This window comes from Pseudomonas sp. LAIL14HWK12:I10 (assembly GCF_900184205.1).
Classification (GTDB): Bacteria; Pseudomonadota; Gammaproteobacteria; order Pseudomonadales; family Pseudomonadaceae; genus Aquipseudomonas; species Aquipseudomonas kermanshahensis.
Genome location: NZ_FXWU01000016.1, coordinates 1 through 57671, shown reverse-complemented (window position 1 = coordinate 57671; position 57671 = coordinate 1). Strand labels below are relative to the sequence as shown.

General features: G+C 61.6%; 52 protein-coding genes and 2 tRNA genes (1 of these 54 running past the window's edge). 36 read left to right on the top strand and 18 right to left on the bottom strand.

Annotation, left to right across the window (positions count from 1 at the left end; all coding sequences use genetic code 11):
* The 3 genes in view from carB to QOS90_RS25185 are tightly spaced (each overlapping or abutting the next) and all read left to right on the top strand, a layout consistent with a single transcriptional unit that may run on beyond the window.
* Positions 1–1981, top strand: the 3' portion of a protein-coding gene (gene carB, locus QOS90_RS25195; RefSeq protein WP_027595035.1) for a carbamoyl-phosphate synthase large subunit. 1241 nt of this gene lie to the left of the window's left edge; the window shows 1981 of its 3222 coding nt (coding positions 1242–3222); the start codon falls outside the window, past its left edge; it ends in the stop codon at positions 1979–1981.
* Positions 1978–2460 (top strand): transcription elongation factor GreA, encoded by a 483-nt coding sequence (greA, locus tag QOS90_RS25190; RefSeq protein ID WP_008098898.1) that lies wholly within the window; start codon positions 1978–1980, stop codon positions 2458–2460. The genes carB and greA overlap by 4 nt, the downstream gene beginning before the upstream one ends.
* Positions 2438–2887 carry an MFS transporter gene (locus tag QOS90_RS25185; RefSeq protein WP_081717511.1) on the top strand — a complete coding sequence of 150 codons (450 nt, stop codon included), beginning with the start codon at positions 2438–2440 and terminating at the stop codon, positions 2885–2887. The genes greA and QOS90_RS25185 overlap by 23 nt, the downstream gene beginning before the upstream one ends.
* Before the next feature lie 12 nt (positions 2888–2899).
* Here the strand turns inward: QOS90_RS25185 and QOS90_RS25180 are convergent, their stop codons facing one another.
* Positions 2900–3208, bottom strand: coding sequence for a YhbY family RNA-binding protein (locus QOS90_RS25180; RefSeq protein ID WP_027595032.1), 309 nt, complete (start codon positions 3206–3208; stop codon positions 2900–2902).
* Between the two features lie 102 nt (positions 3209–3310).
* Here QOS90_RS25180 and rlmE point away from each other — a divergent pair, with 102 nt between their 5' ends.
* The 16 genes from rlmE to QOS90_RS25100 all read left to right on the top strand — a co-directional run bounded on the left by rlmE (position 3311) and on the right by QOS90_RS25100 (position 19272).
* Positions 3311–3937: a 23S rRNA (uridine(2552)-2'-O)-methyltransferase RlmE gene (gene rlmE, locus QOS90_RS25175; protein ID WP_027595031.1), complete on the top strand. Its 627-nt coding sequence runs from the start codon at positions 3311–3313 to the stop codon at positions 3935–3937.
* Positions 3938–4140: 203 nt separating this feature from the next.
* A complete protein-coding gene (gene ftsH, locus QOS90_RS25170) occupies positions 4141–6045 on the top strand; it encodes an ATP-dependent zinc metalloprotease FtsH (RefSeq protein WP_027595030.1) in 1905 nt (634 codons plus the stop codon).
* 8 nt (positions 6046–6053) lie between these two features.
* The gene (folP, locus tag QOS90_RS25165; protein ID WP_027595029.1) at positions 6054–6905 is read left to right on the top strand and encodes a dihydropteroate synthase; all 852 of its coding nucleotides are present in this window, start codon (positions 6054–6056) and stop codon (positions 6903–6905) included.
* Positions 6906–6921: 16 nt separating this feature from the next.
* On the top strand, positions 6922–8262 hold the full coding sequence (glmM, locus tag QOS90_RS25160) for a phosphoglucosamine mutase (RefSeq protein WP_027595028.1): 1341 nt from the start codon (positions 6922–6924) through the stop codon (positions 8260–8262).
* 65 nt (positions 8263–8327) lie between these two features.
* Complete coding sequence (gene tpiA / locus QOS90_RS25155; RefSeq protein WP_027595027.1) at positions 8328–9083, top strand: triose-phosphate isomerase; 756 nt, start codon at positions 8328–8330, stop codon at positions 9081–9083.
* A gap of 4 nt (positions 9084–9087) precedes the next feature.
* Positions 9088–9483, top strand: a complete 396-nt coding sequence (gene secG / locus QOS90_RS25150) for a preprotein translocase subunit SecG (RefSeq protein WP_027595026.1) — start codon at positions 9088–9090, stop codon at positions 9481–9483.
* A 20-nt stretch (positions 9484–9503) separates the two neighbouring features.
* Positions 9504–9589: transfer RNA gene (locus tag QOS90_RS25145), tRNA-Leu, on the top strand.
* A 99-nt stretch (positions 9590–9688) separates the two neighbouring features.
* Positions 9689–9765: transfer RNA gene (locus tag QOS90_RS25140), tRNA-Met, on the top strand.
* Between the two features lie 130 nt (positions 9766–9895).
* Positions 9896–10354, top strand: coding sequence for a ribosome maturation factor RimP (rimP, locus tag QOS90_RS25135; protein ID WP_033694237.1), 459 nt, complete (start codon positions 9896–9898; stop codon positions 10352–10354).
* A gap of 59 nt (positions 10355–10413) precedes the next feature.
* Positions 10414–11895 carry a transcription termination factor NusA gene (nusA, locus tag QOS90_RS25130; protein WP_027595024.1) on the top strand — a complete coding sequence of 494 codons (1482 nt, stop codon included), beginning with the start codon at positions 10414–10416 and terminating at the stop codon, positions 11893–11895.
* Between the two features lie 27 nt (positions 11896–11922).
* Complete coding sequence (gene infB / locus QOS90_RS25125; RefSeq protein WP_085274238.1) at positions 11923–14451, top strand: translation initiation factor IF-2; 2529 nt, start codon at positions 11923–11925, stop codon at positions 14449–14451.
* A gap of 116 nt (positions 14452–14567) precedes the next feature.
* Positions 14568–14966: a 30S ribosome-binding factor RbfA gene (gene rbfA, locus QOS90_RS25120; protein WP_027595022.1), complete on the top strand. Its 399-nt coding sequence runs from the start codon at positions 14568–14570 to the stop codon at positions 14964–14966.
* Between the two features lie 3 nt (positions 14967–14969).
* A complete protein-coding gene (gene truB, locus QOS90_RS25115) occupies positions 14970–15887 on the top strand; it encodes a tRNA pseudouridine(55) synthase TruB (protein WP_027595021.1) in 918 nt (305 codons plus the stop codon).
* Between the two features lie 147 nt (positions 15888–16034).
* Entirely contained in the window at positions 16035–16304 is a 270-nt protein-coding gene (gene rpsO, locus QOS90_RS25110) for a 30S ribosomal protein S15 (RefSeq protein WP_012274241.1), read from the top strand.
* 247 nt (positions 16305–16551) lie between these two features.
* Positions 16552–18657 (top strand): polyribonucleotide nucleotidyltransferase, encoded by a 2106-nt coding sequence (pnp, locus tag QOS90_RS25105; protein WP_085274237.1) that lies wholly within the window; start codon positions 16552–16554, stop codon positions 18655–18657.
* A gap of 264 nt (positions 18658–18921) precedes the next feature.
* Positions 18922–19272 (top strand): BON domain-containing protein, encoded by a 351-nt coding sequence (locus QOS90_RS25100; protein ID WP_012274238.1) that lies wholly within the window; start codon positions 18922–18924, stop codon positions 19270–19272.
* A gap of 80 nt (positions 19273–19352) precedes the next feature.
* On the opposite strand, the gene QOS90_RS25095 is transcribed toward QOS90_RS25100, so the two are convergent.
* Positions 19353–19655 carry a heme-binding protein gene (locus QOS90_RS25095; protein ID WP_027595019.1) on the bottom strand — a complete coding sequence of 101 codons (303 nt, stop codon included), beginning with the start codon at positions 19653–19655 and terminating at the stop codon, positions 19353–19355.
* A 60-nt stretch (positions 19656–19715) separates the two neighbouring features.
* Between QOS90_RS25095 and QOS90_RS25090 the strand changes: the two genes are divergently transcribed.
* Positions 19716–20129, top strand: a complete 414-nt coding sequence (locus QOS90_RS25090; RefSeq protein WP_027595018.1) for a VOC family protein — start codon at positions 19716–19718, stop codon at positions 20127–20129.
* A gap of 129 nt (positions 20130–20258) precedes the next feature.
* Here the strand turns inward: QOS90_RS25090 and QOS90_RS25085 are convergent, their stop codons facing one another.
* The 13 genes from QOS90_RS25085 to dksA all read right to left on the bottom strand — a co-directional run bounded on the left by QOS90_RS25085 (position 20259) and on the right by dksA (position 38885).
* The gene (locus QOS90_RS25085) at positions 20259–23189 is read right to left on the bottom strand and encodes a DUF748 domain-containing protein (RefSeq protein ID WP_085274236.1); all 2931 of its coding nucleotides are present in this window, start codon (positions 23187–23189) and stop codon (positions 20259–20261) included.
* A gap of 78 nt (positions 23190–23267) precedes the next feature.
* Entirely contained in the window at positions 23268–24137 is an 870-nt protein-coding gene (locus QOS90_RS25080; protein WP_027595016.1) for an oxygenase MpaB family protein, read from the bottom strand.
* A gap of 41 nt (positions 24138–24178) precedes the next feature.
* A complete protein-coding gene (acs, locus tag QOS90_RS25075; protein WP_085274235.1) occupies positions 24179–26113 on the bottom strand; it encodes an acetate--CoA ligase in 1935 nt (644 codons plus the stop codon).
* A gap of 137 nt (positions 26114–26250) precedes the next feature.
* The gene (pgi, locus tag QOS90_RS25070) at positions 26251–27915 is read right to left on the bottom strand and encodes a glucose-6-phosphate isomerase (RefSeq protein WP_027595014.1); all 1665 of its coding nucleotides are present in this window, start codon (positions 27913–27915) and stop codon (positions 26251–26253) included.
* Positions 27916–28059: 144 nt separating this feature from the next.
* Positions 28060–28923, bottom strand: a complete 864-nt coding sequence (gene panC, locus QOS90_RS25065) for a pantoate--beta-alanine ligase (protein WP_085274234.1) — start codon at positions 28921–28923, stop codon at positions 28060–28062.
* Positions 28920–29720, bottom strand: coding sequence for a 3-methyl-2-oxobutanoate hydroxymethyltransferase (gene panB, locus QOS90_RS25060; protein ID WP_085274233.1), 801 nt, complete (start codon positions 29718–29720; stop codon positions 28920–28922). The genes panC and panB overlap by 4 nt, the downstream gene beginning before the upstream one ends.
* Positions 29721–29970: 250 nt before the next feature.
* Positions 29971–30450 carry a 2-amino-4-hydroxy-6-hydroxymethyldihydropteridine diphosphokinase gene (folK, locus tag QOS90_RS25055; protein ID WP_085274232.1) on the bottom strand — a complete coding sequence of 160 codons (480 nt, stop codon included), beginning with the start codon at positions 30448–30450 and terminating at the stop codon, positions 29971–29973.
* Positions 30447–31835, bottom strand: a complete 1389-nt coding sequence (locus QOS90_RS25050; RefSeq protein WP_027595010.1) for a polynucleotide adenylyltransferase PcnB — start codon at positions 31833–31835, stop codon at positions 30447–30449. The genes folK and QOS90_RS25050 overlap by 4 nt, the downstream gene beginning before the upstream one ends.
* Positions 31836–32681: 846 nt before the next feature.
* Positions 32682–34121 carry a sigma-54-dependent transcriptional regulator gene (locus QOS90_RS25045; protein ID WP_027595009.1) on the bottom strand — a complete coding sequence of 480 codons (1440 nt, stop codon included), beginning with the start codon at positions 34119–34121 and terminating at the stop codon, positions 32682–32684.
* A gap of 4 nt (positions 34122–34125) precedes the next feature.
* Positions 34126–37101 carry a sensor histidine kinase gene (locus QOS90_RS25040; RefSeq protein WP_027595008.1) on the bottom strand — a complete coding sequence of 992 codons (2976 nt, stop codon included), beginning with the start codon at positions 37099–37101 and terminating at the stop codon, positions 34126–34128.
* Positions 37085–37261, bottom strand: coding sequence for a hypothetical protein (locus QOS90_RS25035; protein ID WP_003250005.1), 177 nt, complete (start codon positions 37259–37261; stop codon positions 37085–37087). Before QOS90_RS25035 ends, QOS90_RS25040 begins: the two co-directional genes overlap by 17 nt.
* 226 nt (positions 37262–37487) lie before the next feature.
* Positions 37488–38375: a tRNA glutamyl-Q(34) synthetase GluQRS gene (gene gluQRS, locus QOS90_RS25030; RefSeq protein WP_085274231.1), complete on the bottom strand. Its 888-nt coding sequence runs from the start codon at positions 38373–38375 to the stop codon at positions 37488–37490.
* A 63-nt stretch (positions 38376–38438) separates the two neighbouring features.
* Positions 38439–38885: an RNA polymerase-binding protein DksA gene (gene dksA, locus QOS90_RS25025; RefSeq protein WP_027595006.1), complete on the bottom strand. Its 447-nt coding sequence runs from the start codon at positions 38883–38885 to the stop codon at positions 38439–38441.
* A gap of 210 nt (positions 38886–39095) precedes the next feature.
* Between dksA and QOS90_RS25020 the strand changes: the two genes are divergently transcribed.
* Together QOS90_RS25020 and sfsA are read left to right on the top strand one after the other, a co-directional pair.
* Entirely contained in the window at positions 39096–40268 is a 1173-nt protein-coding gene (locus tag QOS90_RS25020; protein WP_027595005.1) for a pyridoxal phosphate-dependent aminotransferase, read from the top strand.
* Positions 40268–40981 carry a DNA/RNA nuclease SfsA gene (gene sfsA / locus QOS90_RS25015; RefSeq protein WP_027595004.1) on the top strand — a complete coding sequence of 238 codons (714 nt, stop codon included), beginning with the start codon at positions 40268–40270 and terminating at the stop codon, positions 40979–40981. The genes QOS90_RS25020 and sfsA overlap by 1 nt, the downstream gene beginning before the upstream one ends.
* Here sfsA and QOS90_RS25010 read toward each other — a convergent pair.
* Positions 40971–41288, bottom strand: a complete 318-nt coding sequence (locus QOS90_RS25010) for a Rieske (2Fe-2S) protein (RefSeq protein ID WP_027595003.1) — start codon at positions 41286–41288, stop codon at positions 40971–40973. The genes sfsA and QOS90_RS25010 overlap by 11 nt on opposite strands.
* Positions 41289–41437: 149 nt before the next feature.
* Here QOS90_RS25010 and QOS90_RS25005 point away from each other — a divergent pair, with 149 nt between their 5' ends.
* Genes QOS90_RS25005 through QOS90_RS24990 form a run of 4 tightly spaced genes read left to right on the top strand, consistent with a single transcriptional unit; the run spans position 41438 to position 45023 of the window.
* Complete coding sequence (locus tag QOS90_RS25005; protein WP_085274230.1) at positions 41438–42322, top strand: heme/hemin ABC transporter substrate-binding protein; 885 nt, start codon at positions 41438–41440, stop codon at positions 42320–42322.
* Positions 42323–42372: 50 nt separating this feature from the next.
* A complete protein-coding gene (locus QOS90_RS25000) occupies positions 42373–43356 on the top strand; it encodes a FecCD family ABC transporter permease (RefSeq protein ID WP_177323901.1) in 984 nt (327 codons plus the stop codon).
* On the top strand, positions 43356–44123 hold the full coding sequence (locus QOS90_RS24995) for a heme ABC transporter ATP-binding protein (RefSeq protein WP_027595000.1): 768 nt from the start codon (positions 43356–43358) through the stop codon (positions 44121–44123). Before QOS90_RS25000 ends, QOS90_RS24995 begins: the two co-directional genes overlap by 1 nt.
* A 12-nt stretch (positions 44124–44135) precedes the next feature.
* Positions 44136–45023, top strand: a complete 888-nt coding sequence (locus QOS90_RS24990; RefSeq protein ID WP_027594999.1) for a ChaN family lipoprotein — start codon at positions 44136–44138, stop codon at positions 45021–45023.
* 210 nt (positions 45024–45233) lie between these two features.
* On the opposite strand, the gene QOS90_RS24985 is transcribed toward QOS90_RS24990, so the two are convergent.
* Together QOS90_RS24985 and QOS90_RS24980 are read right to left on the bottom strand one after the other, a co-directional pair.
* A complete protein-coding gene (locus QOS90_RS24985) occupies positions 45234–45512 on the bottom strand; it encodes a TfoX/Sxy family protein (RefSeq protein ID WP_027594998.1) in 279 nt (92 codons plus the stop codon).
* A gap of 241 nt (positions 45513–45753) precedes the next feature.
* Complete coding sequence (locus tag QOS90_RS24980; RefSeq protein ID WP_085274229.1) at positions 45754–47316, bottom strand: bifunctional aminoglycoside phosphotransferase/ATP-binding protein; 1563 nt, start codon at positions 47314–47316, stop codon at positions 45754–45756.
* 116 nt (positions 47317–47432) lie between these two features.
* Between QOS90_RS24980 and mrcB the strand changes: the two genes are divergently transcribed.
* The 10 genes from mrcB to QOS90_RS24930 all read left to right on the top strand — a co-directional run.
* On the top strand, positions 47433–49754 hold the full coding sequence (gene mrcB / locus QOS90_RS24975; RefSeq protein WP_027594996.1) for a penicillin-binding protein 1B: 2322 nt from the start codon (positions 47433–47435) through the stop codon (positions 49752–49754).
* A 15-nt stretch (positions 49755–49769) separates the two neighbouring features.
* Positions 49770–50558: a tetratricopeptide repeat protein gene (locus QOS90_RS24970; RefSeq protein WP_085274228.1), complete on the top strand. Its 789-nt coding sequence runs from the start codon at positions 49770–49772 to the stop codon at positions 50556–50558.
* Positions 50558–50890 (top strand): YqcC family protein, encoded by a 333-nt coding sequence (locus tag QOS90_RS24965; protein ID WP_027594994.1) that lies wholly within the window; start codon positions 50558–50560, stop codon positions 50888–50890. The genes QOS90_RS24970 and QOS90_RS24965 overlap by 1 nt, the downstream gene beginning before the upstream one ends.
* 408 nt (positions 50891–51298) lie before the next feature.
* Positions 51299–53023: an acetolactate synthase 3 large subunit gene (locus QOS90_RS24960; RefSeq protein WP_027594993.1), complete on the top strand. Its 1725-nt coding sequence runs from the start codon at positions 51299–51301 to the stop codon at positions 53021–53023.
* Between the two features lies 1 nt (position 53024).
* On the top strand, positions 53025–53516 hold the full coding sequence (gene ilvN / locus QOS90_RS24955; RefSeq protein ID WP_003250040.1) for an acetolactate synthase small subunit: 492 nt from the start codon (positions 53025–53027) through the stop codon (positions 53514–53516).
* Positions 53517–53571: 55 nt separating this feature from the next.
* Positions 53572–54588: a ketol-acid reductoisomerase gene (gene ilvC, locus QOS90_RS24950; RefSeq protein WP_027594992.1), complete on the top strand. Its 1017-nt coding sequence runs from the start codon at positions 53572–53574 to the stop codon at positions 54586–54588.
* A gap of 149 nt (positions 54589–54737) precedes the next feature.
* Positions 54738–55589 carry a CDP-diacylglycerol--serine O-phosphatidyltransferase gene (pssA, locus tag QOS90_RS24945; RefSeq protein WP_027594991.1) on the top strand — a complete coding sequence of 284 codons (852 nt, stop codon included), beginning with the start codon at positions 54738–54740 and terminating at the stop codon, positions 55587–55589.
* Between the two features lie 79 nt (positions 55590–55668).
* Complete coding sequence (gene msrP / locus QOS90_RS24940) at positions 55669–56682, top strand: protein-methionine-sulfoxide reductase catalytic subunit MsrP (RefSeq protein ID WP_085274227.1); 1014 nt, start codon at positions 55669–55671, stop codon at positions 56680–56682.
* Positions 56682–57293, top strand: coding sequence for a protein-methionine-sulfoxide reductase heme-binding subunit MsrQ (msrQ, locus tag QOS90_RS24935; RefSeq protein WP_085274226.1), 612 nt, complete (start codon positions 56682–56684; stop codon positions 57291–57293). Before msrP ends, msrQ begins: the two co-directional genes overlap by 1 nt.
* A gap of 85 nt (positions 57294–57378) precedes the next feature.
* The coding region (locus QOS90_RS24930) for a hypothetical protein (protein WP_283600570.1) at positions 57379–57671 on the top strand (293 nt) is incomplete at its 3' end.

Here is a 57671-nt window from a genome sequence, read left to right as displayed (position 1 = left end):
CCTGGCCAGCCCAGAAGCTGCCAGCATCCTCAAGCGCGAACTGACCGTGCCGGGTGCCGAGCGTATCTGGTATGTCGCTGACGCCATGCGTTCGGGCATGACCTGCGAAGAAATCTTTGCCCTGACCGGCATCGACATGTGGTTCCTGGTTCAGATGGAAGACCTGATCAAGGAAGAAGAGAAGGTCAAGACCCTGGCCCTGTCGGCCATCGACAAGAACCTGATGCTGCGCCTCAAGCGCAAAGGCTTCTCGGACCAGCGCCTGGCCGTACTGCTCGGTATCACCGACAAGAACCTGCGTCGCCACCGTCACAAGCTGGAAGTGTTCCCGGTCTACAAGCGCGTCGACACCTGCGCTGCCGAGTTCGCCACCGACACCGCCTACCTGTATTCGACCTACGAGGAAGAGTGCGAGGCCAACCCGTCGACCCGCGACAAGATCATGATCCTGGGTGGCGGCCCTAACCGTATCGGCCAAGGCATCGAGTTCGACTACTGCTGCGTACACGCGGCACTGGCCCTGCGTGAAGACGGTTACGAGACCATCATGGTCAACTGCAACCCAGAAACCGTCTCCACCGACTACGACACCTCCGACCGCCTGTACTTCGAGCCGCTGACCCTGGAAGACGTGCTGGAAGTCTGCCGCGTCGAGAAGCCGAAAGGCGTCATCGTGCACTACGGCGGCCAAACCCCGCTGAAACTGGCCCGCGCCCTGGAAGAAGCCGGCGTACCGATCATCGGTACCAGCCCGGACGCCATCGACCGTGCCGAAGACCGTGAGCGTTTCCAGCAGATGGTTCAGCGCCTGAACCTGCTGCAGCCGCCAAACGCTACCGTGCGCAGCGAAGAAGAAGCGATCCGCGCTGCGGGCGGTATCGGTTACCCACTGGTCGTGCGCCCGTCGTACGTACTGGGTGGGCGCGCCATGGAAATCGTCTACGAACTGGACGAGCTCAAGCGCTACCTGCGTGAAGCGGTACAAGTGTCCAATGACAGCCCGGTGCTGCTCGACCACTTCCTCAACTGCGCCATCGAGATGGATGTGGATGCGGTCTGCGACGGCACCGACGTGGTGATCGGCGCGATCATGCAGCACATCGAGCAGGCGGGTGTTCACTCCGGTGACTCGGCGTGCTCGCTGCCACCGTACTCGCTGCCGGCTCACGTGCAGGACGAAGTCCGCGAACAGGTCAAGAAAATGGCCCTGGAGCTGGGCGTGGTCGGCCTGATGAACGTGCAGCTGGCCCTGCAGGGCGACAAGATCTACGTGATCGAAGTCAACCCGCGCGCCTCGCGTACCGTACCGTTCGTCTCCAAGTGCATCGGCACTTCGCTGGCGATGATCGCGGCCCGCGTCATGGCTGGCAAAACCCTGAAAGAGATCGGTTTCACCAAAGAAATCATCCCGAACTTCTACAGCGTCAAGGAAGCCGTCTTCCCGTTCGCCAAGTTCCCAGGGGTTGACCCGATCCTCGGCCCTGAGATGAAATCGACCGGTGAAGTCATGGGCGTCGGTGACAGCTTCGGTGAAGCCTTCGCCAAGGCCCAGATGGGTGCCAGCGAAGTGCTGCCGACCGGCGGTACTGCGTTTATCAGCGTGCGTGACGACGACAAGCCACAAGTGGCTGGCGTTGCCCGCGACCTGATCGCCCTGGGCTTCGAAGTGGTTGCCACTGCCGGCACCGCCAAGGTTATCGAGGCGGCTGGCCTGAAAGTGCGCCGTGTGAACAAAGTGACCGAAGGTCGCCCGCACGTGGTCGACATGATCAAGAACGACGAAGTGTCGCTGATCATCAACACCACCGAAGGCCGTCAGTCGATCGCTGATTCCTACTCGATTCGTCGCAATGCGCTGCAGCACAAGATTTACTGCACCACCACCATTGCGGCCGGTGAAGCCATCTGCGAAGCGTTGAAGTTTGGTCCTGAGAAGACCGTTCGTCGCTTGCAAGATCTGCATGCAGGACTTAAAGCATGAGCATTACCAAGTACCCGATGACCGTCCAGGGCGCTCGCGCCCTGGAAGAAGAGCACCTGTTCCTGAGCAAGACCGAGCGCCCGCGCCTGAGCCAGGCGATTGGTGAGGCGCGCGAGCTGGGCGATCTCAAGGAAAACGCCGAATACCATGCCGCCCGTGAGGAGCAGGGCATGGTCGAGGCGCGTATCCGCGACATCGAAGGCCGCCTGCAGAACTCGGTCGTGATCGACGTGACCACGATCCCTCACACCGGCAAGGTGATTTTCGGCACCACCGTGGTGCTGGCCAACACCGAAACCGATGATGAAGTGACCTACCAGATCGTCGGCGAGGATGAAGCCGACGTGAAACAGGGCAAGCTTTCGAGCGGCGCACCCATTGCCCGTGCCATCATCGGCAAGGAAGAAGGTGATACCGTCGTCGTCAAGACGCCAAGTGGCACGGTCGAGTACGAGATTGTCGAAGTCAAACACATCTGATCGGCGCCTGCGGGCGCCATCCCTTGAAGGGATCCTCTGGCAGCTGGCCCAGGTATTCTGGGTTGGCGGCTTGTGGGTGTTTCATGTGGGGCTGGTGCCCGCGCTCAAGGTCACTGGCCTAGCGCCCCTGCTGGTGCAGGATGTCGCTGGGCAGATCGACCGCTGGTTGATTGGCGTGGCCTTGCTAGGCTTGTTGACCCAGCTGGCGGTATTGGCGAGGGTAGAGGGGCTGTCTGCCTGGTGGCGGCAGTTCCGTGGCCAGATGCTGTTGCTCGGCTTCGGTGCTTGCGTGGGGTATTACACCTTGCGCTACGGCATTTCAGTGGGCGAGCGCTGGCAGATGTTTTGTTTCCTGGTACTGGGCTTTTCCGGCATCGTGCTGGTGGCCCAACCCGTACCGGTCAGGGCGCGCCAGGCGCGCCACTGATCGGAGCCGCTATTATTTGAAGCGGTGGATGTTGGACAGCTGTTTGTTCGGCTGTGGGTTCTTCCGGTAGATCAGCGCTTTCTTGCCGATGGTCTGCACCAGTTCGGCGCGGCCAACCTTGCACAATTCGGCAATGGCGGCGGCTCGTTCTTCACGATCTTCGGAGCGAATCTCGACTTTGATCAGTTCATGATCGGCGAGTGCGCGTTCCAGTTCGGCGGCAACGCCTTCGTTAACACCGTTGCCAGCAACGATCAGGACCGGCTTCAGGTCATGACCAATGGACTTGTATTGCTTCTTCTGCTCGTTATTGAGCGGCATAATCTGACCCTTTCCGTCTGATTCTGTAAAATTGACAGGCATTTTACCCGAGGGCCCCTGGCTCCGCCCAGTCAATCACGACGCATATCATCGAGGTGCCCCGTGGTACAACGTTCCAAAAGCAGCGCTAACTGGCTGCGAGAGCATTTTAACGACCCTTTTGTGAAGCAAGCGCAGAAGGATGGCTACCGCTCGCGTGCGAGCTACAAACTGCTTGAGATCCAGGAAAAGGACCGTTTGATCCGTCCTGGCATGAGTGTGATCGACCTCGGCGCAGCCCCGGGTGGCTGGTCGCAGGTGACCAGTCGTCTGATTGGTGGCCAAGGGCGCCTGATCGCCTCCGACATCCTGGAAATGGACTCGATCCCTGACGTTACCTTCATTCAAGGCGACTTCACCCAGGATGCAGTCCTGCAGCAGATTCTCGACGCAGTCGGTGATTCTCACGTAGACCTTGTGATTTCCGACATGGCCCCCAATATGAGTGGTACGCCTGAAGTGGATATGCCGCGCGCCATGTTCCTGTGCGAATTGGCACTGGACCTGGCAACCCGCGTGCTCAAGCCTGGTGGTGACTTCCTCATCAAGATTTTCCAGGGCGAAGGCTTCGACATGTACCTGAAGGACGTGCGCACCAAGTTCGACAAGGTACAGATGCGTAAGCCATCGTCTTCGCGGGATCGTTCGCGTGAGCAGTACCTGCTGGGTAAAGGTTTCAAAGGCGTGTGAAAGGCGTGCCACGGGGTGGTCGATAGTTAATTCCAATCGGCCGCCCCGTCTGTATCGTCCGAACTTCGTGTAGTCTAGGTTTCACAAAGGGTTACAGACGGTGCCTGCGGATGCGTAGGTAATGTAGTAAGTTAGGGCGATGAATATCATGCGAGGCACGGCTGCGTCGTGCGCCGGCCTCAGAGGGTAGCGAATTGAACGACATGGCAAAGAATCTGATCCTGTGGTTGATCATCGCAGCTGTCCTGGTGACAGTGATGAACAACTTCTCCAGCCCTAACGAGCCGCAGACCCTCAACTACTCCGACTTCATCCAGCAGGTTAAAGACGGGAAAGTCGAGCGCGTGACCGTCGACGGCTACATCATTACCGGCAAGCGTGCCGACGGCGACAACTTCAAGACCGTGCGCCCGGCCATTACCGACAACGGCCTGATCGGCGACCTGGTCGACAACCACGTGGTCGTCGAAGGCAAGCAGCCTGAACAGCAGAGCATCTGGACGCAGTTGCTGGTCGCCAGCTTCCCGATCCTGGTGATCATTGCCGTGTTCATGTTCTTCATGCGCCAGATGCAAGGTGGCGCGGGCGGCAAGGGCGGGCCGATGAGTTTCGGCAAGAGCAAGGCGCGCCTGCTGTCCGAAGACCAGGTCAAGACCACCCTGGCTGACGTCGCCGGTTGCGACGAAGCCAAGGAAGAAGTCGGCGAGCTGGTCGAGTTCCTGCGCGACCCGGGCAAGTTCCAGCGCCTCGGCGGTCGTATTCCGCGCGGCGTGCTGATGGTTGGCCCACCCGGTACCGGTAAGACCCTGTTGGCCAAGGCCATCGCAGGTGAGGCGAAAGTGCCGTTCTTCACCATTTCCGGTTCGGACTTCGTCGAAATGTTCGTCGGTGTCGGTGCGAGCCGTGTGCGTGACATGTTCGAACAGGCCAAGAAGCACGCCCCGTGCATCATCTTCATCGACGAAATCGACGCCGTTGGTCGCCACCGTGGCGCCGGCATGGGCGGTGGTCACGATGAGCGTGAGCAAACCCTCAACCAGTTGCTGGTAGAGATGGACGGCTTCGAAATGAACGATGGCATCATCGTCATTGCCGCCACCAACCGTCCGGACGTGCTGGACCCTGCGCTGCTGCGTCCTGGTCGCTTCGACCGTCAGGTCGTTGTGGGCCTGCCGGACATCCGTGGCCGTGAGCAGATTCTTAAAGTACACATGCGCAAGGTGCCGATTGGCGAGAACGTCAACCCGGCGGTCATTGCCCGTGGTACCCCAGGCTTCTCCGGTGCAGACCTGGCCAACCTGGTCAACGAAGCTTCGCTGTTTGCCGCGCGCTCCAACAAGCGCCTGGTCGAAATGAAAGAGTTCGAGCTGGCCAAAGACAAGATCATGATGGGCGCCGAGCGCAAGACCATGGTCATGTCCGAGAAAGAAAAACAGAACACCGCCTACCACGAAGCCGGTCATGCCATCGTCGGTCGTCTGGTGCCTGAGCATGACCCGGTCTACAAGGTGTCGATCATCCCCCGTGGTCGTGCCCTGGGTGTCACCATGTTCCTGCCTGAGGAAGACCGTTACAGCCTGTCCAAGCGCGCGCTGATCAGCCAGATCTGCTCGTTGTACGGCGGCCGTATCGCCGAAGAAATGACCTTGGGCTTCGATGGCGTCACCACCGGTGCCTCCAACGACATCATGCGCGCCAGCCAGATTGCCCGGAACATGGTCACCAAGTGGGGCCTCTCCGAGAAACTCGGCCCGCTGATGTATGCCGAAGAAGAGGGCGAGGTGTTCCTCGGCCGTAGCGCCGGCAGCCAGCACGCCAGCGTCTCGGGTGAAACCGCCAAGCTGATCGACTCGGAAGTGCGCAGCATCATCGACCAGTGCTACGCCACGGCCAAGCAGCTGCTCACCGACAACCGCGACAAGCTCGATGCCATGGCCGAAGCGCTGATGAAGTACGAGACCATTGACGCCGACCAGATCGACGACATCATGTCGGGTCGTACCCCTCGCGAACCGCGGGACTGGGATGGTGACTCGGCTTCGGGCAACCCTGCAGCTCAGGGTGACCGCCCGGAATCGCCAATCGGCGGCCCAGCGGCTCAACACTAAGGGCATCTATGAGTTCAGTGCAGTACCCAACCCGGTTGCCTTGCGGCAACCGGGTTCTTGATTTGTCGCGTACCCATGTCATGGGTATTCTCAATATCACCCCCGACTCATTCTCCGATGGCGGGCGCTTCAGCCAGCGCGATGCTGCGCTGCGCCATGCCGAAGCCATGGTTGCCGCGGGCGCCACGCTGATCGACATCGGTGGCGAATCGACGCGCCCTGGCGCGCGCGCGGTGTCCGTGATCGAAGAAATCGAACGCGTGGCACCGATGGTCGAGGCGATCAACAGTCGTCTGGACGTGGTCATTTCGGTCGATACCTCCACGCCTGCGGTCATTCGTGAATCCGCACGGCTGGGGGCTGGCCTGATCAACGACGTTCGTGCCCTGGAGCGCGATGGCGCGCTTGATGCGGCGGCGGACACCGGCCTGCCGGTGTGCCTGATGCATATGCGCGGTGAGCCGGGCAATATGCAGGACGACCCGCACTACGATGATGTGACGGCCGACGTAACGCGATATCTTGAACAGCGGATGGCCGCCTGTGCTGCGGCGGGCATCCCTGCAGACAAAATCATTCTTGACCCGGGCTTCGGTTTCGCCAAGACATTGGCGCATAACCTAAGCCTGTTCAAACACATGGAAGCGCTCTATCGCCTTGGGCGCCCACTGCTGGTGGGCGTTTCACGAAAGAGCATGATCGGCCTGACGCTGGATCGTCCGGTCGGCGAGCGTCTGTACGGCAGCCTGGCGCTGGCAGCGTTGGCCATGACCAAGGGCGCGAGCATCCTTCGCGTTCATGATGTGGCCGAAACTGTCGATGTAGTGCGCATGATCGCTGCGGTACAAAACGCCGAATAAGAACATTGGAGCCGCTATGAGCAGAAAATACTTTGGTACCGACGGCATTCGTGGCCGCGTCGGCGAATACCCGATCACGCCGGACTTCATGCTGAAACTCGGCTGGGCCGCCGGCATGGCCTTCCGCAAACAGGGCCACTGCCGTGTGCTGGTGGGCAAGGACACGCGTATTTCCGGTTACATGTTCGAGTCCGCACTTGAGGCGGGGTTGTCTGCAGCCGGTGCCGACGTGATGCTGCTCGGGCCGATGCCGACACCGGCCATCGCCTACCTTACGCGTACGTTCCACGCTGAAGCCGGTATCGTCATCAGTGCCTCGCACAACCCGCACGACGACAACGGCATCAAGTTCTTCTCCGGGCAAGGCACCAAGCTGCCTGACGAAGTCGAGTTGATGATCGAGGAATTGCTCGATCAGCCCATGACGGTGGTCGAGTCGAGCAAGCTGGGCAAGGTTTCGCGCATCAACGACGCCGCCGGCCGCTACATCGAGTTCTGCAAGAGCAGCGTGCCCTCGAGCACCAGCTTCGAAGGCCTCAAGCTGGTGGTCGATTGTGCCCATGGTGCCACCTACAAGGTCGCGCCGAGCGTGTTCCGCGAGCTGGGTGCTGACGTGACCATTCTGCATGCTCAGCCAGATGGCCTGAACATCAACGAAGGGTGCGGTTCGACCCATATCGAGTCGCTGCAGGCGGCCGTGCTGGTCGGTCATGCTGACCTGGGCATCGCCTTTGACGGCGACGGCGATCGGGTGCTGATGGTCGACCACACCGGTGCCATCATCGACGGTGACGAACTGCTGTTCATCATCGCGCGTGATCTGCACGACCGCGGCAAGCTGCAGGGCGGGGTAGTGGGTACGCTGATGAGCAACCTGGGCCTTGAGCTCGCGCTCAAGGATCTGGATATCCCGTTTGTGCGGGCCAAGGTCGGCGACCGTTACGTCATGGCCGAGCTGCTCGAGCGCGAGTGGCTGATCGGTGGCGAAAATTCCGGGCATGTCGTGTGCTGCAACCACACCACCACCGGTGATGCGATCATTGCCGCGCTGCAGGTGCTGATGGCGCTCAAGCGTCGCGGCGAGACCCTGGCCCAGGCCCGTCAGGCCCTGCGCAAGTGCCCACAGGTGCTGATCAACGTGCGCTACGGGGCAAGTAAGGTCGACCCGCTGGAGCACCCAGCAGTCAAGGAAGCCAGTGCCAAGGTGACCGAGGCGATGGCTGGTCGCGGGCGTGTGTTGCTGCGCAAGTCGGGTACCGAGCCGTTGGTGCGCGTCATGGTCGAAGGCGATGACGAAAGTCAGGTTCGCGCCCATGCCGAAGCGCTGGCGAAACTGGTCGGCGAAGTTTGTGTCTGAAGGCGCTTGCCAGCGCAGATCTGGTTGGGTAAGATCTGCGCCCACTTTGACCGACGAGGTAAAGCATGCGTCGCCCTATGGTAGCTGGTAACTGGAAGATGCACGGTACCCGCGCCAGCGTCGCTGAGCTGACCGAGGGCTTGAGCAATCTCGCCCTGCCGAGCGGAGTGGAAGTCGCGGTGTTTCCGCCGGCCTTGTTCATCAATCAAGTGATTGATGGCCTGGCAGGTAAAGAAATAACTGTCGGCGCACAGAATTCTGCTGTACAACCCGAACAGGGTGCGCTGACCGGCGAAGTTTGTCCGGAACAGCTGGCCGAAGTGGGCTGCAAGTTGGTGTTGGTTGGGCATTCGGAACGTCGCCAGATCATTGGTGAAACCGACGAAGTGCTTAACCGCAAGTTTGCAGCCGCACAGGCTAAAGGTTTGAAGCCGGTGCTGTGCATAGGGGAAACCCTTGAAGAGCGCGAGGCTGGCAAGACACTCGAAGTTGTCGGGCGTCAACTAAGCAGTATCATCGAAGCGTTCGGTGTTAAGGCTTTTGCCAATGCAGTAATTGCTTATGAGCCTGTATGGGCCATCGGCACTGGCTTAACGGCCACGCCACAGCAGGCTCAGGATGTGCACGCCGCCATCCGTAGTCAGCTGGCGGCAGAAGATGCTGAAGTGGCTGCGAAGGTGCAGCTGCTCTACGGCGGCAGCGTGAAGGCGGCCAATGCGGCCGAACTGTTCGGCATGCCGGATATCGATGGGGGGCTCATTGGTGGAGCGTCCCTGAACGCAGACGAATTCGGTGCAATTTGTCGCGCCGCAGGAAACTGAACAAATGCTGGAAACAGTCATCGTTGTTTTTCATCTGTTGGCAGCGCTGTCGCTAGTAGTGCTGGTACTGTTACAACAGGGTAAAGGTGCGGAAGCAGGTGCATCTTTCGGCGCAGGGGCCTCAAACACTGTGTTCGGAAGCCAAGGTTCTGCAACCTTCCTAAGTAAATTCACTGCAATACTCGCTGCCACTTTCTTTTTGACAGCACTTGGGTTAGGATACTTCGCCAAGGAACAAGCTCACAAGCTGACCCAGGCGGGCCTTCCAGATCCAGCAGTATTGGAAGTGAAAGAGCAGAAGCCGGCAGTAAATGATGATGTACCGGTGCTCCAACAGCAGAAGAGCGAAACCGCCCCTACAACGGGTGATGTACCTCCTCCGGCAGAAGAGCAGAAGTAACGGGTTTCAAATGTAGTATTGCCGAGGTGGTGGAATTGGTAGACACGCAACCTTGAGGTGGTTGTGCCCATAGGGTGTAGGGGTTCGAGTCCCCTTCTCGGTACCAATTGAAGCAAGAGAGCCCGCTTTATGCGGGCTTTCTTGTAGGTGGAGGTCGGATTGACCCAGCACTGGGTTCAGTCTTATACTTTCGCCCCAGCTTTGTCGCGGGGTGGAGCAGCTTGGTAGCTCGTCGGGCTCATAACCCGAAGGTCGTTGGTTCAAATCCAGCCCCCGCAACCAGCTTCAGCGGAGCCCCTTTTCAGGGGCTTTTTGCTAGCCGAACAGTTTTCGGCGTCGTTGTCCAACGGCGCTTTCAGGGATGGGCGCTTCGCCCATTTTTTATTTGCACAGCATGCACGAGGGGGTTCAGGTGTCGAGCAAGCTAGAACAGTTGCAGGCCTTGTTGGCCCCGGTTGTCGAGGGTCTGGGCTATCAGTGCTGGGGGATCGAGTACGTTTCCCAGGGTAAGCATTCGGTACTGCGCATCTACATCGATAAGGAAGACGGGATCCTGGTTGACGACTGCGAAGCGGTCAGCCGTCAGGCCAGCGCCATTCTTGATGTGGAAGATCCGATCAGCAGTGAATATACCCTTGAAGTGTCGTCTCCAGGCATGGATCGCCCGCTGTTCACTCTGGAACAGTTTGCCTCGCATGCCGGCGAACAAGTGAAGATCAAGCTGCGCTCACCCTTCGAGGGTCGTCGTAACTTCCAGGGCCTTCTCCGCGGTGTGGAGGAGCAGGATGTGGTGGTCCAGGTGGACAATCAAGAGTTCCTGTTGCCGATCGACTCGATCGACAAGGCCAATATTATTCCCAGTTTTGACTGAGACGTGCCGGGCCCGGCGGACTATCCGGGCCCAATGGCTTGCGCAAGGCGAGGCGTACGATGAGCAAAGAAGTACTGCTGGTTGTTGAATCGGTATCCAACGAAAAAGGTGTACCGCCCGGCGTCATTTTCGAAGCGCTGGAAGTGGCCCTGGCCACTGCAACCAAAAAACGTTTTGAGGACGAAGTCGACCTGCGTGTGGAAATCAACCGCCACACCGGTAGCTACGAGACCTTCCGTCGCTGGACCGTGGTCGATGAAGCCGATCTTGATGATCCGGCGATCGAGACCTGGTTGAGCAAGATCCACGAGACCCACCCTGAAGCCAAGGTCGGTGACGTGATCGAGGAGAAGATCGAGTCTATCGAGTTCGGTCGTATCGCCGCCCAGACCGCCAAGCAGGTCATCGTGCAGAAGGTCCGTGAGGCCGAGCGCGCCCAGGTGGTCGATGCCTACCGCGAACGCGTGGGTGAAATCATCTCCGGTACCGTCAAAAAAGTTACCCGCGACAACGTCATCGTTGACCTGGGTAACAACGCCGAGGCCTTGTTGGCTCGCGAAGACATCATTCCCCGCGAGACTTTCCGTGTGGGTGTGCGCCTGCGTGCACTGCTCAAGGAAATCCGCACTGAAAACCGTGGCCCTCAGTTGATCCTGTCGCGCACTGCGCCACAGATGCTGATCGAGCTGTTCCGCATCGAAGTGCCGGAAATTGCCGAGGGTCTCATTGAAGTCATGGCTGCATCCCGTGATCCGGGGTCGCGAGCCAAGATCGCCGTCCGCTCCAAGGACAAGCGTATCGACCCGCAAGGTGCCTGTATCGGCATGCGCGGTTCGCGCGTCCAAGCCGTATCCGGAGAGTTGGGTGGTGAGCGTGTGGATATCGTCCTCTGGGACGATAACCCGGCGCAGTTCGTCATCAACGCTATGTCGCCGGCTGAAGTCGCGGCGATTATCGTTGACGAGGATGCCCATGCCATGGACATCGCCGTCGCCGAAGACAACCTTGCCCAGGCCATTGGTCGTGGCGGTCAGAACGTTCGTTTGGCCAGTCAGTTGACCGGCTGGACCTTGAACGTGATGACCGAAAAGGACATCCAGGCCAAGCAGCAAGCAGAAACCGGTGACATCCTGCGCAATTTCATCGATGAACTGGAAGTCGACGAGGAGCTGGCCCAAGTGCTGGTCGACGAAGGCTTTACCAGCCTCGAAGAAATTGCCTACGTACCGTTGGAAGAAATGCTCAACATCGATGGCTTTGACGAAGATATCGTCAATGAGCTCCGCGCTCGAGCCAAGGACCGTTTGTTGACCAAGGCCATCGCTACCGAAGAAAAACTGGCAGACGCCCATCCGGCCGAAGACCTGCTCTCCCTTGAGGGCATGGACAAGGACCTGGCGGCGGAACTGGCGGTGCGCGGCGTGGTTAACCGCGAAGACCTGGCCGAGCAGTCGATTGACGACCTGCTCGACATCGACGGCATCGACGAAGAGCGTGCCGGCAAGTTGATCATGGCCGCCCGAGCCCACTGGTTCGAGTAATTAGGCGCGGCCTGAGGAGAGAAGTGCATGACGCAAGTCACGGTGAAAGAACTGGCCCAAGAGGTCGAGGCACCGGTAGAGCGCCTGCTGCAGCAGATGCGTGAGGCAGGTCTGCCGCACACCGACGCCGGTCAGGTAGTGACCGACAATGAGAAGCAGACCCTGCTGACTCATTTGAAAAGCAGCCACAAGAGCAAGGCGGAAGAGCCGCGCAAGATTACCTTGCAGCGCAAGACCACCAGCACGCTGCGTGTCGCCGGTAGCAAAAGCATCAGCGTAGAAGTACGCAAGAAGAAAGTATTCGTTCAGCGCAGCCCGGAAGAAATCCAGGCTGAGCAAAAACGCGAGCAAGACGAGCGCCGTGCGGCCGAAAATGCTGCGCGCGACAAGGTTGACGCCGAAGTTCGCCAGCGCAATGAAGAGCAGGCCCGTCGTCACGCTGATGCCGCCCCTGCGGCCCCAGCTGCCAAACCGGCTGCCGCTGCTAGCGCTGCTGCACCTGCCCCGGCACCTGTAGTCGCTGACGCGCCTGCATCGGAAGATGCCGCCGCACGTGCCGCCGAACGCAAAAAAGACGAGACCCGTCGCAACGAAAGCCGCACTCGCGATGACGACCGTCGTCGTGGCGAAGCGCCTCGTGTGTCGATCAAGGTCAAGGTCAAGGAAAAGGAAAAGGCGCCGACTCCGCGTGCTGCTCCGCGTACCACCGACGAAGAGAGCGATGGCGCTCGTCGTGGTCGTGGTGGCAAGGGCAAGCTGAAGAAGCGTAATGCTCACGGCTTCCAGAACCCGACCGGCCCCGTCATCCGTGACGTGACCATCGGCGAGACCATCACGGTCTCGGAACTGGCCAACCAGATGTCCGTCAAGGGCGCTGAAGTGGTCAAGTTCATGTTCAAGATGGGCACCCCGGTTACCATCAACCAGGTGCTCGACCAGGAAACCGCTCAGCTGATCGCAGAAGAGCTGGGCCACAAGGTGACCCTGGTCAGCGATACCGCCCTGGAAGACTCCTTGGCCGAATCGCTGAAGTTCGAAGGCCAAACCGAATCGCGTGCCCCGGTCGTTACCGTCATGGGCCACGTTGACCACGGTAAGACCTCGCTGCTCGACTACATCCGTCGTGCCAAGGTTGCTGCTGGCGAAGCCGGCGGTATCACCCAGCACATCGGCGCCTACCACGTGGAAACCGACCGCGGCATGGTCACCTTCCTCGATACCCCGGGCCACGCTGCGTTCACTCAGATGCGTGCTCGTGGTGCCAAGGCGACCGACATCGTCATCCTGGTGGTGGCGGCGGACGACGGCGTGATGCCGCAAACCCGTGAAGCCGTTCAGCATGCCAAGGCTGCTGGCGTCCCACTGGTTGTCGCAGTGAACAAGATCGACAAGCCAGGTGCTGACCTCGACCGCATTCGCAACGAGCTGTCCGTCGAAGGCGTTACCTCCGAGGACTGGGGTGGTGACACGCCGTTCGTCAAGGTTTCGGCCAAGATGGGTACCGGTGTTGATGAACTGCTCGAAGCCGTTCTGCTGCAGGCCGAGATCCTCGAACTGACCGCTACCCCGACCGCTCCAGGTCGTGGTGTCGTCGTCGAATCGCGTCTGGACAAGGGCCGCGGCCCAGTGGCGACCATCCTGGTTCAGGACGGTACGCTGCGTCAGGGCGACATGGTCCTGTGCGGCTCCAACTATGGCCGCGTACGTGCCATGCTCGACGAGAACGGCAAGCCTGTGAAGGAAGCTGGCCCGTCGATCCCGGTCGAGATCCTTGGCCTGGACGGTACCCCGGAAGCCGGTGACGAGCTGTCGGTGGTGGCTGACGAGAAGAAAGCCCGCGAAGTTGCCCTGTTCCGTCAAGGCAAGTACCGCGAGGTCAAGCTGGCCCGTGCTCACGCTGGCAAGCTGGAAAACATCTTCGAGACCATGGGTCAAGAAGAGAAGAAGACCCTCAACATCGTCCTCAAGACCGACGTACGTGGTTCCCTGGAGGCACTGCAGGGTTCGCTCGGCGGCCTGGGCAACGACGAAGTTCAGGTTCGCGTGATCGGTGGCGGCGTAGGTGGTATCACCGAGAGCGACGCCAACCTGGCGCTGGCGTCCAACGCGGTGCTGTTCGGCTTCAACGTGCGTGCCGATGCCGGTGCGCGCAAGATCGTCGAGCAGGAAGGTCTGGATATGCGTTACTACAACGTGATCTACGACATCATCGAAGACGTCAAGAAAGCCCTGACCGGCATGCTCGGCAGCGATGTTCGCGAGAACATCCTGGGTGTCGCCGAAGTACGTGACGTGTTCCGTTCGCCGAAGTTCGGCGCCATCGCTGGCTGTATGGTCATCGAAGGTACCGTGTACCGCAACCGTCCGATCCGCGTACTGCGCGAAGACGTTGTGATCTTCGAAGGCGAGCTGGAATCGCTGCGTCGCTTCAAGGACGACGCTGCCGAAGTACGTTCGGGCATGGAGTGCGGTATTGGCGTCAAGAGCTACAACGACGTCAAGGTCGGCGACAAGATCGAAGTCTTCGAGAAAGTCCAGGTGGCTCGTACCCTCTAAGGGCGAGCTTGCCGCAAGCCCCCGCTACAGGGCGGTTGGCGGCGCCTTTATAGGTAGCGCCCGGTCAGGCATCAGCCTGACCGGGCGTTTGCCGCTTTAAGTTACAGGTAGCAAGAATGGCCAAAGAATATAGCCGTACCCAACGTATCGGTGATCAGATGCAGCGCGAGCTGGCTGAACTGATCCGCCGCGAAGTCAAGGACCCACGTGTGGGTCTGGTGACCATCACTGCCGTGGACGTCAGCCGCGACCTGGGCCATGCCAAGGTGTACATCACCGTCATGGGCGAGGAAACGCCAGACGCCGTGAAGCAGTCGCTGAAGGCGCTGAACAGCGCTGCCAGCTTCCTGCGTCTGCACCTGGGGCGTTCGATGCAACTGCGCAGCGTCCCCCAGCTGCATTTCCACTTCGATGAAAGCGTCAGCCGCGGTGTACACCTGTCGGCGCTGATCGAGCGTGCAGTGGCCGAAGACCGCCTGCACAAGGATACCGACGAGCTGGACACCAAGGAGTAAGCGGTGGCCCAGGTCAAACGTATTCGCCGCAACGTCAGCGGCATCATCCTGCTCGACAAGCCGCTCGGCTTTACCTCCAACGCGGCACTGCAGAAGGTCCGCTGGTTGCTCAATGCGGAGAAGGCTGGCCACACCGGCAGCCTCGATCCGTTGGCCACCGGCGTGCTGCCACTGTGCTTCGGTGAAGCGACCAAGTTTTCGCAGTACTTGCTCGATTCCGACAAGGGCTACGAAACCGTCATGCAGATGGGGCAGACTACCAATACTGCCGATGCTGAAGGCGAGGTTTTGCAGACCCGTGAGGTGACCGTTGGTCGTGCCGACATCGAGGCCCTGCTGCCACGTTTTCGCGGCCCGATCAGCCAGATACCGCCGATGTACTCGGCACTCAAGCGCGATGGTCAGCCGCTGTACAAACTGGCACGTGCTGGAGAGGTAGTGGAGCGCGAGGCGCGTTCTGTTACTATTAACCGCTTGGAGTTGCTCGAGTGCGAAGGCACCCGTGCACGGCTCAGTGTAGGATGCAGCAAAGGCACCTATATCCGCACCCTGGTGGAGGATATCGGCGAAGCCCTTGGCTGTGGCGCCTATGTCGCAGAGTTGCGCAGGACCCAGGCCGGGCCCTTCGCACTGGCACAGACGGTGACCCTCGAAGCACTCGAACAGGCCCATGCCGAAGGCGGCAACGAAGCGCTTGATCGCTTCCTGATGCCTTCCGACAGCGGGTTGCAGGACTGGCCAATGGTCAGCCTGTCTGAACACAGTGCGTTCTACTGGCTGCATGGGCAGGCAGTACGCGCGCCGGATGCGCCGCAGTTTGGCATGGTCCGGGTACAAGATCACAACGCGCGCTTCATCGGTATCGGTGAAGTGAGTGAAGACGGGCGCATTGCGCCACGTCGGTTGATTCGGTCGGAATGACCGAAACCGCAGGGCGAGGCTTCGGCTGAACCCTACGGAGTCAAGGGTGGCTGTCAGTAGGCACGGTCACACCTTTCTTATTAATACAGGGATTTGTCCCTGGCCTATTGGACCCCGTTCGCGGGATCCGTTATCAGGAGAAGCCAAATGGCCCTCAGCGTTGAAGAAAAAGCTCAAATCGTTACCGACTTCCAGCAAGCAGCTGGCGACACTGGTAGCCCGGAAGTTCAGGTTGCTCTGCTGACCGCGAACATCAACAAGCTGCAAGGCCACTTCAAGGCCAACGGTAAAGACCACCACTCGCGTCGTGGCCTGATCCGTATGGTTAACCAGCGTCGTAAGCTGCTGGACTACCTGAAGGGCAAAGACACCACTCGTTACAGCGCCCTGATCGGTCGCCTGGGCCTGCGTCGCTAATAGCGGCCTGGTCAGTGGTGTGCATGGCGTCTCATGCATTGGCAACGCTGCCTGGCAGCGTTGTCTTTGGGCGCGCCATGCGTATCTCCGAGGCTGGCAGCCTGGTTACGTTGTGCGGTTTTCCGCGCTTCGGCCAGGCTCCCAGCCTCGTGTTGTATCTGGACGGTCAATGGGGCCGATTCCCCGTTCTGCCCAAGAATTCGCAAGAAACCAGTTCCCCCAAGAGCCACTGAAAAGGTAGGAAACCGTGAACCCGGTAATCAAGACATTCCAGTTCGGTCAATCGACCGTTACTCTCGAAACGGGCCGTATTGCCCGTCAGGCCACCGGCGCAGTGCTGGTCACTGTAGACAACGACGTCACCGTGCTGGTGACCGTGGTCGGTGCCAAGCAAGCCGATCCAGGCAAGGGTTTCTTCCCTCTGTCGGTCCACTACCAGGAAAAGACCTACGCCGCCGGCAAGATCCCAGGTGGTTTCTTCAAGCGTGAAGGCCGTCCTTCCGAGAAAGAGACCCTGACCTCGCGCCTGATCGACCGTCCGATCCGTCCGCTGTTCCCTGAAGGCTTCATGAACGAAGTCCAGGTCGTCTGCACCGTGGTTTCCACCAGCAAGAAGACCGATCCGGACATCGCTGCGATGATCGGTACCTCGGCTGCCCTGGCAATCTCCGGCATTCCGTTCGAAGGCCCGATCGGCGCCGCCCGCGTTGCTTTCCACGAAAGCACCGGCTACCTGCTGAACCCGACCTACGAGCAACTGGCTGCCTCGAGCCTGGACATGGTCGTTGCCGGTACCTCCGACGCCGTTCTGATGGTTGAATCGGAAGCCCAAGAGCTGACCGAAGACCAGATGTTGGGCGCTGTTCTGTTCGCCCACGACGAATTCCAGGCTGTTATCCAGGCTGTCAAAGAGCTGGCCGCCGAAGCTGCCAAGCCGACCTGGGACTGGAAACCTGCCGTTGCCAACACCGAGCTGTTCAACGCCATCCGCGCCGAATTCGGCGAAGGCGTTTCGCAGGGCTACACCATTACCGTCAAGGCCGACCGCTACGCGCGCCTGGGCGAGCTGCGCGATCAGGCGGTCGCCAAGTTCTCCGGTGAAGAAGGCCAGCCATCGGCTTCCGAAGTCAAAGAAATCTTCGGCGAAATCGAATACCGCACCGTTCGCGAGAACATCGTCAACGGCAAACCGCGTATCGATGGCCGTGACACCAAGACCGTTCGCCCGCTGAACATCGAAGTCGGCGTCCTGCCGAAGACTCACGGTTCGGCGCTGTTCACCCGTGGCGAAACCCAGGCCCTGGTCGTTGCGACCCTGGGTACTGCCCGTGACGCCCAGCTGTTGGACACCCTCGAAGGCGAGAAGAAAGACCCCTTCATGCTGCACTACAACTTCCCGCCGTTCTCGGTTGGCGAGTGTGGTCGTATGGGCGGTGCTGGCCGTCGCGAAATCGGCCACGGCCGTCTGGCCCGTCGCTCGGTCCAGGCCATGCTACCTGCCGCTGACGTGTTCCCGTACACCATCCGTGTGGTTTCGGAAATCACCGAGTCCAACGGTTCCAGCTCGATGGCTTCGGTCTGCGGTGCTTCCCTGGCACTGATGGACGCAGGTGTGCCGATGAAGGCGCCGGTTGCCGGTATCGCCATGGGCCTGGTCAAGGAAGGCGAGAAATTCGCGGTCCTGACCGACATCCTGGGTGACGAAGACCACCTGGGCGACATGGACTTCAAGGTTGCCGGTACCGCCAAAGGCGTTACTGCACTGCAGATGGACATCAAGATCAACGGCATCACCGAAGAGATCATGGAAATCGCCCTGGGCCAAGCCCTGGAAGCGCGCCTGAACATCCTCGGTCAGATGAACCAGATCATCGGTCAGTCGCGTACCGAGCTGTCGGCCAACGCTCCGACCATGATCGCGATGAAGATCGACACCGACAAGATCCGTGACGTCATCGGCAAAGGCGGCGCCACCATTCGCGCCATCTGCGAAGAGACCAAGGCTTCGATCGACATCGAAGACGACGGCTCGATCAAGATCTTCGGCGAAACCAAGGAAGCAGCTGAAGCAGCCCGTCAGCGCATCCTGGGCATCACTGCCGAGGCCGAAATCGGCAAGATCTATGTGGGTAAGGTCGAGCGCATCGTTGACTTCGGTGCCTTCGTCAACATCCTGCCTGGCAAGGATGGCCTGGTGCACATCTCCATGCTGAGCGATGCTCGCGTTGAGAAAGTCACCGACATTCTGAAAGAAGGTCAGGAAGTCGAAGTGCTGGTACTGGACGTGGACAACCGCGGCCGTATCAAGCTGTCGATCAAAGACGTTGCCGCGGCCAAGGCCTCCGGCGTCTAAGCGACTGACGCGCAATAGAAAAAAGAGCCCTTCGGGGCTCTTTTTTTTTCGCCTGACGGGAACCTTTTGTACAGTTGCATCTTGCACGCAGGTTTACCTCGCAGGTTGCAAAATGCACGACTCATGCAACTGGATGAAAATGCTAAGTCATTGATTTATAAGCGTTTAAGCGAAGCGGAAAAGCTGGCACAGCACATGCAACTACCTTCATACCTGCAGCCAGGAACAACGGCGCAGACCTTTCGAAAAACAGGAGTGACTCACATGAAGAAGTTCGCCATTGCTGCCGCTACTGCTACCGCTCTGACCCTGACCATGGCTAATGCGGCATTTGCCCAACAGTCCACCCAGGCCCCTATGACGCTGGCGGCCGGTGAGGTGACCAAAGCCAAGGAAGCTACATCCGATACTTGGATCACCACCAAGGTGAAGGCTGACCTGATGACCGAGAAAGGTGTACCTGGCAGCGACATCAAGGTTGAAACCAACAAGGGTGTCGTTTCGCTGTCCTCTGATGTGGCAGTGACTGACGCGCAGAAAGAGATGGCAGTTGCCATCGCCAAGAAGATCAAAGGTGTTCAGGCCGTTTCGGCTGATGGCCTGAAGTCCGAATAAGGGACGTCCCGTCGGCCAAAAGGATTTGGCCACCAACACAAAAAGCCCCGGCAACCTGCCGGGGCTTTTCTTTGGCTGCTTCAAAAGCCCGGGTTGCGGGCGATTACATCGCTTTCGAAGCAGTCCTGCTCGGCGATCAGCGGCTCAACCAGTGGGCGGCTGTCGCGAAAGTGTGCCGTCTGGGTGTGTGCTTCATAGGCGGCGTCGTCCTGGTAGATCTCGTAGAGGTAGATGACCTCGGGGTCTAGGCGGTCCTGGGAGACGTCGAACACTAGGCACCCTGGCTCGTTGGCCACTGATGCAGCGGCATTGACCTTGATGGCCGTCAGAAAAGCCTCGGCGCAACCGGGCTTCACGCGTGTCTTGATAAACAGGCTATACACATGGCACTCCTTTTGTTTTACATTCTTCTGTAAATTGTATACAAAAATGGAGTCGCGCCAATGTCTGAATTGCCTGAACGCCCTGGTCGCTTGAACGGCTTGCGCCATATTGCCTTGTTGGTACCCAACCTTGAGGAGTGCGAGCGCTTTTACGTCGACGTGCTGGGCATGGAGGTGCTCAACCGCGCCAATGAAGACCTGGTCTACCTGACCTGCGGTAACGACAACCTGTCATTGGGGCGCGGCGCCGGGGCCGCTAATGGCTTGCAGACGCTCGATCACTACGGCTTCATCGTCGACAGCGTGGAGGAGCTGGAGGCTTGGTACCAGTACTTCAAGGCGCACGGGGTGACCCTGCTGGACCGCCCGTTCAACCACGGTGACGGGGCGCGCAGCTTCCATTTGCTGGACCCGGCGGGGAACAAGGTGCAACCGCTGTATCACCCGGCAGTGTCGGGGCAGCGGCTGGTTTGAATGCATGGCCTTGGGTTGACTGTACTGGCCTCTTCGCGGGTGAACCCGCTCCCACCCGAACTGTGTAGCCTCCAAATATAGCGCTGCACCTGTGGGAGCGGGTTTACCCGCGAAGGGGCGAGCACTGGCTCATTCGGCATCCAGATGCATCGGTGTAATTACCCGGCCATCACTCTCGGCCTTGCCCAGGGTCGTGTCGATGAAGTACACCCGGTCATCTTCCAGCTTGCCTTTGTCCACCAGGTAGTCCTTGATGCTGCTGGCCCGCTCCTGGCCCAGCGTGCGTAGCAACGCGGCACTTTCGGCCCAGGACTTGATCACCGCCTCGCGCAACTTGGCAGTGCGCTCGTCGCGGCCAAGCTGTTCCCACTCGGCCGGTGGTTGCTGCTTCAGGCGGGTGCGGTAGATGCCTTCGAGCATCGCCGGCTTGTCGCTGTCGTCGACCACCAGCATCGAAGCATTGGCAGGCACCTTGTCGCCACGACGTTGCAGGATCTTGTACCAGGTGGCCTGGTATTCGCGGTCCAGGCGCTGCTGGGCGATCAGCGGGCCGTCGCTGGTCTGCGCACTGGTGCCTTCGATTTCCAGACGCAGTTCCGGGCGCTCTTTGAGCGCCGAGGCCAGTTTGTCCAGGGAGGACTGGGCATCGCCCGTGAGCTCACTCGAGCCCGGGGCGAACGCGACAGTGCCAAGGTCTTCGGAACCCCCGCCAGCAATCAGCCCGCCGATAAACTTGAACGGCGCCTGGGCCGCGCGCAGCACCAGGTTGCGCAGGGTTTGCCAGACGATCGGCATGACGCTGAACTGCGGGTTGTTGAGGTCACCGGTCACCGGCAACTCGATGGAAATCTTGCCCTCGGTGTCCTTGAGCAGCGCGACCGCCAGGCGGATCGGCAGGTCCACGGCATCTGGGCTGTCGACCTTCTCGCCCAACTGCAGTTGCTCAACCACCACTTTGTTCTCGGCCTTGAGCTGGCCGTTGGTGATCAAGTAATGCAGGTCGAGGTTGAGCCGCCCCTTGCGGATACGGAAGCCCGCGAACTTGCCGGAGTAGGGCGTCAGCGTGGTCAGTTCGACCCGCTTGAAGCTGGTGGCGATATCCAGGCTGGCCAGCGGGTTGAACGGGTTGAGCGCGCCTTTGATGGTGACCGGCGCATAGCGGTCGACCTTGCCCTTGATGTCCACCTTGGCCGGGTTCGGCTTGCGGTTGTCGATGGTGCCGATCTGGCCGTTGAGCTGCTGCACGGCGGTGGCGAAGTTGGGCGTAAGGGACAGGTCGGCGAAGTTGGCCGAGCCGTCATTGATATCGATCTGGCCAATATGGATGCCCAATGGCTTGTCGCTGCTGGCCGGTTTCGCGGCTTTGGCTGCCGGCGCATCGGCCGGCTGCGGGATTAGCAGGTCGTTGACGTTGGTGGTGCGGTCTTCGTTGATGATGAAGCGGGCATAGGGCTGCAGCAAGGTCACCTTGTCGATTGACAGGGCATCACCGTGCACATAGGACAGGCCATCGACGTTTACCTGCTGCCATTTCACGAAGTCGCGGCTCTTGATCGTGTCGAGGGTATGCAACTGGTTGACCTGGGCCTTGCCGGTGACGTTGAAGGCCAGTGGCTCGGTGCTTTTCAGGTCGACCTTGAGGTCGCTGGCAAGCATGCCGCTGCGCAGCTCCAGCAGAATGAACGGGCTGATGTAGGCCTGGGCCACACGCAGGTCGATGTCGCGTGTGCTGACATCCAGCTTGGCCCAGACAGGCGCCAAATTCACTTGGCCGGCAGCCTGCAATTTGCCTTGTTTGCCCACACCGGTGTCGAGTTTGAGCGTGAAAGGCGACTGGTTGAGGCTGTCGAAGCCTTGCAGGTCGACATTGAGCGGGCCGACATCCAGTGCCACCGGTTCTTTCTGGCTACGGTCTGCCAGGTGCACGTTGTAGTTGCGCAGCTGGACGTCCTTGAGCAGCACTTGCCACGGCTTGCTCGGCGCTTGGGCGGCTTTTTCTGCAGGCGTAGGTTCGGCGGCGGCGGGCTCGGCCTTTTCTTTCGGCGTGGCCTTGGCCGGTTGGCTGGCGAACAGCTTCTGCCAGTCGAGCTGGCCGTCTTTTTCCAACGCGGCCCAGGTTTCGAGCTTGTCGCTGCGAATCTTGCCGACGATGACTTTTTGCTTGGCCAGGTCGATAGAGGTGTCACTGACCTCCAGGTTGGCCAGGCGTACCAGTTGGCGGCCATCCGGAGCCTTGATGGCGAACGGCGCCACTTTTACCGAGGTGTTGTTCAGCAGCAGCTCGGTCTCTTTGGACAGGTTGAAGGTGTAATGAGTGTCGAGGCTGATGACGCCTTCTTCCAGCACCAGTGGCACGGCGTCACGCACATACGGCCAGAACGCCTTCATCTTGCCGTCGGTGACCTTCAGGGTGCCTTCGGAAGCAATGGGTGACAGGCTGAGGGTGCCACTCCAGTCGATCTGCCCGCCGTACGGGCCCTTCGCTACCAGGGTCATGTCGGCATTGTCGTCCGGGAGCGTGCTGAGGTTTTTCAGCTCCAGGTTCATGTTGTCGTACAGAAACTCGATCGGCTCGCTCGGGCGCTCGTCCTGGAAGTGCAGGTAACCTTCCTTGAGCTTGATGCTGCCGATGCGCAGCGGGAATGGGGCGCTGGGCGGCTGCTCGGGCTTGGCTTCGCTGGGCGGCAGCTTGAACAACTGGGTCAGGTTGAGCTGCCCGCCCTTGGCGAACAGCACTTCGCTGCGCGGTTTGTCGAGCTCTACCGCCGTCAGGTGCACCGCACCCTTCCACATGCTGTCGAGCGCAAGGTTGGCATAGAGCCGCTCGAAGCCGACCTGTTCCTTGCCAGGTTCGCCAATTTGCAGGCCCCACAGCGTCAGTTCGAGGCTGAAGGGGTTGAGCTCAATGCGCTGCAGGTGAGCAGGCACGGTGGCATATTGCGTCAATTGCTGATTGGCAATGCGCAGTGCGACACCGGGGAGAATGAGGAAGCCGAGCAGGCTGTAGAGGGCTACGAGAGCCACCATGGCGCCGAGGGCGCGAATCAATCCTTTGTACATGTGTCGCTTCGTCTGTCTAAGCAGGAGTGCTTGGAGTATGGCAGGTTAAATCAGTTCCGCTGAGGCGACCGATTCGCCTCATTCGATACCCATGCGCCGTTTCGCCCGGTGCGCCGAGCCATCGCGCATGGCCCAGCGCAAAACCGGCGCAGTGCGTTGCAGGCCGAGGCGGATCAGGCGCCGCTGCAATGGCCCGTGCTGCAGCCCGAGCATGGCTTGGGCCCAGTCGGGCAGCAGGTCGATGCCGGCGTTCAGCATGAGCTTACCGACAGGTTGTGCCAGGCGGCTGGGCGCCGGGGCGGCAAGCAGGATGTCGACCACCTCATGGCTGCGGGCATCGCACTGCAGCTGCGGGCGCATGTGCCTGAGGTAGTCCTCGACCTGCTGGCAGGAGCGCGGCACATCGCGCGCGCCCAGGCGTTCGGCGATCAGGGCAATCTCGTTGTAGTAGGCATCCTGCTCGGCGCGGGGCAGGTGCGGGTTGCGGTAACGCAGGTGGGCCGCGAGGAAGCTGCTGACTTCGGCCACATGCACCCAGGTCAGCAACCCCGGGTCGCTGGCGGCATATTGGCGGCCATCGGCGGCGGTGCCGGTGACTTGCAGGTGGATGGTGCGGACTTTTTCGATCAGCCATTCGGCGTCGCGGGTCGAGCCAAAGGTGGTGCCGGAGATGAACTGGCTGGTGCGACGCAAGCGGCCGAGCAGGTCTTGGCGAAAGTTCGAATGGTCCCACACGCCGGCCAACGCCAGCGGGTGCAGCAGTTGCAGCATGAGGGCACTGATACCGCCGACCAGCATGCTTGGGAAATCGCCGTGCACTTGCCAGCTGATGCTCTGCGGGCCAAACAGCCCAGGGTCGCCCTTGGGCGATTCCAGGTCGAGCTGGCCGAGGGCCAGCCCGGTAAGGCTCATGACCTGGGTTTCGATGCGGCGGCGAAGGGCTTCCATGGCGACCTGTCGTTCAGGGCGGCCATGAAAGGGGCCGCCAGCTAGTGGTTGAGACGTGTGTCGATCAAGCCCTGAACCACACTCGGGTCGGCCAGGGTCGAGGTATCGCCCAGGTTTTCCAGCTCGTTGCAGGCGATTTTGCGCAGTATACGCCGCATGATCTTGCCCGAGCGGGTTTTGGGCAGCGCCGGTGCCCACTGGATCAGTTCCGGTTTGGCGAAGCTGCCGATTTCCTTGCTGACCAAGGCCAGCAGTTCGGCCTTGAGCGCGTCGCTGGGGTCGACGCCGTTCATGGGGGTGACGAAGGCATACACACCCTGGCCCTTGAGGTCATGGGGGTAGCCCACCACCGCGGCCTCGGCGACGCTGTCGTGCAACACGAGGGCGCTTTCCACTTCGGCGGTGCCGATGCGGTGGCCGGAGACGTTGATCACGTCGTCGATGCGCCCGGTGATCCAGTAGTCGCCGTCGGCATCGCGGCGTGCGCCGTCGCCGGTGAAGTAGTAGCCGGGCATGGGTTTGAAATAGGTTTCGACCATGCGCTGGTGGTCACCATAAACGCTGCGAATTTGCCCCGGCCAGCTGGCCTTGATGGCCAGCACGCCAGCGCCAGGGCCTTCAATGGGGGTGCCTTTTTCATCCAGCAGCACCGGCTGTACGCCGAACATCGGTTGGGTCGCGCAGCCCGGTTTGAGCCGTTGCGTGCTGGGCAGGGGCGTGAGCATGATGCCGCCGGTTTCGGTCTGCCACCAGGTATCGACGATTGGGCAGCGCTTTTGGCCGACTTCTTCGAAGTACCATTCCCACGCTTCCGGGTTGATCGGCTCGCCGACGCTGCCGAGCAGGCGCAGGCTTTTGCGTGAGGTGCTCCGGAGTGGCCCGGAGCCTTCGCGCATCAGGGCGCGCAAGGCCGTTGGCGCGGTGTAGAAGATGTTGACCTGATGCTTGTCGACCACCTGCCAGAAGCGCGAGGTGTCGGGGTAGTTGGGTACCCCTTCGAACATCAGCGAAATCGCGCCATTGGCCAGCGGGCCATAGACGATATAGCTGTGGCCGGTGACCCAGCCTACATCGGCGGTGCACCAGAACACTTCGCCCTCGTGGTAATCGAACACCACCTTGAAGGTCATGGTGGCCTGCAGCAGGTAGCCGGCAGTGGTGTGCAGGACGCCCTTGGGTTTGCCGGTGCTGCCGGAGGTGTAGAGGATGAACAGTGGGTCTTCGGCTGCCATCGGTTCAGGTGGGCAGTCGTCGCCAGCGTGTTCCGTCACCTGGTGATACCAGAGGTCGCGGCCCTCGCTCCAGGCCACATCACCCCCGGTCCGCCGGACAACGAATACGCTGCTGACATTCGGGCAACTGGCCAGGGCCTTGTCGACGTTCAGCTTCAGTGGAATGCGCTTGCCACCGCGGATGCCTTCATCGGCGGTGATCACGGTACGGCAGTCGGCATCAAGGATGCGGTCACGCAGGGCATCGGGCGAGAAGCCGCCGAACACCACCGAGTGCACGGCGCCCAGCCGGGTGCAGGCGAGCATGGCGAAGGCGGCCTCGGGAATCATCGGCATGTAGATACACACCCGGTCGCCTTTTTTCACGCCGCGTGCCTTCAGGGCGTTGGCCAAGCGGCAGACCTGGCGGTGCAGTTCGCGGTAGGTGATGGCTTTGGCGTCTTGCGGGTCATCGCCCTCCCAGAGCAGGGCGGTCTGTTCACCACGCTTGGCCAGATGGCGATCGATGCAGTTGTAGCTCACGTTCAACTGGCCACCGTCGAACCAGCGTGCCTGGCCGGTTTTCAGGTCGCACTGTTGCACGCTCGACCAGGGTTTGATCCAGTCCAGGCGTTTGGCCTGTTCGGCCCAGAAGGTGTCGGGGTCTTCCACCGATTGGCGGTAGAGGCGGCGGTAATCGTCGTCAGTGAGGGCGGCGGACTGGCTGACGGCCAGGGCCTGGGGGTAGTCGCGGATATCGAACATGGCGGGTGGTCCTTGCGCTTGTCGGGGGCGATGGACTGCAACGGCTATTCGATTGGACAGTGTAGCTGGGAGAGGTGTTCAACCTGTGCTGGCCGCTTCGCGGGCTTGCCCGCGAAGAAGCCGGCAAAGGCTTCAGATCAACCGCGGTGACGGCCGCGGAAGTAGTTGATCAGGCCCTGGGTAGAGCCATCTTCGGCGCTGTCTTCCTGGCTGCCGACAAGGCGCTGGTAGACACCTTTGCCCAGCTCTTTGCCCAGCTCCACACCCCATTGGTCAAAGGCGTTGATGCCCCAGATCACGCTCTGCACGAAGACCTTGTGCTCATACATCGCCACCAGTGCGCCCAAGCGGCGTGGGCTGATGCGTTCGACCACCAGGGTGTTGCTCGGGCGGTTGCCCGGGATCACCTTGTGCGGGGCCAGCTTCTCGATGTCGGCTTCGTTCAGGCCTTTGGCGCGCAGCTCGGTCTCGGCTTCATCGCGGGTTTTGCCGAGCATCAGCGCCTGGCTCTGCGACAGGCAGTTGGCGTACAGCCACTGATGGTGGTCGGCCACCGGGTTGAAGCTCACCACCGGCACGATGAAGTCAGCAGGAATAAGGTGGGTGCCCTGGTGCAGCAACTGGTGGTAGGCGTGCTGGCCGTTACAGCCCACGCCACCCCAGATCACCGGGCCGGTTTCGGTATGCACCGGCGTGCCGTCTTGCAGCACGCTCTTGCCGTTGGACTCCATGTCCAGCTGTTGCAAGTGCTTGGTGATGTTGCGCAGGTAGTGGTCGTACGGCAGGATCGCGTGGCTGCGGGCGCCCCAGAAGTTGCCATACCAGACGCCCAGCAGGGCCAGCAGCACCGGCATGTTCTTGTCGAACGGCGCGGTCTGGAAGTGCTGGTCCATGGTGTAGGCACCCGACAGCAGCTCCTTGAAGTTGGCGGTGCCGATGGCCAGGGCGATCGGCAGGCCGATGGCTGACCACAGCGAATAACGCCCACCCACCCAGTCCCACATCGGGAAGATGTTCTCTTCACGGATACCGAAGGCGACGGCGGCGGCCTTGTTGCTGGAAACGGCGATGAAGTGGCGATACAGCTCTGCTTCCGAGCCGCCCTGGGCCAGGTACCAGGTGCGCGCGGCCATGGCGTTCTTCAGTGTTTCGAGGGTGTTGAACGATTTCGACGAAACAATGAACAGGGTGGTTTCGGCGCGCAGGTTGGCCGACAGTTCGTGGAACTCACTGCCGTCGATGTTCGCCAGGTAATGGCAGCGTACGCCGCGTTGTGCGTAGGGCAGCAGCGCTTCGGAGACCAGTTCCGGGCCGAGGAACGAGCCGCCGATGCCGATGTTGACCACGTCGGTGATCGGCTTTTCGCTGTAACCGCGCCACAGGCCATCGTGAATGCGCCCGACCAGCTCGGTGATCTGGTTGAGCACCTTGTGCACTTCTGGCATCACGTTGACGCCGTTGACGCTGAGCTTGTCGCCCACTGGGCGGCGCAGGGCGGTGTGCAGCACCGGGCGGCCTTCGGAGGCGTTGATGATCTCGCCGCTGAACATCGACTTGATCGCATCCTGCAGGCCGACTTCGTTGGCCAGGTTCACCAGCAGGTCACGGCTTTGCTCGGTGATCAGGTTTTTCGAGTAGTCGAGGAACAGGCCGCAGCTGCTCAGGGAGAACTGATCAAAACGCTTGGCATCGGCGGCGAAGGCTTCACGCATGCTGAAGTCTTGCATGGCGTCGCGGTGTTGCTGAAGCGCCTGCCAGGCGGGCAGGGCCGTCACATCATGGGGAGTACGGTAATACGCCATTGCTCAGGGTTCCTTGGTGCGTTGTGAGGCCTTGGACATTGGCCACGGCTGTCAGTTGCAGGCAGTCATTATAGGCATTGGCGGCGCGGGGGGAATGGGGGCGTGAGAGGATATGAAAGGGGCCGCGAGGCAGCCCCCGAAGGCTTACGCGGTCTTGTCTTCCACGTGCAGGTACAGGTTGTCGATCAACCGGGTGTTACCCAGGTAAGCGGCGGCAATCACCACCAGGTCGCGATCATCGATCATGGCCGGGCGCAGGCTCACGGCATGGCGCACTTCCAGGTAGTCCGGGCGGAACCCGGCGGCGGCCAGTTGCGCCTGGCCGTCGGCCACCAGCGCGGCAAAATCACGCTGGCCACGGCCAATGGCCGCCCCGATGTGCTGCAGGGTGCGGTACAGCCCAGGTGCGGTAACACGCTGCTCGGGGGTGAGGTAACCATTGCGTGACGACAGCGCCAGGCCATCGTCGGCGCGCACGGTCGGCTCACCGATGATCTGGATGGGCATGTTCAGGTCACGCACCATGGCGCGGATCACTGCCAGCTGCTGGAAGTCTTTTTCGCCGAACACGGCCAGGTCTGGCTGGACCATGTTGAACAGCTTGCTGACCACTGTCGCCACACCCTCGAAATGCCCTGGCCGGCTGGCGCCGCACAGGCCTTCGGAAAGGTGGGGGACGCTGACCCGGGTTTGCACGCTCATGCCGTCGGGGTACATCTCTTCGACGGTTGGCGCGAACAGCAGGTTGCAGCCGGCCTGGAGCAAGCGCTCCTGGTCGGCTGCAAGGGTACGTGGGTAGGTGGCGAGGTCTTCGTTGGCGCCGAACTGCAGCGGGTTGACGAAGATACTGGCAACGACAAAGTCGGCCCGCTGGGCGGCCTTGGTCACCAGCGCGGCATGGCCGCTGTGCAGGTTGCCCATGGTCGGCACGAACGCGATGCGTTTGCCTTCGCCACGCGCGCGGCCAACGGCGGCGCGCAGTTCACGGACAGTCTTGACTGTGTTCATGCGCTGAACCCGTGTTCACTGGCAGGGAAGCTTACGTCCTTGACCGCCGTCACGTAGGCGGCGAGGGCGCTTTCGATGTCCGGCTGGCCGGCCATGAAGTTTTTCACGAACTTCGGCACCCGGCCGCTCAGCGACAGGCCAAGCATGTCGTGCAGGACCAGCACCTGGCCGTCGGTGGCGCTACCGGCGCCAATGCCGATGACCGGAATGTTCACGGCCTGGGTGATTTCTGCCGCCAGTTCGCTCGGTACGCACTCCAGCAGCAGCATGGCCGCGCCGGCCTGTTCCAGGGCAATGGCGTCGGCACGCATCTGCCGCGCCTGGGCTTCCTGACGGCCCTGCACCTTGTAACCGCCCAGCACATTGACGGTTTGTGGGGTCAGGCCCATGTGCGCGCACACCGGCACGCCACGTTCAGCCAGCAGGCGAATGGTCTCGGCCAGCCAGGCAGCGCCTTCGAGCTTGATCATGTGGGCGCCGGCCTGCATCAGCGTGGCGCAGTTGGCAAAGGCCAGTTCGGGGGTGGCGTGGGCCATGAACGGCAGGTCGGCCAGAATCAGCGCGCCATCGTTGCCACGTTTGACGCAGGCAGTGTGGTAGGCCATTTCCTGGGTGGTGACAGGCAGCGTGCTGTCATGGCCCTGCAGGACCATCCCCAGCGAGTCGCCTACCAGCAACACTTCGACACCGGCCTGGCTGGCAACCTTGGCGAAGGTCGCGTCGTAGCAGGTCAGCATGGTGATTTTTTCACCCTTGGCCTTCAGGCCATGCAGGGTGGTCAGGGTTACTTCAGGCATGTAGGAAAATCCTCGTTCAGGCGCTGTTAAAACGACTGCATACAACGCGTGTAGTCATCTTCCGGAGCGGCACATCATCGCGCGTGATGTTCGGGCACAGGTCCGTCCGGGCCTAAATACGGGTATGCGGCACTTGGGTGCCACACGGGACGCCTATAGTCGTGAGCGAGGTGGGGGAAGTCAATCACCCTGTTACCGCATTGTTACGATCAGGGTGTTACTGGCGTTACCGCCGTCTGCAGCGCCCGAATTACAGGCGCTCGAGGCCGACGAACGGGCAGGCGCTGATGAGTTGGGCGAGGTCGCGGCCATCGGGCAGGCAGAAGCCTGCGGGCACCAGTTCGGCCAATGGGTAGAGCACGAAGGCGCGGGCGTGCATATGGTAGTGCGGCACCTGCAGCCGCGGCACGTCGATCAGTTGGTCGCCGAACAGCAGGATATCCAGGTCGAGCGTGCGCGGGCCCCAACGCTCTTTGCGCACACGGCCCTGGTCATTTTCGATTGCCTGCAGGGCATCGAGCAGCGCCAGCGGCTCGAGCGAGGTGTCGAGCGCAGCCACGGCATTGGTGTAGCGCGGCTGGCCAGGCAGCAGCGAGTCACTGGTGAACAGGCTCGAAGTGGCCACCAGGCGGGTGCCGGTGGCCTGGTCGAGCGCCTGGAAAGCGTTCTGCAGTTGTTCTGCAGGCTCGTCCAGGTTGCTGCCCAAGCCGATGTAGGCGCGCGTGGTCACTCGAACGCCTCTTCGCCACCACGCTTACGCTTGCTGGCGCTACGTTTGCGCTTGCGTGGGCCAGCGCCGGTGCCTTCGTCACGGCTGCCCAGCTCGCGAATCATCTCGCGGCGCTCGCTGTCATTGGCATCCTGGTAGTCAGTCCACCATTGGCCGAGGTCGTCGGTTTCTTCACCCGCGCTTTCACGCAGCAGCAGGAAGTCGTAACCGGCACGGAAGCGCGGGTTGTCGAGCAACTGGTCGGCACGTTTGCCGCTGCGACGTGGCAGGCGTTCCTGCATGTCCCAAATTTCGCGGATCGGCAGGGTGAAACGCTTCGGGATGGCAATGCGTGCGCACTGTTCGGCGATCAGGTCGTGAGCTGCGCCGTTCATGGCCGGGATCGGTGGCACACCTTGGTTTTGCAGGTGCAGCACACGGGCCGGCAGGGCGGGCCAGAGCAGCGCAGCGAAGAGGAAGGCTGGGGTGACCGGTTTGCCCTGCTTCACACGCAGATCGGTGTTGTTCAGCGCCTGGCTGATCAAGGTGTGGGTGTAGGTAGGGCGCTCGTCCAGGGCGTGCGCGCTGGCCGGGAACAACGGCTCGAACAGCTGCAGGTCGACCAGCATTTCGAAGGCCATCGCACCTTGGCCGGAGAGGAACAGCTTGAGGCTTTCCTCAAACAGGCGGGCCGGGGGGATTTCGCGCAGCATCGGCGCCAGTTCGCGGATCGGCTGGACCGTGTGCTTTTCGATGCCGAAGTCGAGCTTGGCAGCGAAACGCACGGCACGCAGCATGCGCACCGGGTCTTCCTGGTAGCGATGGGTCGGGTCACCGATCAGGCGCAGCAGGCGGTTACGCACATCGTGCACGCCGTTGGCGTAATCGAGGATGCGTTCGCTGACCGGATCGTAGTAGAGGGCATTGATGGTGAAGTCGCGGCGTTGCGCGTCTTCTTCCAAGGTGCCGTACACGTTGTCACGCAGGATGCGACCACTGGCATTGTGCGACGAACGGTGGGTATCACCTTGATCGTCTTCCGAGTGGTGGGCGCGGAAGGTGGCGACTTCGATGATCTCACGGCCGAAATGCACGTGGACCAACTTGAAGCGGCGACCAATGATACGCGCGTTGCGGAACTCGGCACGGACCTGTTCAGGGGTGGCGCTGGTGGCGACGTCGAAGTCTTTTGGGGTGATGCCAAGCATCAGGTCGCGGACACAGCCACCGACCAGGTAAGCCTGGTAGCCCGCACTCTGCAGGCGCTCTACGATGTTCACCGCATGGCGGCTGAACTGGTGGCGTTGCAGCGAGTGTTGGCTCTTGTTGATCACCTCAGGCGTGGTGCGCCTGTGGTGCTGGCCCGGTACGGGAGGGCGGAACGACTGGAACAGCTTCTTCAGCATGGGATGCACTGTTTGAAGGAATGTTCGGCCAAGAATAGGAGAATGGCCGCATGATGGGCGGGGATTCTAGCATTTACTCAAGGAATGGTGTAGGCGGGTAGCAGGATGCCTGCCAGAAGGGAGAAACGACAAGGGGAGCCTAAGCTCCCCAAGAAGTCGTTGCGTGCTCTTATTATTTTTTTGCTGGGCTTCTTGTTTTTGTTGAGTGCCCTGTCCACAAATCGCAAAGCTTGTGGACGACCCCTAATCCAGGGGTAAAGAGCAAACGGATTGCTTTGGCCGCTGATGTCACGTTGATCTGTCGATCCAACCAGTTCAGGCGCTGCTTTTTAGTGCAGTTTTTGTTGTTCTCTGCCTGGTCGTGGGGCAAGCCCCAAACACGCATCCTCTCCAAAAGAATCAGTTAGCTGCGCCTCCGCCGTCTTGTTTTTATTGTGCGTGAGCCGTTTCGTCTTGTTCTTATTCTGAGTTGCAGTGCTTGTTATTGTTTTTGTACTAAGCATATAGCAGGTGCCGTGCCAACTTTTCGAAACCCAATGAAATCAAGGGTTTGGAGGTTTTTGCAGGATTTGGGCGGGCTGAAAATGGCGGGGTTTCGTTACCGTACACCTCGGGAACTGTTACGCCTGAAAGGTTGGGTAACAGATTTTCGCGGGTACTGATGTGTTACCTGGGGTGTGCGTAGTGGTTTTTGCCGGCCCTTTCGCGGGTGAACCCGCTCCCACAGGTACCGCATTGCCCTTGCGGGCAGTGAGATCCTTGTGGGAGCGGGTTCACCCGCGAAGAGGCCGGCAGCCCGAAAAAGAAATATCAAGGCAGGAAAGGCCCGCCTGCCCACGCGATCTTTTACTCGCTGGTGGCGTTGCTCTTGCGCCGCGGGATACCCAGGCGCTGGCGGCGTTCCCACAGGCACTTGCGGCTGACGCCAAGCTTGCGGGCAAGCTCGGTCTCGGTCATGTGGTCCTGGTGTTCGAGCACGAAGTGCTGGAAGTAATCCTCCAGCGACAAGTCCTCGGTAGGCTCATGGCTGGCATTGCCCGCACTGGCCACGGCCAGGGCGTTGTCGAGGATGTCGTCGTCTTCCAGGTCGCTCAGCTCGATGTCGATGCCCAGCAGGTCGGCGGAAATTTCTGCGCTCTCGCTCAGAATCACCGCACGCTCCACGGCGTTTTCCAGCTCGCGCACGTTACCCGGCCAGCTGTAATGACGAATCGCTTGCTCGGCATCGGCGGAAAAATGCAGGTCATCCCGGCCAATCCGTGCGCTCTGGCGGGCCAGGAAGGCACTGGCGATCTCGTTGACGTCGCTGCCGCGCTCGCGCAGGGCAGGCAACTTCAGGGCGATCACGTGCAGGCGGTAATAAAGGTCTTCACGGAACTGGCCGGCCTTGGCCAGGTTCTTCAGGTCGCGGTGGGTGGCCGCAATCAGGCGCACATCGACCTTCTGCGATTGCACCGAGCCCACCCGGCGGATTTCGCCTTCCTGCAACACGCGCAACAGGCGCGCCTGGGCTTCGAGGGGCAATTCGCCGATTTCGTCGAGGAACAAGGTGCCGCCGTCCGCCGCTTCGACCAGCCCGGCGCGCCCTGCGCTGGCGCCGGTGAAGGCGCCTTTTTCGTGGCCGAACAGCTCGGACTCGATCAGGGTCTCCGGAATGGCCGCGCAGTTCACCGAGATCATCGGTGCCTTAGCCCGGCGTGACAGGTTGTGCAGGGCACGGGCGACCAGCTCTTTACCGGTACCCGATTCGCCCTGGATCAGGACATTGGAATCGGTCGGTGCGACTTTGCGGATCTTGCTGTACATGTCCTGCATGGGCGGGCACGAGCCGATGATGCCGATCTCGCCGTTGGCAGACGCGCTATTACCTTTGTCGGCCGCGGCCGCCTTGCCGTTGCCCCGCGGTTCTGCAGCCGGTGCGGCAGCAGGCGCGTTTTGCCGGTCGCGCAGGATGCGCGCCACGGCCTGGAGCATCTCGTCGTGGTCGAAGGGCTTGGCGATGTAGTCCACCGCGCCCATTTTCATCGAGTCCACCGCCGAGCGCAGGCTGGCGTAGCTGGTCATGATCAGCACTGGGGTGCCCTGGCCGAGCTTGATCAGCTCGGTGCCAGGCGCGCCGGGCAGGCGCAGGTCGCTGACGATCAGGTCGAAGGTGGCAATGCTGAAGCGTTCCTGGGCTTCCTGCACCGAGCCGGCTTCGCTGACTTGGTACTGGTTCCGCTCGAGCAGGCGACGCAGGGCCGAGCGGATGATGGTTTCGTCTTCGACGATCAGAATATGCGGCATTGATTCAATTCTCTCGACGGTCTCGAATTTCAGGGGACGTCGCTACGACATGCCGGGGCAGGGTCACGCGGATCCGGGTGCCACGTTGCCGTTCGATGTCGGCAGGGCTGTCGATGGTGATTTGCCCATAATGCTCTTCCACGATGGAATAGACCAGAGCGAGCCCCAGTCCGGTTCCTTCGCCCGGGTCTTTGGTGGTGAAGAAGGGCTCGAACAGGCGGTCCATGATGCTCTTCGGGATCCCGCTGCCTTCGTCTTCGACAATCAAGTCGACGGTGTGCTCGAAGACGGAGCTGCGCACACGCACGGCACTGCCGGGCGGTGAGGCGTCGCGGGCGTTGGAGAGCAGGTTGATCAGCACCTGGGCCAGGCGCTGCGGGTCCCCTTCGGCCCAGTGTTCCGGGTCGCAGAGGTTGAAGAACTGGACTTCGAAATTGCGCCGGTTCAGTGCCAGCAGCCCAATGGCATCCTGCGCCACTTCGGCCAGGCACACCGGCTCTTCGCTGTTCTGATGGCTGCCACCGGCATGGGCGAAGCTCATCAACGACTGGACGATGCGCGACACCCGTTTGGTCTGTTCAAGAATCTGGCTCGACAGCTCGGTGATCTCGCCATCGCCCTCGCGTTCCTCGCGCAGGTTCTGCGCCAGGCAGGCGATGCCGGTGATCGGGTTGCCGATTTCGTGGGCCACGCCGGCCGCCAGGCGGCCAATGCTGGCCAGGCGCTCGGAGTGCACCAGCTTGTCTTCCAGGGCCTGGGTTTCGGTCAGGTCCTCGACCAGCAGCACCAGGCCACTGTTACCCGGCGCCAAGGGCTCGTCGATGGCGGCCTTGTGCAGGTTCAGCCAGCGAGGCTGCCCGTCGAGGGCCAGGCGTTGTTTGTGCAGGTGTTCGTCGGGCACGTCGATGAAGCCCTGCAGCAGGCCGCGCCAAGGTTCGCCGATGGTCACCAGGCGCGAGCCGACCACGTGCTTGGCGGCGATGCCGGTCAGCTCTTCCATGGCCTTGTTCCACATCAGGATCTCTTGGTCCTTGGCCAGGGAGCAGACGCCCATGGGCAGTTCCTGCAGGGTCTGGCGGTGGTAGCGGCGCAGGGCGTCGAGTTCGGCGGCAAGGCCGGTCAGGCGCGAGTGATAGTCTTCCAGGCGGCTTTCAATGAAGTGGATGTCTTCAGTGACATAGTTTTCGTTGCCGGATTTGTAGGGCAGGAAGGTCTCGACCATGTCCTGGGCCACGCTCGGCCCCATCAGGCCCGACAGGTTGGCCTCGATGCGGTCGCGCAGGCGGCGCAACGCATAGGGGCGGCGCTCGTCGAAGGGCAGGTAGAGGTCACGCAGGGCTTGTTCGACTTCTTTCTGCGCAGCCTTGGCGCCCAGCGGCTTGGCCAACTGGGTGGCAAATTCCTGTGGCGAGGCCGCGTGCAGCTCGCGGCGCTGCGGGCGGCGCACGTTGTCCACCGCGCACGCTTCGGCGGCGCTGGCTTCTTCACTGCTGGCATTGGTGAACAGCGAAATCAGGGTGAACAGCAAGACGTTTGCCGCCAGCGAGGCGATGGCCGCCATGTGCCAGCTGGTGTCGTCGAGGACGTAGATCATGTCCAGCAGCGGAATGTAGAAGCCCTGCAGGTTGCCCAGCAGCGGCAGCAGCATGGTCACCAGCCACACCAGGGTGCCGGCCAGCAGGCCTGCGATGAAGCCGCGGCGATTGGCGGTAGGCCAGTACAGCACCGACAACACGCCCGGCAGGAACTGCAAGGTGGCGACGAAGGCGACGATGCCCAGGTTGGCCAGGCTCTGGTGGTTGTTCTGGGTCAGGTAGAACATGAAGCCGGCGGTGATGATGGCGACGATCAGCGCGCGGCGGGTCCATTTCAGCCAGCGGTAGATGTTGCCTTCGGCCGGCGGCTGGTACAGCGGCAGCACCAGGTGGTTGAGGGCCATGCCCGACAGCGCCAGGGTGGTGACGATGATCAACCCGCTGGCCGCAGACAACCCGCCGATATAGGCCAGCAGCGCCAGCGCTTTGTTGTTGGCGGCGATGCCCAGCCCCAGCGTGAAGTATTCGGGGTTGGTGCTGGCGCCCAGGCGTAGGCCGGCCCACAGCACCAGCGGTACGGCCAGGCTCATCAGCAGCAGGAACAGCGGCAGGCCCCAGCTGGCGCTGACCAACGAGCGCGGGTTGAGGTTTTCGGTGAAGGCCATGTGGTACATGTGCGGCATGACGATGGCCGAGGCGAAGAACACCAGCAGCAGGGTGCGCCATGGCCCTTCCTGCAGCGGTGTGTGCAGCGCGGCCAGGGCGGTCTGGTTCTGCAGCAGCCACACTTCCAGCCCATGCGGGCCGCCAAACACACCGTACAAGGCGTACAGGCCGATGCCGCCCAGCGCCAGCAGCTTGATCACCGATTCGAAGGCAATGGCGAACACCAGCCCTTCATGCTTTTCGCGCGTGGCGATGTGCCGCGAACCGAAGAAGATGGTGAACAGAATGATCAGTGCACAGAAGGCGAATGCCACCCTGGCCTTGACCGGCTCGCCGGTCAGGATGCTGATCGAGTCGGCCACCGCCTGGATCTGCAGGGCCAGCAACGGCAGTACCCCGATCAGCATGATCAGGGTGGTCAGCGCGCCGGCCCAGGTGCTGCGGAAACGAAACGCCAGCAGGTCGGCCAGCGACGACAGCTGATAGGTGCGGGTGATCTTGAGGATCGGGTAAAGCAGCACCGGCGCCAGCAGGAAGGCCCCGGAGACCCCCAGGTAGCAGGCTAGGAAGCCATAGCCGTACTGGTAGGCCAGGCCGACCGAGCCATAGAAGGCCCAGGCACTGGCATAGACGCCCAGCGACAGGGTGTAGGTCAGCGGGTGGCGAATAATTGAGCGGGGTATCAGCCCACGCTCGCTGATCCAGGCCACGCCGAACAGCACCATGAGGTACGCGGCGCTGATCAGGATCATCTGGGTCAGGCTAAAGCTCATCGGCATCTCGTTGGCTCTGCAGGATGAAGGTGACGACGATCAGGATCAGCCAGAGCAGGTAGGGGCGGTACCAGGCTCCGGTCGGTTCGATCCACCAGTCCATGATGGCCGGGGAGAACAGGTAGATCCCCACGACCAGAAGCAGGACCAAACGATAGATGTACATGCTGGCCTCGATGGTTGGGCGCTGCGGGCTTGGACTTATTATTGGCGCAAAAGAGTGGGCGGATGCTAGCGGGAATCGGTAGGGTTAGCCAAGGGTTTGAAATTATTGGGCTTTTGATTATGAGGGGAAGTTGCCTGTTCCGGCCTCTTCGCGGGCAAGCCCGCTCCCACAGAAACGGTGCGGATCCTGTGGGAGCGGGCTTGCCCGCGAAGAGGCCGGACCTGCGTCAGTGCAAATCAGCCTCTGGAACAGAGGCCTGCCGGGCAATCGCCTCTGGCCGCCACTGCTTGCGGGCTACTGCCAGTACTTCAGCCGGCGTTGCCAGCAGCAACTCCGGCTCCGTTTCCTGCCCCAATGCCCGCAATGCGCGCAGCAGCAAAGGCGTCGCATGTTCCGGCTGCAGCGGCGGCGAGCGGTACGACTTGCCCAGCTTGTGCCCATCTGGCTGCACGATCAGCGGAATATGCAGGTAACGCGGCTGTGAGAACCCCAGCAGCTCTTGCAGGTAGAGCTGGCGCGGTGTGTTGTCGAGCAGGTCGGCCCCACGCACGATATCGGTAACCCCTTGCCAGGCATCATCCAGCACCACCGCCAGCTGATACGCATACAGCCCGTCACGGCGCTGGATGACGAAATCACCCACCTCGCGCCCCAGGTGTTGCTGAAACTCACCCTGGACCCGGTCGGTGAACCGGTAGATCAACTCTGGCACCCGCAGACGGATCGCCGCGCCCTCGCGTGCATGCCCGGCGTTGCGGCACAAGCCTGGGTAAATGCCGTTGTGCCCTTCCAGCTGTTTGCGCGAGCAGGTGCAGGCGTAGGCCAGGCCCATGTTGAACATGCGGTCGACCACTGCTGCATAAGCCTCATGGCGCTGGCTCTGGAACACCACCTCGCCATCCCACTCCAGGCCGTAACGCTCCAGGGTCTGCAAGATAGCGTCACGGGCGCCGGGCATTTCCCGGGGTGGGTCGGTGTCTTCCATGCGCAGCAGCCAGCGGCCGTTGACGGCGCGGGCGTCGAGCCAGGAGGCGAGGGCGGCGACCAGCGAGCCGAAGTGCAGAAAGCCGCTGGGGGTAGGGGCGAAGCGCCCGATGTAGCTGGAGTCGTTCATGGCGGTCGTGCGTCTGAAAATGAAACGGGGCGCAAGATGCGCCCCGTTTGGGTGGGAAAAGGATCAGCCTTTGCCGACTGTTTTTTCCTTTTTCTCCGCGATTTCCTTGCAGTCGAAGCACAGGTCGGCGGTTGGGCGGGCTTCGAGGCGACGCAGGCCGATCTCGATGCCGCAGGACTCACACCAGCCGTACTCTTCGTCCTGAATCTTCTGCAGGGTCTTGTCGATCTTCTTGATCAGCTTGCGCTCGCGATCGCGGTTACGCAGCTCCAGGGCGAACTCTTCTTCCTGGCTGGCACGGTCGGCCGGGTCTGGGAAGTTGGCCGCTTCGTCCTTCATGTGGGTCACGGTCTGATCCACGCTCGTCATCAACTCAAGCTTCCAGGCACCCAGAAGTTTGGTGAAATGCTTGCGCATGGGCTCCCCCATGTACTCCTCGCCCTTGCTTTCTTTATAGGGCTCTACACCGTACATGGACTGACTGGTTTTTTGCTTTTCTACGGTGGACATGAATAGACCGCCTCTCACTCATCTGATCCAATGCGCAGGATGCTCCATCTCCGGCACCCGCCGGCCCTGCGACTGCGAGCCGCCGAACTTACCAGATAGATCGGGGGTGCGCTACCCCGCCCGATCCTGCTAATTGACAGCGGCGCGAGCCACACGTTCGGTAGCGTGCAGAGGTAGAATCTTCAGTTTAGACCCAATTGAGAGAAGGTCATGGCCCACCCTTACAGTGCGCGCAGCCGCGCCATCGAACCCTTTCACGTCATGGCGTTGCTGGCGCGGGCCAACGAGCTGCAGGCGGCCGGCCATGATGTGATCCACCTGGAAATCGGCGAACCGGACTTCACCACAGCCGCGCCGATCGTCGAGGCCGGCCAGGCCGCATTGGCCGCGGGCCACACCCGCTATACCGCCGCCCGTGGCCTGCCGGCGCTGCGCGAGGCGATCGCCGGCTTCTATGGGCAGCGGTACGGCGTCAATGTCGATCCTGAGCGCATTCTGATTACGCCGGGCGGATCTGGCGCACTGTTGTTGGCCAGCAGCCTGTTGGTAGACCCAGGCAAGCACTGGTTGCTGGCTGACCCGGGCTACCCCTGCAATCGCCACTTCCTGCGCCTGGTCGAAGGCGGCGCGCAGCTGGTGCCGGTGGGGCCTGAGGTCAACTACCAACTCACCGCCGACCTGGTTGACCGCTATTGGGACAAAGACACGGTCGGGGCCCTGGTCGCCTCGCCAGCCAACCCGACCGGGACGGTACTGAACCGTGACGAGTTGGCCAGCCTGTCGCGCGCTACCCGTGAACGCCATGGCCACCTCGTGGTGGACGAGATTTACCACGGGCTGACCTACGGCATGGACGCGCCCAGCGTGCTGGAAGTGGACGATGGGGCGTTTGTCCTGAATAGTTTTTCGAAGTATTTCGGCATGACCGGCTGGCGCCTGGGATGGCTGGTGGCGCCGCCCGGCGCGGTGGCAGACTTGGAAAAACTCGCACAGAACCTGTACATCAGCGCCCCCAGCATGGCCCAGCATGCTGCGCTGGCGTGCTTCCAGCCGCAAACCCTGGCGATTCTGGAAGAGCGCCGCGCCGAGTTCGCCCGTCGCCGCGACTACCTGTTGCCAGCCCTGCGCGAGCTGGGCTTTGGCATCGCCGTCGAGCCCGAGGGGGCTTTCTACTTGTACGCCGACATCAGCGCCTTCGGCGGCGATGCCTTTGCGTTCTGCCGGCACTTCCTCGAAACCGAGCACGTGGCCTTTACCCCCGGCCTGGATTTTGGCCGCCACCTGGCGGGGCATCATGTGCGTTTTGCCTACACCCAGAGCCTGCCGCGCCTGGAACAGGCCGTGCAGCGTATCGCCCGCGGCCTGCGGAGCTGGCAAGGCTGATGGCGTTTTTTCCTCCACTCGAGCAGGGGCGCCTACTGCGGCGCTACAAACGGTTTTTGGCGGACATCGAGCTGGCCAATGGCGAGCAAATGACCATCCATTGCCCGAACACCGGATCCATGCTCAATTGCATGCGCGAAGGCGGGCAGGTGTGGTTCAGCCGCTCCAACGACCCCAAGCGCAAGCTGCCAGGCACCTGGGAGATCAGTGAAACGCCCCAAGGCCGCCTGGCCTGCGTGAACACCGGGCGCGCCAACGCGTTGGTTGAAGAGGCGCTGCGTGCCGGGGTTATCAGCGAGCTGGCCGGTTTCACCGCACTCAGGCGTGAAGTGGCGTATGGCGAAGAGGGCAGCCGCATCGACTTTCGCCTGGAGTTCGACACCGGCCCGGCCTATGTCGAAGTCAAGAGCGTGACCCTGGGCTACCCCGACACCGCCGTCGCGGCCTTCCCCGACGCCGTCACCCAGCGCGGTGCCAAGCACCTGCGTGAACTGGCGACGCTGGCTCGTCAAGGTGTGCGTGCGGTGCAGTTGTACTGCGTGAACCTGACTGGCGTCGACGCCGTGCGTCCGGCCGAGGAAATCGACGCGGGCTACGCCCAGGCCTTGCGCGCCGCCGTGGCTGAAGGCGTGGAGGTGCTGGCGTACGGCACCTATCTGGATGCCGAACGTATCGTCATCGACCGCCCCTTGCCTGTACTGCTCAATTCTTGAGCCAGATGCCCTGGCTGTCTTCATGGCAGCCCAGGGCCTGCAGGCTGTCGCCCTCGCACGGCCCGGCCACGCATTCGCCGCTTTCTATCAGGAACAAAGCGCCATGATGGGCGCAGTGAATCAGGCTGGCGCTGTCATCGAGAAAGGCATCTGCAGCCCAGTTCAGTGGGATGCTGCGGTGTGGGCAGCGGTTGCGATAGAGGTACACCTGGCCCTGGCGGCGCACGCCGAACAGGTCGACGCCGTCTACGCTGAAGGCGCGGCTGTGGCCCTCGGCCAATGAGCTGGAGGTACAAAGGAAGTGCATGGCAAGGACGACTCGTGAAACACGTGATTGCTTGACGCTTCAATGCGAATAATTATCAAATTGCCCGCATTCGATGCGCCCGGCTGTCTATGGTGCGCAGTTCCGCCGCCCGCCACAAGGCGCGCGGCCCGCCTTCAGAAGGAAATCCGATGATGCGCCGTCCCGCTGCCCTGATCGCCCTGTGCGCAGGCCTTGTGCTGTCCACCCAGGCCTTGGCTGCCGAACTGCCGCAGCGATGGGTCAGCGCCGGTGGTGCGCTGAGCGAGTGGGTCACTGCGCTGGGCGGCGAATCACGCCTGGTCGGGGTCGATACCACCAGCCAGCACCCCGCATCGCTGAAGGCGCTGCCGAGCGTCGGCTATCAGCGCCAGTTGTCTGCCGAAGGTATTCTCAGCCTGCGCCCAGACGTGTTGGTGGGCACCGAAGAAATGGGTCCGCCCCCCGTGTTGGCGCAGATTCGCAAGGCGGGTGTGCGGGTGGAGTTGTTCTCGAGCAAGGCCGAACTGGATGCGGTCGATCAGAACCTCAAGCACCTGGGCCAGTTGCTGGGTGCCGAGCCACAAGCCACCGCGTTGGCGGCGGGCTATCGTCAGCAGTTGGATGCGTTGCAGGCTCAGGTCAAACACGCCCAGGCAGGCCAGAAGGCGCCCGGGGTGTTGCTGCTTGTGGGCCATGCCGGTGCCAAGCCGCTGATCGCAGGGCAAGGCACTGCCGGTGATTGGCTGCTACGCCAGGCCGGGGCGCACAACCTGGCCGAGCATCAGGGCTACAAGAACTTCTCTAATGAGGCGCTGGCGGCGCTGGACCCGGATGTAGTGGTGTTCTCCGACCGTGCGTTGGCCGACGAGCAGGCGCTGCAAGCGCTGCTGAAGGAAAACCCAGCGCTGGCGGCCTCCCGCGCCGTGCGTGAACAGCGTCTGGTGTCGCTCGACCCGACGCTGCTGGTTGGCGGCCTTGGGCCACGCCTGCCAGCGACCCTGCGCTCGCTGGCCGCCACCTTCTACCCGGCAGCCAAGGGCAGTTTCGCTCAATGAGACAACGCGTTCAGCCACGCACATTGATCATCTGCCTGAGCGTGCTGTGCCTGTTGGCGGTGTGGCTGTCCCTGGCCCTGGGGCCGGTCAGCCTGCCGCTGTTCGATACCTTGCGCGCTGGGCTGCGCTTGTTGGGGCTGCCGATAGCCGGTGATGGCCTGCAGCAGGCGGAAATGATCCTCGGCCAGATTCGCCTGCCGCGCACCTTGCTGGGGCTGGCGGTGGGGGCGGTGCTGGCGCTGTCCGGCGTGGCCATGCAGGGGCTGTTCCGCAACCCGTTGGCCGACCCAGGGCTGGTAGGCGTCGCCGCCGGGGCGGCAATGGGCGCTGCAGTGGCCATTGTCGGCGGCAGCTGGTTTGGCGGAATGCCGGAGGTGCTGGCGCCTTATCTGCTGTCACTGTGCGCCTTCATCGGCGGGCTTGGGGTGACCGCACTGGTCTATCGCCTGGGGCGGCGCGACGGCCAGACCAATGTCGCCACGATGCTGTTGGCCGGCGTGGCCATGACCGCGCTGGGCGGCGCGGCGGTGGGGCTGTTCTCCTACCTGGCCGATGACGCCACCTTGCGCACCCTGACGTTCTGGAACCTGGGCAGCCTCAACGGTGCCAGTTACGAGCGGCTGTGGCCGCTGTTGATGGTGGCTACCGGCGTGGCGCTGTGGTTGCCGCGGCGCGCGCGGGCGCTGAATGCCTTGCTGCTGGGGGAGTCGGAGGCGCGGCACCTGGGTATCGAGGTAGAGCGGCTCAAGCGCGAATTGGTGTTCTGTACCGCGCTGGGTGTCGGCGCGGCGGTGGCGGCGGCGGGGCTGATCGGCTTCATCGGGCTGGTGGTGCCGCACCTGGTGCGCTTGCTGGCAGGGCCCGATCACCGCGTGGTGTTGCCGGCCTCGCTGTTGGCGGGCGGCGCACTGATGCTGTTTGCCGACCTGGCGGCACGGCTGGTGCTGGCGCCAGCCGAACTGCCGATCGGCATTGTCACTGCGTTTATCGGTGCGCCGTTTTTCCTGTTTCTGCTGATTCGAGGGCGCAGCTGATGTTGCAAGTCGAGGGCCTGCACCTGCGGCGGGGAAGCAACGAGGTACTCCACGACATCCACCTGCAATTGGCCCCGGGGCAGGTGGTGGGCGTGCTCGGCCCCAACGGCGCGGGCAAGAGCAGCTTGCTGGGGGTGCTGTGCGGCGAGCTGGCGCCCGACCAGGGGCATGTGACCTTGCAGGGCCGGCCGTTGGCCGATTGGGCAGGGCAGGAGCGGGCCAGGCGCCTGGCGGTGTTGCCGCAAGTGTCCAGCCTGGGCTTCTCGTTCAGGGTCGAGGAAGTGGTGGGCATGGGGCGGATGCCGCATGGCAGTGGCCAGGTGCGCGACGCCGAGATCGTCGAAGCAGCCTTGCGTGCAGCGGACGCCTGGTACCTGCAGGGGCGCAGCTACCTGGCGCTGTCGGGCGGTGAGCGGCAGCGGGTACACCTGGCGCGCGTGCTGGCCCAGCTGTGGCCAGGTGAGCAGGGGACTACGCTGTTGCTTGATGAGCCGACGTCGATGCTCGACCCACTGCATCAGCACACGACCCTGCAAGCGGTGCGGCGCTTTGCCGACCGAGGCGCTGCGGTGCTGGTGATCCTGCATGACCTGAACCTGGCGGCACGCTACTGTGACCGTATTTTGTTGCTTGAGCAGGGCCGCTGCCATGCCTTGGCCTCCCCCGACGAAGTGCTCACGCCTGGGGCATTGAAGGCGGTGTTCGGTATCGATGTGCTGGTACAGGCTCACCCGGAGCGTGGCCACCCGCTGATCATCACCCGCTAGGAGGCATTGCCGATGCGCCATCCACTGCTGTCCGGTTTATCGCTGTGCCTGGTGCTGGCCCTGGGCGGATGCCAGGCCAGCCTGCCGCCGTTGCCGGCCTGGCAGAGTACTGAAGGGCGCGAACACGCGCAGTTGGGGCAAATCAAGGACCTGGCCAGCGGGCAGCTCATCAGCCCGGAACAACTGGTCACGCAGTTGGCCGCTGCCCCGCGTGTGCTGGTAGGGGAGAAGCACGACAACCCTGACCACCACGCACTGCAGTTGTGGTTGTTGCAGGCCCTGCAGAGCCGGCGCGCTCAGGGCAGCCTGTTGATGGAGATGCTGCAGCCTGAGCAGCAGCCGCTGGTCGACAAACTTGAAGCACAGCCACAGTTGCCCGCGGACTTGCCCAAGGCGTTAGCGTGGGAAGAAGGCTGGGACTGGCAGTTGTACGGGCCGTTGGTGACGCAGGCCTTGCAGCACGGCATCCCGCTGCTGGCCGCCAACCTTTCACCTGGGCAGATGCGCCACGCCTACCGGCACCCGGCTTCGTTACCGGGCGCACAGTCCAATGCGCCTAGGGTCAAGGCCGCGTTGCTTGAACAGGTGCGTGCCGGGCACTGCGGCTTGCTGCCGGAAAGCCAGTTGCCGGCCATGCTTGCCGTTCAACAGCAGCGCGACCGGCAAATGGCAGAGCAGTTGCTGAAGGCGCCGCAGCCAGCCCTGCTATTGGCTGGCGCATACCACGTACGCAAGGACCTGGGTGTGCCGTTGCACTTGGCTGACCTGGGCGCGCAGGGCCGTAGCGTGGTCGTGTTGTTGGCCGAGGTCGGCGAGGAAGCCGAGGCGGGCATGGCCGATTATGTGTGGTACACGGCGGCGATGCCGGAGCAGGACTACTGCGCTCAACTGCGCAAGTAACGTTACGGGTATCGGCGTTGTCACCCGCACGCGGTGTAAAAATCAGGCAAAAAAAGACCCGGCAAAGAGCCGGGTCAATAACCGTGATTAGCCTGATGAGGAGATAATCTGAGAGTCCGAACCAGGGGCTTTCAGTTTATCCAACCAGTCTCGCGACCAGTTGTGATAATCATAACTATTCTCATTTCGGAGTCAATCCCCTTCGTCGGTTTATTTCGCGTTTTTTTGCGCAGGGTTCTTCGCGTCCAACTGTTGATTGAGCGCTTCCTTGCGTTCGGTCGGCAAATCGTTCCAATGCATGTCGAGCAAGGCACCTTCAATGGCGTACAACAGCACTTTGGAGGCCCGGAACCCTCGCGTTTTCACAGCTTGGTACGCACCCACCGCACCGAGCCGGCGCAGATCCGACGCGCTGTGGATGCCGGCTGCATGCAACCACTGCGCAGAAGTCTTGCCAAGATTCTTCAGATGCTGCAATTCATCGTTCATCGAGCCTCCTTGCGATGGCTGAACGGGTGTTGGGGGATAAATCGCGAGCAGGTCAGAGAGGAGTGTAGCGGGGGTTGGAAAATGCGCGGCCTTTTGCCATCGGGTGCGACGATTGGGGAGAGGAGCCGCCTTTTACGGCCCTATCGCCGGCAAGCCGGCTCCCACAGGGACACCACTGCCCTTGAGGCCTGTGGAACTCCTGTGGGAGCCGGCTTGCCGGCGATAAGCTGCAATGCTGACCTTACAGGCCAGGCAACCGCTGGCGGATCTGGTCGATCACCTGGTCCATGCTGGCGCTTTCCTGCGTATCGACACGGTTGGCGTGCTGCAGTTCTGTGGCATCCAGCGGCTCACGGCTGGCCTGCTGAGCCTTGACCACCTCTAGAGTAGCGTCCGACGGGTCGGTTTTTTCCGCCTGGCGCTGCGCCAGCCAGCTGGCGATCACCGCCTCCGGGGCTTGGCAGTCGAGGACCAGGAACGGCACGCCGGTCGCGCTGGCGACCTCTGCCGCCGCTTGGCGTTGAGCATGTTTCAGGTAGGTGGCATCGAGCACCACCGGGAAACCGGCGCGCAGGATGGTGCCGGCCAGATCGTGCAGGCGCTGATAGGTCGCGGCGCTGGCATCCTGGTCATAGATGCCGGCATCCTGCTGCCCAGATAGCGTTGCCTGCTGCTCGCCGAACAGGCGCTTGCGCTCCACGTCCGAACGCACACGCACGGCGCCCAGGGCTTCGACCAGGCGCATCGCCACGTGGCTCTTGCCTACCGCCGAGACGCCGTGGGTGATGGCCAGCAGGCGCGAAGGGATGGCGCTGTAGCTTTCCGCCAGGTTGGCATAGTTGCGGTAGGTGCGCAGGGTGGTGGCGCGCTGCACGCCATCGGCATTGGCGGGCATGCTGAACAGGGCGACCTTGGCGCGCACCAGGGCGCGGTAGGCCTTGTAGAAGTTGAGCACTTCCAGGCCCTCGTAGTCGCCGGTCAGTTCCAAGTACTGGCTGACGAAGCGGTGCGCCAGGCACTTGAGGCCGCGGTCTTCCAGGTCCATGGCCAGGAAGCCGGTATCGGCCCAGACATCGGTCATGCGGAACGGCTCGTTGAACTCGATGCAGTCGAAGATCACCACCTTGCCGTCGATCAGGGTGGCGTTGCCCAGGTGAATGTCACCGTGGCATTCGCGGGTGAACCCGTTGGCTTTGCGCGCTTCGAACAGGCCTTTGAGGCGCTCGAAGCTGCTGCGCGCCCATGCCTGGAGGTTATCCAGTTGCAGCAGGTCGGCCTTGTCGCTGAGGAACGGACGGATCTGCTCGAAGTTCTGCTCGACCGGGGCCATCACGCTTTCAGGCGAGCCATAAGGTTGCGCTGCCGGGACCTTGGGGGTCTGCAGATGGAATTCGGCGATCTGCCGGGCCATCTGGTCGATGTGCTCGGCGTTGAGCTCGCCGTTGGCTTGCAGGGTGCTGAGCATCTGCCCTTGGGGGAACTGGCGCATTTTCAGGGCGTATTCGATTGCTACACCCTCACCGCCGATTTGCGGCGCTTCGGCGCTACCGGTGATCGGCAACACGTCGAGGTACAGGCCGTCGGTCAGGCGCTGGTTCAGGCGCAATTCTTCGTTACAGAAATGCTCGCGCTGATCCAGCTGGGTGAAGTCGAGGAAGCCGAAGTTCATCGGTTTCTTGACCTTGTAGGCGTACTCGCCAGTGAGCAGGACCCAGGAGATATGCGTCTCGATGAGTTGGAACCCATCTACGGGGTGAGGGTAGAGGGCTGGGTTCTGCAACGCAGTGATAAGAGCTTGGCTCACGGGAAATCCTTCCGGGGGCAGGGAATTCGAATGCGCCATTATGGTCAATGGTGCCGTCCCTGCATACCGCCGAGGGCGCCTGCCCAGCCTTTACAAAGTGCGTATAATCCGCCGCCATGACTCGAACTCGAAACGCTCGTACCCCTCAGAAACGCCCGACCGGCCGCTCTCGCGCCTGGCTGGGCTGGGCTTTGAAGCTCAGCCTGGTCGGCCTGGTGATCCTCGCCGGCTTCGCGGTTTACCTCGATGCTGTCGTCCAAGAGAAGTTCTCTGGCAAGCGTTGGACCATCCCGGCCAAGGTATACGCCCGGCCACTGGAGCTGTTCGTCGGCCAGAAGCTGAGCAAGAACGACTTCCTCACCGAACTCGATGCCCTGGGCTATCGCCGTGAAAGCGCGGCCAATGGCCCGGGTGCGGCCGCGGTCAACGGTAATACCGTCGACCTCAATACCCGTGGCTTCCAGTTCTACGAGGGGATGGAACCCGCGCAGTTCGTCCGCGTGCGCTTCTCTGGCGATTACGTGGCGGGGCTGGCCGGTGCCAATGGCGGCAAGCTCGACGTGGTGCGCCTGGAGCCGCTGATGATCGGCGGTATCTACCCGAAAAACCTCGAGGACCGGATCCTGATCAAGATCGATCAGGTGCCACCGTACCTGCTCGAGACCCTGGTCGCGACCGAAGACCGCGACTTCTATAGCCACTTTGGCGTGTCGCCCAAGTCCATCGCCCGTGCCGTGTGGGTCAACACCTCGGCCGGCTCCATGCGCCAAGGCGGCAGTACCCTGACCCAGCAGTTGGTGAAGAACTTCTACCTCACCAGCGAACGCAGCCTCAGCCGCAAGCTGACCGAGGCCATGATGGCTGTGCTGCTGGAGCTGCATTACGACAAGCGTGAAATCCTCGAGGCCTACCTCAACGAGGTGTTCGTCGGCCAGGACGGCCAACGCGCGGTGCATGGTTTCGGCCTGGCCAGCCAGTTCTTCTTCAGCCAGCCGCTGTCGGAGCTCAAGCTGCACCAAATCGCCTTGCTGGTGGGCATGGTCAAGGGGCCGTCCTACTACAACCCGCGGCGTTATCCTGACCGCGCCCTGGCCCGCCGTAACCTGGTGCTCGACCTGCTGGCCGAGCAGGGCGTGGCGAGCAAGGACGTGATCGAGGCGGCGAAGAAGATGCCATTGGGTGTGACCAAGCGCGGCAGCCTGGCGGACAGCTCGTTCCCAGCCTTCCTCGACTTGGTCAAACGCCAGTTGCGCCAAGACTACCGCGACGAAGACTTGACCGAAGAAGGCCTGCGCATCTTCACCAGTTTCGACCCGATCCTGCAGATGAAGGCCGAAACCTCCATGAACGAGACGTTCAAGCGCCTGGCCGGGCGCAAGGGCGCTGACGAGGTCGAGTCGGCGATGGTCGTGACCAACCCGGAAACCGGCGAGGTGCAAGCGCTGATCGGCAGCCGCCAGTCGGGCTTTGCCGGCTTCAACCGCGCCATCGACGCGGTGCGGCCGATTGGCTCGCTGGTCAAGCCGGCGGTGTACCTGACCGCGCTGGAACAGCCGAGCAAGTACACCCTGACCAGCTGGGTGCAGGACGAGCCGTTCTCGGTCAAAGGCGCCAACGGCCAGATCTGGCGCCCGCAAAACTACGACCGTCGTCCGCATGGCACCATTTACCTGTATCAAGGCCTGGCCAACTCCTACAACCTGTCGACCGCCAAGCTCGGCCTGGAAGTAGGCGTGCCCAACGTGATCAAGACCATCGGTCGGCTGGGGGTGAATGTCGACTGGCCAGCCTTCCCGGCGATGCTGCTGGGGGCAGGTGGCATGTCGCCGATGCAGGTCGCGACCATGTACCAGACCATTGCCAATGGTGGCTTCAACACGCCGATGCGCGGTATCCGCAGCGTGTTGACGGCCGAGGGTGAGCCGCTCAAGCGCTACCCGTTCCAGATCCAGCAGACCTTCGACCCAGGGTCCATCTACCTGGTGCAGAACGCCATGCAGCGGGTGATGCGCGAAGGTACCGGCCGTTCGGTGTACAACGTGTTGCCGCGTTCGCTGACCCTGGCCGGCAAGACCGGTACCAGTAACGACTCGCGCGACAGCTGGTTCTCCGGCTTTAGCCAGGACCTGCTGGCCGTGGTGTGGATGGGCCGCGACGATAACGGCAAGACGCCGTTCACCGGTGCCACCGGCGCCTTGCAGGTCTGGACCAGCTTCATGAAGAAGGCCGACCCGCTGCCGCTGGACATGCCGCAACCGGACAACGTCGTGCAAGCCTGGATCGACCCGTACAGCGGCCAAGGCTCTGACGGTAGCTGTCCGGGAGCCGTGCAGATGCCGTATATTCGCGGAAGCGAACCGCCCGCCGGCGCAGCCTGTGGCGGTGAGCAGAATCCGGCAGAATCGGTCATGGACTGGGTCAAAGGCTGGATGAATTAAGCACGAGCTGCATTGATGAGGTGTGAAGTGAATAAGTGGCTGTTTCCTGCCTTGACGGCGTTGGTTGTGCTCCAGGGTTGCTCCAGCGTCCAGCGTGGCAATATCCCGGTGGTCGATTCGAGCACCCGCGTGTCCAACAGTGAACGCGTAACGGCCAACCGCTCGGCGGCTGGCATGAACAGCGGCACCTCACAAGCGCAGTCGCTGCCTGAGGATTCGGGCGTGACGGTGATGATCCCGCAGGGCGCCGGTGCCTCGAGCATCCAGACGTTCCCGGCCGGTAATGGCGCGGCGCCGATCAGCACCGCGCCGATTACCCCGGGCCCGATCTCGACCGGGCCGATGACCACCAACCCGAACCCGATCGCCGACGAGCCGTTCGATATCGCCTCGATGAACAGCACGCCGAAAGCCAGCAGTGCGCCGACCGGCATTCCGCGCAGCGGTGGTGCATCTGGCGGCCTGTCGGCCGACGAGCAGCTGGATGGGCCTGTACTGGCGCTGTTGACCACTGCCCAGCAACAGCAGGTCAGTGGTGATTTCAACGGTGCCTCGTCTAGCCTGGAGCGTGCCCAGCGTATCGCCCCGCGCGAGCCGCAGGTGCTGTTCCGCCTGGCCCAGGTGCGTTTGTCCCAGGGCGATGCAGCGCAGGCCGAGCAGTTGGCTCGCCGCGCCCTGACCTACGCCAATGGCCGCCCCGACCTGCAGGCCGAACTGTGGAACACCATTGCCCAGTGCCGTGAAAAACAAGGTGACAGTGCCGGTGCGGCGCTGGCGCGGCAGAAGGCCCGAGTGAATTCCTGATGATCGAGCAACGCATTCTGGACATCGCCGACCACCTGCTGCTGATCGAGCGTGAGTTGAAGGTGCAAGGCTGGTGGGACGATGAGCCGCCCAGCGATGAAGCGCTGGAAAGCACCGTGCCCTTCGCGGTCGATACGATGACCCTGGAGCAGTGGCTGCAATGGATCTTCCTGCCCCGCATGAAGATCATCATCGAACTCGGCCACCCGCTGCCCAGTGCCTCGGGCATCCTGGTGATGGCTGAAACGGTGTTCACCGATCGCCCGGAGCAGAGTCGCGAGCTACGGCGCCTGCTAGCAGAGTTCGATCAATTGATCGCTTCTGGAGCCTGATTTCTTCTCTTTTTCCTTCAAGGGCCGCAGATTGTGGCCCTTTTTTATGGAAATCTTCTTAATTCTGCTGCTGCTATCCTTTTTAGTGGTGGCAGGAATTCATCTTGAGGAAAAATTGGCAATAATTTTTCTTGACTTGTAGCCGCCAAATCACAAGAATCCAACTTCCGCTGTAGAGGGACTGCCAGAAGCAGACCCGCTAAGCAGATCATGAGGCGCACACCCGCGCCGACCTGTTACACCCCGCAACGCGTTACCTCGCGCTGGGTGGGAAAACCCCGCAACACTCTGGGGCGCTCCCAATACTTGCTCAGTCAGTGCTGACGTTCGCTCATGCTCTGCTTGGCAGTAAACCTATTAAGACCCGTCCACTAGGGACGGTATTCTGGCGTTTTAGAGGTGAACAACGTGGAGCTTTTATCTGGCGCTGAGATGGTCGTCCGCTTCTTGCGTGACGAAGGCGTTAAGCACATCTACGGGTACCCTGGCGGTGCTCTCCTTCATGTTTACGATGCCCTGTTCAAGGAACCGGAAGTCGAACACATCCTGGTTCGTCACGAACAGGCTGCAACCCATATGGCGGACGGCTACGCCCGTGCCACCGGCAAGGCCGGTGTGGTGCTGGTAACCTCCGGCCCGGGTGCGACCAATGCCATTACCGGCATTGCCACCGCCTACATGGATTCGATTCCGATGGTCATTCTGTCCGGCCAGGTGCCTAGCACCATGGTGGGTACCGATGCCTTCCAGGAAACCGACATGATTGGCATCTCGCGGCCGATCGTGAAGCACAGCTTCATGATCAAAAACGCCACCGAGATCCCAGAAGTTCTGAAAAAAGCCTTCTACCTGGCGCAATCCGGCCGTCCTGGCCCGGTCGTGGTCGACATTCCAAAAGATATGACCAACCCGGCCGAGAAGTTCGAATACGTCTACCCGAAGAAGGTCAAGCTGCGCTCCTACAGCCCGGCGGTCCGTGGCCACTCCGGCCAGATCCGCAAGGCCGCCGAGATGCTGCTGGCTGCCAAACGCCCGATCGTTTACGCCGGCGGCGGCGTGATTCTGGGTGGCGGCTCCGAAGCCCTGACCGAAATCGCCAAGTCGCTGAACCTGCCGGTTACCAACACCCTCATGGGTCTGGGTGGCTTCCCGGGTACTGACCGTCAGTTCCTCGGCATGCTCGGCATGCACGGCAGCTTCACGGCCAACATGGCCATGCACAACGCTGACGTCATCTTTGCCGTCGGTGCGCGTTTCGATGACCGTGTGGTCAACGGCCCGGCCAAGTTCTGCCCGAATGCCAAGATCATCCACATCGACATCGACCCGGCGTCGATTTCCAAGATGATCAAAGCCGACGTGCCTATCGTTGGCCCAGTCGACAGCGTCTTGACCGAGATGCTCGGCATCCTCAAGGAAATCGGCGAGCAGCCTGACAAGGCCGCCGCAGAAGCCTGGTGGAAGCAGATCGATGAATGGCGTGGCGACGGCGACCTGTTCCCTTACAACAAAGGTGATGGCAGCGTCATCAAGCCGCAGACCGTGATCGAAACCCTGTGCGAAGTGACCAAAGGCGATGCCTTTGTTACCTCCGACGTGGGCCAGCACCAGATGTTCGCGGCGCAGTACTACCGCTTCAACAAGCCGAACCGCTGGATCAACTCCGGTGGCCTGGGCACCATGGGCTTCGGTTTCCCGGCGGCGATGGGCGTCAAGCTCAACTTCCCGGACCAGGACGTGGCGTGCGTGACCGGCGAAGGCAGTATCCAGATGAACATCCAGGAACTGTCCACCTGCATGCAGTACGGCCTGCCGGTGAAAATCGTCAACCTGAACAACGGCGTGCTGGGCATGGTCCGCCAGTGGCAGGACATGGCGTACAACGGCCGTCACTCGCACTCCTATGTCGAGTCGCTGCCTGACTTCATCAAGCTGGCCGAGGCCTATGGTCATGTGGGTATCCGCATCACCAGCCTGAAAGACCTCAAGCCGAAGCTGGAAGAGGCATTCGCGATGAAAGACCGTCTGGTGTTCATCGACATCGCGGTTGACCGTACCGAGCACGTCTATCCGATGCAGATCAAGGATGGCTCGATGCGTGACATGTGGCTGAGCAAGACGGAGCGTACCTGATATGCGGCACATCATTTCCTTGCTGCTGGAAAACGAACCCGGTGCCTTGTCTCGCGTCGTTGGCCTGTTCTCCCAGCGTAACTACAACATTGAAAGCCTGACCGTGGCGCCGACCGAAGACCCGACCTTGTCGCGTCTGACGCTGACCACCGTTGGCCATGACGAAGTGATCGAACAGATCACCAAGAACCTGAACAAGCTTGTCGAAGTGGTAAAGCTTGTCGACCTGTCGGAAAGTGCTCACATCGAGCGTGAACTGATGCTGGTCAAGGTCAAGGCCACCGGAGCCCAGCGGGCCGAGATCAAGCGCACCACGGACATTTTCCGTGGCCAGATCGTCGATGTGACCGCCAGTGTGTACACCGTGCAACTGAGCGGCACCAGCGACAAACTGGACAGCTTCATCCAAGCCATCGGCACCGCATCGATTCTCGAAACCGTGCGCAGTGGCGTCACCGGCATTGCCCGTGGCGACAAAGTGCTCAGCATCTAAATTCAAAAATTAGCGATGGCTCCGCAGGGGCCGAGATATAACCAGGGGTATTTTCATGAAAGTTTTCTACGATAAAGACTGCGACCTTTCCATCATCCAGGGTAAGAAAGTCGCCATCATCGGTTACGGTTCCCAAGGCCACGCCCAGGCGTGCAACCTGAAAGACTCCGGTGTAGACGTTACCGTCGGTCTGCGTAAAGGCTCGGCCACCGTTGCCAAGGCAGAAGCCCACGGCCTGAAAGTGGCCGACGTGGCTACCGCTGTCGCTGCTGCCGACCTGGTCATGATCCTGACTCCGGACGAGTTCCAAGGCGCTCTGTACAAGAACGAGATCGAGCCGAACATCAAGAAAGGCGCAACCCTGGCCTTCTCCCACGGCTTCTCGATCCACTACAACCAAGTCGTGCCACGTGCCGACCTCGACGTGATCATGATCGCGCCGAAAGCCCCGGGCCACACCGTGCGCTCCGAGTTCGTCAAAGGCGGCGGCATCCCTGACCTGATCGCTATCTACCAGGACGCTTCGGGCAACGCCAAGAACGTTGCGCTGTCCTACGCCGCAGGCGTGGGTGGCGGCCGTACCGGCATCATCGAAACCACCTTCAAGGACGAGACTGAAACCGACCTGTTCGGCGAGCAGGCTGTTCTGTGCGGCGGTACCGTCGAGCTGGTCAAAGCCGGTTTCGAAACCCTGGTTGAAGCGGGCTACGCGCCAGAAATGGCCTACTTCGAGTGCCTGCACGAGCTGAAGTTGATCGTTGACCTCATGTACGAAGGCGGTATCGCCAACATGAACTACTCGATCTCCAACAACGCCGAGTATGGTGAGTACGTCACCGGCCCAGAAGTCATCAACGAAGAATCCCGCAAGGCCATGCGCAACGCTCTGAAGCGCATCCAGGACGGCGAGTACGCGAAGATGTTCATCTCCGAAGGTGCTACCAACTACCCATCGATGACCGCCAAGCGTCGTAACAACGCTGCCCACGGCATTGAAATCATCGGCGAGCAACTGCGTTCGATGATGCCTTGGATCTCGGCGAACAAGATCGTCGACAAAGCCAAGAACTAAGTTTCTTGCAACATGAAAAACGCGGCTTCGGCCGCGTTTTTTCGTTTAGGCAGCCGGCATCTGGTATAAAGCAGACCAGTGGCCTACCGTCAGAACCTGTTTCGCAGGCCCGTGTCGAACATATTCCACCCTGTTGCAAGGTACCCTACATGAGCGAACGTCCCGAAGAGCCGAATAAGCCCTCCGACGCCGAAAGCCTGCTACCTGTCGATGAGCACATTGAAGAGGGCCATGACGCCGAAGGGCGCAAGGTCCGGCATCGCGGCATCTATCTGCTTCCTAACCTGTTCACCACCGCCAACCTTTTCGCCGGCTTCTACTCCATCATCAACTCGATGAGCGCGCAGAGCGCGTTGAGTGCTGGCGACCCGCGCGAGGCAAGCAAGTACTTCGCCTTTGCCGCCATCGCCATCTTCGTCGCCATGGTGCTCGATGGCCTGGATGGCCGCGTGGCTCGCATGACCAATACCCAAAGCGCCTTCGGGGCCGAGTACGACTCGCTGTCGGACATGGTCGCCTTTGGTGTTGCCCCGGCGTTGCTGGCCTTTGGCTGGGCGTTGGGTGACATGGGCAAGGTCGGCTGGATGGTTGCCTTCATCTATGTGGCGGGCGCTGCCTTGCGCCTGGCGCGCTTCAATACCCAGGTGGGCACCGCCGACAAGCGTTACTTCATCGGCCTGGCCAGCCCGGCGGCGGCTGGTGTGGTTGCGGGCACCGTGTGGGCCTTCAGTGACTACGGTATCCAGGGCTCCAAGCTGTCGTTCCTGGTGGCGCTGCTGGTAGCGGCGGCTGGCATGTTGATGGTCAGCAACATCAAGTACAACAGCTTCAAGGAACTCGACCTCAAAGGGCGTGTGCCGTTCGTGGCCATCCTGGCGGTGGTCCTGGTGTTCGCGGTGGTATTCAGCGACCCGCCCCGCATCCTGCTGCTGATCTTCCTTGCCTACGCGGCTTCGGGGCCGATCCAATTCTTGCTGCGGTCTCGCCGTCGCAAGTCGTGACAATGATTTAATGATGGAATAACCCTCCGGCTCCATAGTCTTACTGGTACATCCGTTATCCAGTGCTATGGAGCCGTCCATGCTCATCAAGCTTCCCAGGTCATCCGAGTGCAAGGCGTCGGAGATCACGCCCGAAGGTCTCTATCTTTCTCGTCGCACCGTGCTCGGTGGCTCGCTGGCGGGCCTTGCCCTGGGCGCGCTACCGCGCCTGGGGCATGCCGCCGAGGCCAGCCGCTACGCTGATGTCGAGGCGGGCGCTGCACCCGCCTGGTTCAGTGACAAGCTTGCGGCGACGCAATGGCAGGCGGTAACGGTCAAGGATGAGGCGATTACGCCCTTCAAGGACGCGACCCACTACAACAACTTCTATGAGTTCGGGCCCGACAAGGGGGACCCGGCTGCCAATGGCGGCAGCTTGCAGACTGAGCCTTGGTCTGTAGTGATCGATGGCGAGGTCGGCAAACCCGGGCGCTATGCCCTGGAAGACTTCGTTAAACCTTATCAGCTCGAAGAGCGCATCTACCGGCTGCGCTGTGTCGAGGCGTGGTCGATGGTCATCCCCTGGCTTGGCTTCCCGCTGGCGCAAGTACTCAAGCAAGTGGAACCGACATCCAACGCGCGCTACGTGCGCTTCGAAACACTCAAAGACCCACAGCATATGCCAGGGCAACGCTCAGGCTTCGCCTTGATCGACTGGCCCTATAGAGAAGGGCTGCGCCTGGATGAGGCCATGCACCCGTTGGCGATTCTGGCGGTGGGTATGTATGGCCGCGAGCTGGCCAACCAGAATGGCGCGCCGTTGCGCTTGGTGGTGCCATGGAAGTACGGGTTCAAGAGCATCAAGTCGATCGTGCGGATCAGCCTGGTGGCCGAGCGCCCGCAAACGACCTGGGAGGGGCTGGCGCCAGATGAGTATGGCTTCTATGCCAACGTGAACCCCGAGGTCGATCACCCGCGTTGGACCCAAGCGCGTGAGCGGCGCCTGCCAAGTGGCCTGTTCAGCCCCAACGTACGGCCAACGCAAATGTTCAACGGCTACGCCGACGAGGTGGCTTCGCTGTATGCCGGCCTCGACCTGCGGAAGAACTATTGATGCGCTATCCCTGGTTGCGCCTGGCCATCTTTATAGTGGGGTGTGTGCTGCCACTCTGGTGGTTGTATGAGGCTGCGATGAACCTGCTGGGGCCGGACCCAGGGAAGATCCTGATGGACCGGCTGGGGTTGGGCGCGCTGACGTACCTGCTGGTGACCTTGAGCATGACGCCGCTGCAGCGGCTGACAGGGTGGTCGGGCTGGATCGTCGTGCGCCGCCAACTGGGGTTGTGGTGTTTTGCCTACATCGTGCTGCACATCCTTTGTTACCTCTTCTTTATTCTGGGGCTGGACTGGGGGCAGTTCGCTGTCGAGCTGCGTAAGCGGCCCTACATTATTGTGGGGGCGCTTGGCTTCCTCGGGTTGTTGGCGCTGGCGGTAACCTCGAATCGGTATAGCCAGCGCCGGCTGGGTGCGCGGTGGAAGAAGCTGCATAAGCTGGTGTATGTGATTCTCGGCCTGGGGCTGCTGCATTTCCTGTGGATCGTGCGCTCAGATCTGCGCGAGTGGGCTATCTATGCCGGCATTGGTGCCGTGTTGATGGCGCTGCGTGTTCCTGCAGTTGCACGGCGTGTTCCTCGGGTGATCAGCAAGCGGGGGAGGGTGGTTTGAAACATTGTTGAAATAAAGGGTTGACGGGGTTTCGAATCCCCTTATAATGCGCCCCACTTCCAGCGTGATTGGAACGAGAAACTCCTTGAGTATCAACGAGTTAATCGATTCAGGTAGTGTTGAAAGGGCTTCGATCGAAGGATCGTCAGCGGTTGAAATGGTGGTTGACAGCGCTTCTAAACGCTGTATGATTCGCCTCCCGCTACGAGAGATCGCAGCGAGCCAAGTGTTTGAAGCTAAACGAGTTTCTCGCGAAAAACTTCAAAATAAACGCTTGACAGGCTCTGAGGAAAGCGTAGAATGCGCGCCTCGGTTGAGACGAAAAGCTCTTAACCAAACGCTCTTTAACAAATTGAATCAAGCAATTCGTGTGGGTGC

Coding starts and splice junctions, on each gene's coding strand:
- greA (WP_008098898.1), top strand. CDS start 1,978: ATGAGCATTACCAAGTACCCGATGACCGTCCAGGGCGCTCGCGCCCTG.
- QOS90_RS25180 (WP_027595032.1), bottom strand. CDS start 3,208: ATGCCGCTCAATAACGAGCAGAAGAAGCAATACAAGTCCATTGGTCAT.
- ftsH (WP_027595030.1), top strand. CDS start 4,141: ATGGCAAAGAATCTGATCCTGTGGTTGATCATCGCAGCTGTCCTGGTG.
- folP (WP_027595029.1), top strand. CDS start 6,054: ATGAGTTCAGTGCAGTACCCAACCCGGTTGCCTTGCGGCAACCGGGTT.
- glmM (WP_027595028.1), top strand. CDS start 6,922: ATGAGCAGAAAATACTTTGGTACCGACGGCATTCGTGGCCGCGTCGGC.
- tpiA (WP_027595027.1), top strand. CDS start 8,328: ATGCGTCGCCCTATGGTAGCTGGTAACTGGAAGATGCACGGTACCCGC.
- secG (WP_027595026.1), top strand. CDS start 9,088: ATGCTGGAAACAGTCATCGTTGTTTTTCATCTGTTGGCAGCGCTGTCG.
- nusA (WP_027595024.1), top strand. CDS start 10,414: ATGAGCAAAGAAGTACTGCTGGTTGTTGAATCGGTATCCAACGAAAAA.
- infB (WP_085274238.1), top strand. CDS start 11,923: ATGACGCAAGTCACGGTGAAAGAACTGGCCCAAGAGGTCGAGGCACCG.
- rbfA (WP_027595022.1), top strand. CDS start 14,568: ATGGCCAAAGAATATAGCCGTACCCAACGTATCGGTGATCAGATGCAG.
- rpsO (WP_012274241.1), top strand. CDS start 16,035: ATGGCCCTCAGCGTTGAAGAAAAAGCTCAAATCGTTACCGACTTCCAG.
- QOS90_RS25100 (WP_012274238.1), top strand. CDS start 18,922: ATGAAGAAGTTCGCCATTGCTGCCGCTACTGCTACCGCTCTGACCCTG.
- QOS90_RS25090 (WP_027595018.1), top strand. CDS start 19,716: ATGTCTGAATTGCCTGAACGCCCTGGTCGCTTGAACGGCTTGCGCCAT.
- QOS90_RS25085 (WP_085274236.1), bottom strand. CDS start 23,189: ATGTACAAAGGATTGATTCGCGCCCTCGGCGCCATGGTGGCTCTCGTA.
- QOS90_RS25080 (WP_027595016.1), bottom strand. CDS start 24,137: ATGGAAGCCCTTCGCCGCCGCATCGAAACCCAGGTCATGAGCCTTACC.
- acs (WP_085274235.1), bottom strand. CDS start 26,113: ATGTTCGATATCCGCGACTACCCCCAGGCCCTGGCCGTCAGCCAGTCC.
- pgi (WP_027595014.1), bottom strand. CDS start 27,915: ATGGCGTATTACCGTACTCCCCATGATGTGACGGCCCTGCCCGCCTGG.
- panC (WP_085274234.1), bottom strand. CDS start 28,923: ATGAACACAGTCAAGACTGTCCGTGAACTGCGCGCCGCCGTTGGCCGC.
- panB (WP_085274233.1), bottom strand. CDS start 29,720: ATGCCTGAAGTAACCCTGACCACCCTGCATGGCCTGAAGGCCAAGGGT.
- QOS90_RS25050 (WP_027595010.1), bottom strand. CDS start 31,835: ATGCTGAAGAAGCTGTTCCAGTCGTTCCGCCCTCCCGTACCGGGCCAG.
- QOS90_RS25045 (WP_027595009.1), bottom strand. CDS start 34,121: ATGCCGCATATTCTGATCGTCGAAGACGAAACCATCATCCGCTCGGCC.
- QOS90_RS25040 (WP_027595008.1), bottom strand. CDS start 37,101: ATGCCGATGAGCTTTAGCCTGACCCAGATGATCCTGATCAGCGCCGCG.
- QOS90_RS25035 (WP_003250005.1), bottom strand. CDS start 37,261: ATGTACATCTATCGTTTGGTCCTGCTTCTGGTCGTGGGGATCTACCTG.
- gluQRS (WP_085274231.1), bottom strand. CDS start 38,375: ATGAACGACTCCAGCTACATCGGGCGCTTCGCCCCTACCCCCAGCGGC.
- dksA (WP_027595006.1), bottom strand. CDS start 38,885: ATGTCCACCGTAGAAAAGCAAAAAACCAGTCAGTCCATGTACGGTGTA.
- QOS90_RS25020 (WP_027595005.1), top strand. CDS start 39,096: ATGGCCCACCCTTACAGTGCGCGCAGCCGCGCCATCGAACCCTTTCAC.
- sfsA (WP_027595004.1), top strand. CDS start 40,268: ATGGCGTTTTTTCCTCCACTCGAGCAGGGGCGCCTACTGCGGCGCTAC.
- QOS90_RS25010 (WP_027595003.1), bottom strand. CDS start 41,288: ATGCACTTCCTTTGTACCTCCAGCTCATTGGCCGAGGGCCACAGCCGC.
- QOS90_RS25005 (WP_085274230.1), top strand. CDS start 41,438: ATGATGCGCCGTCCCGCTGCCCTGATCGCCCTGTGCGCAGGCCTTGTG.
- QOS90_RS24995 (WP_027595000.1), top strand. CDS start 43,356: ATGTTGCAAGTCGAGGGCCTGCACCTGCGGCGGGGAAGCAACGAGGTA.
- QOS90_RS24990 (WP_027594999.1), top strand. CDS start 44,136: ATGCGCCATCCACTGCTGTCCGGTTTATCGCTGTGCCTGGTGCTGGCC.
- QOS90_RS24985 (WP_027594998.1), bottom strand. CDS start 45,512: ATGAACGATGAATTGCAGCATCTGAAGAATCTTGGCAAGACTTCTGCG.
- mrcB (WP_027594996.1), top strand. CDS start 47,433: ATGACTCGAACTCGAAACGCTCGTACCCCTCAGAAACGCCCGACCGGC.
- QOS90_RS24970 (WP_085274228.1), top strand. CDS start 49,770: ATGAGGTGTGAAGTGAATAAGTGGCTGTTTCCTGCCTTGACGGCGTTG.
- QOS90_RS24965 (WP_027594994.1), top strand. CDS start 50,558: ATGATCGAGCAACGCATTCTGGACATCGCCGACCACCTGCTGCTGATC.
- ilvN (WP_003250040.1), top strand. CDS start 53,025: ATGCGGCACATCATTTCCTTGCTGCTGGAAAACGAACCCGGTGCCTTG.
- ilvC (WP_027594992.1), top strand. CDS start 53,572: ATGAAAGTTTTCTACGATAAAGACTGCGACCTTTCCATCATCCAGGGT.
- pssA (WP_027594991.1), top strand. CDS start 54,738: ATGAGCGAACGTCCCGAAGAGCCGAATAAGCCCTCCGACGCCGAAAGC.
- msrP (WP_085274227.1), top strand. CDS start 55,669: ATGCTCATCAAGCTTCCCAGGTCATCCGAGTGCAAGGCGTCGGAGATC.
- msrQ (WP_085274226.1), top strand. CDS start 56,682: ATGCGCTATCCCTGGTTGCGCCTGGCCATCTTTATAGTGGGGTGTGTG.